The sequence below is a fragment of the Streptomyces sp. NPDC006207 genome (genome assembly GCF_040613835.1).
Lineage (GTDB): Bacteria > Actinomycetota > Actinomycetes > Streptomycetales > Streptomycetaceae > Actinacidiphila.
The window spans coordinates 1-55,543 of record NZ_JBEXSX010000037.1 but is presented as its reverse complement, the minus strand read 5'-3'; the positions used below and the strand labels follow the sequence as shown (position 1 = coordinate 55,543).

General features: G+C 73.2%; 53 protein-coding genes and 2 pseudogenes (1 of these 55 cut by a window edge). 28 read left to right on the top strand and 27 right to left on the bottom strand.

Translation table 11 applies throughout. The features are described from left to right. A protein-coding gene (locus ABZ312_RS27015; RefSeq protein ID WP_500438940.1) for a hypothetical protein crosses the window boundary here: on the bottom strand, window positions 1-552 show its 5' portion. It extends 363 nt beyond the left edge of the window; the window shows 552 of its 915 coding nt (coding positions 1-552); it begins with the start codon at window positions 550-552; the stop codon falls past the left edge of the window. Between the two features lie 160 nt (window positions 553-712). Between ABZ312_RS27015 and ABZ312_RS27010 the strand changes: the two genes are divergently transcribed. Further along, window positions 713-1,084 (top strand): hypothetical protein, encoded by a 372-nt coding sequence (locus ABZ312_RS27010; protein WP_500323237.1) that lies wholly within the window; start codon window positions 713-715, stop codon window positions 1,082-1,084. Window positions 1,085-1,098: 14 nt separating this feature from the next. After that, a complete protein-coding gene (locus tag ABZ312_RS27005) occupies window positions 1,099-1,416 on the top strand; it encodes a hypothetical protein (protein WP_500323239.1) in 318 nt (105 codons plus the stop codon). Window positions 1,417-1,446: 30 nt separating this feature from the next. Here the strand turns inward: ABZ312_RS27005 and ABZ312_RS27000 are convergent, their stop codons facing one another. Further along, the gene (locus ABZ312_RS27000) at window positions 1,447-1,767 is read right to left on the bottom strand and encodes a hypothetical protein (protein ID WP_500323240.1); all 321 of its coding nucleotides are present in this window, start codon (window positions 1,765-1,767) and stop codon (window positions 1,447-1,449) included. 82 nt (window positions 1,768-1,849) lie between these two features. Next, window positions 1,850-2,164 (bottom strand): annotated as a pseudogene (locus ABZ312_RS26995) (PadR family transcriptional regulator); the annotation flags it as partial. A gap of 30 nt (window positions 2,165-2,194) precedes the next feature. Between ABZ312_RS26995 and ABZ312_RS26990 the strand changes: the two are divergent. Continuing rightward, window positions 2,195-2,929, top strand: a pseudogene (locus tag ABZ312_RS26990) (alpha/beta fold hydrolase). On the opposite strand, the gene ABZ312_RS26985 reads toward ABZ312_RS26990, so the two are convergent. Further along, on the bottom strand, window positions 2,878-3,534 hold the full coding sequence (locus ABZ312_RS26985; protein WP_500323242.1) for a class I SAM-dependent methyltransferase: 657 nt from the start codon (window positions 3,532-3,534) through the stop codon (window positions 2,878-2,880). The pseudogene ABZ312_RS26990 and the gene ABZ312_RS26985 overlap by 52 nt on opposite strands. Before the next feature lie 6 nt (window positions 3,535-3,540). On the opposite strand from ABZ312_RS26985, the gene ABZ312_RS26980 reads away from it, so the two are divergent. From ABZ312_RS26980 to ABZ312_RS26950, 7 genes are all read left to right on the top strand, one after another. Further along, window positions 3,541-3,876: a YnfA family protein gene (locus ABZ312_RS26980; RefSeq protein ID WP_500323243.1), complete on the top strand. Its 336-nt coding sequence runs from the start codon at window positions 3,541-3,543 to the stop codon at window positions 3,874-3,876. 134 nt (window positions 3,877-4,010) lie between these two features. Then, a complete protein-coding gene (locus ABZ312_RS26975; protein ID WP_500323244.1) occupies window positions 4,011-4,781 on the top strand; it encodes an MHYT domain-containing protein in 771 nt (256 codons plus the stop codon). Window positions 4,782-4,930: 149 nt separating this feature from the next. Further along, the gene (locus ABZ312_RS26970; RefSeq protein ID WP_500438947.1) at window positions 4,931-7,423 is read left to right on the top strand and encodes a sensor histidine kinase; all 2,493 of its coding nucleotides are present in this window, start codon (window positions 4,931-4,933) and stop codon (window positions 7,421-7,423) included. Next, window positions 7,420-7,842, top strand: coding sequence for a roadblock/LC7 domain-containing protein (locus tag ABZ312_RS26965; protein ID WP_499515451.1), 423 nt, complete (start codon window positions 7,420-7,422; stop codon window positions 7,840-7,842). Before ABZ312_RS26970 ends, ABZ312_RS26965 begins: the two co-directional genes overlap by 4 nt. A gap of 14 nt (window positions 7,843-7,856) precedes the next feature. Next, entirely contained in the window at window positions 7,857-8,252 is a 396-nt protein-coding gene (locus tag ABZ312_RS26960; RefSeq protein WP_499515452.1) for a DUF742 domain-containing protein, read from the top strand. Continuing rightward, window positions 8,233-8,823, top strand: coding sequence for a GTP-binding protein (locus ABZ312_RS26955; protein WP_500323245.1), 591 nt, complete (start codon window positions 8,233-8,235; stop codon window positions 8,821-8,823). The genes ABZ312_RS26960 and ABZ312_RS26955 overlap by 20 nt, the downstream gene beginning before the upstream one ends. A gap of 147 nt (window positions 8,824-8,970) precedes the next feature. Beyond that, the gene (locus ABZ312_RS26950; RefSeq protein WP_499515454.1) at window positions 8,971-9,642 is read left to right on the top strand and encodes a hypothetical protein; all 672 of its coding nucleotides are present in this window, start codon (window positions 8,971-8,973) and stop codon (window positions 9,640-9,642) included. Between the two features lie 27 nt (window positions 9,643-9,669). Here ABZ312_RS26950 and ABZ312_RS26945 read toward each other — a convergent pair whose 3' ends face one another. Both ABZ312_RS26945 and ABZ312_RS26940 read right to left on the bottom strand, forming a co-directional pair. Next, window positions 9,670-10,098 carry a PPOX class F420-dependent oxidoreductase gene (locus ABZ312_RS26945; protein WP_500323247.1) on the bottom strand — a complete coding sequence of 143 codons (429 nt, stop codon included), beginning with the start codon at window positions 10,096-10,098 and terminating at the stop codon, window positions 9,670-9,672. 34 nt (window positions 10,099-10,132) lie between these two features. Next, window positions 10,133-11,152, bottom strand: coding sequence for an alpha/beta fold hydrolase (locus ABZ312_RS26940; RefSeq protein WP_500438939.1), 1,020 nt, complete (start codon window positions 11,150-11,152; stop codon window positions 10,133-10,135). Window positions 11,153-11,391: 239 nt separating this feature from the next. Between ABZ312_RS26940 and ABZ312_RS26935 the strand changes: the two genes are divergently transcribed. The 7 genes from ABZ312_RS26935 to ABZ312_RS26905 all read left to right on the top strand — a co-directional run bounded on the left by ABZ312_RS26935 (window position 11,392) and on the right by ABZ312_RS26905 (window position 19,081). Continuing rightward, complete coding sequence (locus ABZ312_RS26935) at window positions 11,392-13,662, top strand: sensor histidine kinase (RefSeq protein WP_500323249.1); 2,271 nt, start codon at window positions 11,392-11,394, stop codon at window positions 13,660-13,662. Beyond that, window positions 13,659-14,069, top strand: coding sequence for a roadblock/LC7 domain-containing protein (locus tag ABZ312_RS26930; RefSeq protein ID WP_018562311.1), 411 nt, complete (start codon window positions 13,659-13,661; stop codon window positions 14,067-14,069). Before ABZ312_RS26935 ends, ABZ312_RS26930 begins: the two co-directional genes overlap by 4 nt. Before the next feature lie 6 nt (window positions 14,070-14,075). Continuing rightward, a complete protein-coding gene (locus ABZ312_RS26925; RefSeq protein ID WP_500323250.1) occupies window positions 14,076-14,468 on the top strand; it encodes a DUF742 domain-containing protein in 393 nt (130 codons plus the stop codon). 55 nt (window positions 14,469-14,523) lie between these two features. Then, the gene (locus tag ABZ312_RS26920) at window positions 14,524-15,003 is read left to right on the top strand and encodes a macro domain-containing protein (protein ID WP_500323251.1); all 480 of its coding nucleotides are present in this window, start codon (window positions 14,524-14,526) and stop codon (window positions 15,001-15,003) included. A 96-nt stretch (window positions 15,004-15,099) separates the two neighbouring features. Continuing rightward, window positions 15,100-15,984: a DUF6397 family protein gene (locus tag ABZ312_RS26915; protein WP_500438938.1), complete on the top strand. Its 885-nt coding sequence runs from the start codon at window positions 15,100-15,102 to the stop codon at window positions 15,982-15,984. A gap of 206 nt (window positions 15,985-16,190) precedes the next feature. Next, window positions 16,191-17,252 carry an ATP-binding protein gene (locus tag ABZ312_RS26910; protein ID WP_499515461.1) on the top strand — a complete coding sequence of 354 codons (1,062 nt, stop codon included), beginning with the start codon at window positions 16,191-16,193 and terminating at the stop codon, window positions 17,250-17,252. Then, a complete protein-coding gene (locus tag ABZ312_RS26905; protein ID WP_500360278.1) occupies window positions 17,249-19,081 on the top strand; it encodes a vWA domain-containing protein in 1,833 nt (610 codons plus the stop codon). The genes ABZ312_RS26910 and ABZ312_RS26905 overlap by 4 nt, the downstream gene beginning before the upstream one ends. A 75-nt stretch (window positions 19,082-19,156) precedes the next feature. On the opposite strand, the gene ABZ312_RS26900 is transcribed toward ABZ312_RS26905, so the two are convergent. Together ABZ312_RS26900 and ABZ312_RS26895 are read right to left on the bottom strand one after the other, a co-directional pair. After that, complete coding sequence (locus ABZ312_RS26900; protein WP_500360279.1) at window positions 19,157-20,023, bottom strand: acyl-CoA thioesterase; 867 nt, start codon at window positions 20,021-20,023, stop codon at window positions 19,157-19,159. Window positions 20,024-20,060: 37 nt separating this feature from the next. Beyond that, window positions 20,061-22,574: a DEAD/DEAH box helicase gene (locus ABZ312_RS26895; RefSeq protein WP_500323257.1), complete on the bottom strand. Its 2,514-nt coding sequence runs from the start codon at window positions 22,572-22,574 to the stop codon at window positions 20,061-20,063. A gap of 132 nt (window positions 22,575-22,706) precedes the next feature. Between ABZ312_RS26895 and ABZ312_RS26890 the strand changes: the two genes are divergently transcribed. Further along, on the top strand, window positions 22,707-23,504 hold the full coding sequence (locus ABZ312_RS26890) for a metal-dependent hydrolase (RefSeq protein ID WP_500323259.1): 798 nt from the start codon (window positions 22,707-22,709) through the stop codon (window positions 23,502-23,504). A gap of 61 nt (window positions 23,505-23,565) precedes the next feature. On the opposite strand, the gene ABZ312_RS26885 is transcribed toward ABZ312_RS26890, so the two are convergent. Beyond that, window positions 23,566-25,368 carry an ABC transporter ATP-binding protein gene (locus ABZ312_RS26885; protein ID WP_500323260.1) on the bottom strand — a complete coding sequence of 601 codons (1,803 nt, stop codon included), beginning with the start codon at window positions 25,366-25,368 and terminating at the stop codon, window positions 23,566-23,568. Next, the gene (locus ABZ312_RS26880; protein ID WP_500323262.1) at window positions 25,365-27,167 is read right to left on the bottom strand and encodes an ABC transporter transmembrane domain-containing protein; all 1,803 of its coding nucleotides are present in this window, start codon (window positions 27,165-27,167) and stop codon (window positions 25,365-25,367) included. Before ABZ312_RS26880 ends, ABZ312_RS26885 begins: the two co-directional genes overlap by 4 nt. A 172-nt stretch (window positions 27,168-27,339) precedes the next feature. Between ABZ312_RS26880 and ABZ312_RS26875 the strand changes: the two genes are divergently transcribed. Further along, complete coding sequence (locus ABZ312_RS26875; RefSeq protein WP_500438937.1) at window positions 27,340-28,059, top strand: L,D-transpeptidase family protein; 720 nt, start codon at window positions 27,340-27,342, stop codon at window positions 28,057-28,059. A gap of 232 nt (window positions 28,060-28,291) precedes the next feature. Continuing rightward, entirely contained in the window at window positions 28,292-29,998 is a 1,707-nt protein-coding gene (locus ABZ312_RS26870) for a carbohydrate-binding module family 20 domain-containing protein (RefSeq protein WP_500438936.1), read from the top strand. Between the two features lie 22 nt (window positions 29,999-30,020). Here the strand turns inward: ABZ312_RS26870 and ABZ312_RS26865 are convergent, their stop codons facing one another. Further along, the gene (locus ABZ312_RS26865) at window positions 30,021-30,488 is read right to left on the bottom strand and encodes a MarR family winged helix-turn-helix transcriptional regulator (RefSeq protein WP_500356899.1); all 468 of its coding nucleotides are present in this window, start codon (window positions 30,486-30,488) and stop codon (window positions 30,021-30,023) included. A gap of 95 nt (window positions 30,489-30,583) precedes the next feature. Here ABZ312_RS26865 and ABZ312_RS26860 point away from each other — a divergent pair, with 95 nt between their 5' ends. The 4 genes from ABZ312_RS26860 to ABZ312_RS26845 all read left to right on the top strand — a co-directional run bounded on the left by ABZ312_RS26860 (window position 30,584) and on the right by ABZ312_RS26845 (window position 35,188). Beyond that, window positions 30,584-32,389, top strand: coding sequence for an ABC transporter ATP-binding protein (locus ABZ312_RS26860; protein ID WP_500356898.1), 1,806 nt, complete (start codon window positions 30,584-30,586; stop codon window positions 32,387-32,389). Window positions 32,390-32,398: 9 nt separating this feature from the next. Beyond that, entirely contained in the window at window positions 32,399-33,010 is a 612-nt protein-coding gene (locus tag ABZ312_RS26855) for a hypothetical protein (RefSeq protein WP_500323266.1), read from the top strand. 103 nt (window positions 33,011-33,113) lie between these two features. Next, the gene (locus ABZ312_RS26850; protein ID WP_500323267.1) at window positions 33,114-33,488 is read left to right on the top strand and encodes a DoxX family protein; all 375 of its coding nucleotides are present in this window, start codon (window positions 33,114-33,116) and stop codon (window positions 33,486-33,488) included. 44 nt (window positions 33,489-33,532) lie between these two features. Further along, entirely contained in the window at window positions 33,533-35,188 is a 1,656-nt protein-coding gene (locus tag ABZ312_RS26845) for a bifunctional 3'-5' exonuclease/DNA polymerase (RefSeq protein ID WP_500438935.1), read from the top strand. Between the two features lie 11 nt (window positions 35,189-35,199). Here ABZ312_RS26845 and ABZ312_RS26840 read toward each other — a convergent pair whose 3' ends face one another. Genes ABZ312_RS26840 through ABZ312_RS26830 form a run of 3 tightly spaced genes read right to left on the bottom strand, consistent with a single transcriptional unit; the run spans window position 35,200 to window position 38,113 of the window. Further along, window positions 35,200-35,847, bottom strand: a complete 648-nt coding sequence (locus ABZ312_RS26840) for a LutC/YkgG family protein (RefSeq protein WP_500323270.1) — start codon at window positions 35,845-35,847, stop codon at window positions 35,200-35,202. Next, window positions 35,844-37,352, bottom strand: coding sequence for a LutB/LldF family L-lactate oxidation iron-sulfur protein (locus ABZ312_RS26835; protein ID WP_500438934.1), 1,509 nt, complete (start codon window positions 37,350-37,352; stop codon window positions 35,844-35,846). The genes ABZ312_RS26840 and ABZ312_RS26835 overlap by 4 nt, the downstream gene beginning before the upstream one ends. Beyond that, entirely contained in the window at window positions 37,349-38,113 is a 765-nt protein-coding gene (locus ABZ312_RS26830; RefSeq protein ID WP_500323273.1) for a (Fe-S)-binding protein, read from the bottom strand. Before ABZ312_RS26830 ends, ABZ312_RS26835 begins: the two co-directional genes overlap by 4 nt. 187 nt (window positions 38,114-38,300) lie before the next feature. On the opposite strand from ABZ312_RS26830, the gene ABZ312_RS26825 reads away from it, so the two are divergent. Together ABZ312_RS26825 and ABZ312_RS26820 are read left to right on the top strand one after the other, a co-directional pair. Next, complete coding sequence (locus ABZ312_RS26825; RefSeq protein WP_500356895.1) at window positions 38,301-38,621, top strand: L-rhamnose mutarotase; 321 nt, start codon at window positions 38,301-38,303, stop codon at window positions 38,619-38,621. Window positions 38,622-38,799: 178 nt separating this feature from the next. Then, window positions 38,800-39,825, top strand: a complete 1,026-nt coding sequence (locus tag ABZ312_RS26820; protein ID WP_500356905.1) for a LacI family DNA-binding transcriptional regulator — start codon at window positions 38,800-38,802, stop codon at window positions 39,823-39,825. A 51-nt stretch (window positions 39,826-39,876) separates the two neighbouring features. Here the strand turns inward: ABZ312_RS26820 and ABZ312_RS26815 are convergent, their stop codons facing one another. The 7 genes from ABZ312_RS26815 to ABZ312_RS26785 all read right to left on the bottom strand — a co-directional run bounded on the left by ABZ312_RS26815 (window position 39,877) and on the right by ABZ312_RS26785 (window position 45,790). After that, complete coding sequence (locus ABZ312_RS26815) at window positions 39,877-40,998, bottom strand: NAD(P)-binding domain-containing protein (RefSeq protein ID WP_500323274.1); 1,122 nt, start codon at window positions 40,996-40,998, stop codon at window positions 39,877-39,879. A gap of 11 nt (window positions 40,999-41,009) precedes the next feature. Continuing rightward, the gene (locus ABZ312_RS26810) at window positions 41,010-41,465 is read right to left on the bottom strand and encodes a hypothetical protein (protein ID WP_499515480.1); all 456 of its coding nucleotides are present in this window, start codon (window positions 41,463-41,465) and stop codon (window positions 41,010-41,012) included. A 127-nt stretch (window positions 41,466-41,592) separates the two neighbouring features. Then, a complete protein-coding gene (locus ABZ312_RS26805) occupies window positions 41,593-42,801 on the bottom strand; it encodes an LLM class flavin-dependent oxidoreductase (RefSeq protein ID WP_500323275.1) in 1,209 nt (402 codons plus the stop codon). An 11-nt stretch (window positions 42,802-42,812) separates the two neighbouring features. Further along, window positions 42,813-43,844, bottom strand: coding sequence for an ABC transporter substrate-binding protein (locus tag ABZ312_RS26800; RefSeq protein ID WP_500438933.1), 1,032 nt, complete (start codon window positions 43,842-43,844; stop codon window positions 42,813-42,815). A gap of 32 nt (window positions 43,845-43,876) precedes the next feature. Continuing rightward, window positions 43,877-44,653 carry an ABC transporter ATP-binding protein gene (locus tag ABZ312_RS26795; protein WP_500356891.1) on the bottom strand — a complete coding sequence of 259 codons (777 nt, stop codon included), beginning with the start codon at window positions 44,651-44,653 and terminating at the stop codon, window positions 43,877-43,879. Further along, the gene (locus tag ABZ312_RS26790) at window positions 44,626-45,522 is read right to left on the bottom strand and encodes an ABC transporter permease (RefSeq protein WP_500323278.1); all 897 of its coding nucleotides are present in this window, start codon (window positions 45,520-45,522) and stop codon (window positions 44,626-44,628) included. Before ABZ312_RS26790 ends, ABZ312_RS26795 begins: the two co-directional genes overlap by 28 nt. 184 nt (window positions 45,523-45,706) lie before the next feature. Next, window positions 45,707-45,790 (bottom strand): putative leader peptide, encoded by an 84-nt coding sequence (locus ABZ312_RS26785; protein WP_354795648.1) that lies wholly within the window; start codon window positions 45,788-45,790, stop codon window positions 45,707-45,709. Window positions 45,791-45,901: 111 nt separating this feature from the next. On the opposite strand from ABZ312_RS26785, the gene ABZ312_RS26780 reads away from it, so the two are divergent. Then, window positions 45,902-46,324, top strand: a complete 423-nt coding sequence (locus ABZ312_RS26780; RefSeq protein ID WP_500323282.1) for a secondary thiamine-phosphate synthase enzyme YjbQ — start codon at window positions 45,902-45,904, stop codon at window positions 46,322-46,324. Between the two features lie 24 nt (window positions 46,325-46,348). Here ABZ312_RS26780 and ABZ312_RS26775 read toward each other — a convergent pair whose 3' ends face one another. From ABZ312_RS26775 to ABZ312_RS26750, 6 genes are all read right to left on the bottom strand, one after another. Further along, entirely contained in the window at window positions 46,349-48,142 is a 1,794-nt protein-coding gene (locus tag ABZ312_RS26775) for an NACHT domain-containing protein (protein WP_500323283.1), read from the bottom strand. A 571-nt stretch (window positions 48,143-48,713) separates the two neighbouring features. Then, a complete protein-coding gene (locus ABZ312_RS26770) occupies window positions 48,714-49,385 on the bottom strand; it encodes an HAD family hydrolase (protein WP_500323284.1) in 672 nt (223 codons plus the stop codon). Between the two features lie 25 nt (window positions 49,386-49,410). Then, window positions 49,411-49,899, bottom strand: a complete 489-nt coding sequence (locus ABZ312_RS26765; protein WP_499515487.1) for an Lrp/AsnC family transcriptional regulator — start codon at window positions 49,897-49,899, stop codon at window positions 49,411-49,413. Window positions 49,900-49,919: 20 nt separating this feature from the next. Beyond that, window positions 49,920-52,127 (bottom strand): xanthine dehydrogenase family protein molybdopterin-binding subunit, encoded by a 2,208-nt coding sequence (locus ABZ312_RS26760; protein WP_500323285.1) that lies wholly within the window; start codon window positions 52,125-52,127, stop codon window positions 49,920-49,922. Further along, window positions 52,124-53,113 (bottom strand): FAD binding domain-containing protein, encoded by a 990-nt coding sequence (locus tag ABZ312_RS26755; RefSeq protein ID WP_500323286.1) that lies wholly within the window; start codon window positions 53,111-53,113, stop codon window positions 52,124-52,126. Before ABZ312_RS26755 ends, ABZ312_RS26760 begins: the two co-directional genes overlap by 4 nt. Next, window positions 53,100-53,627 carry a (2Fe-2S)-binding protein gene (locus ABZ312_RS26750; protein ID WP_500323288.1) on the bottom strand — a complete coding sequence of 176 codons (528 nt, stop codon included), beginning with the start codon at window positions 53,625-53,627 and terminating at the stop codon, window positions 53,100-53,102. The genes ABZ312_RS26755 and ABZ312_RS26750 overlap by 14 nt, the downstream gene beginning before the upstream one ends. A 368-nt stretch (window positions 53,628-53,995) precedes the next feature. Between ABZ312_RS26750 and ABZ312_RS26745 the strand changes: the two genes are divergently transcribed. Further along, entirely contained in the window at window positions 53,996-55,513 is a 1,518-nt protein-coding gene (locus ABZ312_RS26745; RefSeq protein WP_500438932.1) for an FUSC family protein, read from the top strand. The last annotated feature ends 30 nt before the right edge of the window (window positions 55,514-55,543 follow it).

The following is a 55,543-nucleotide window of genomic DNA, read 5'->3' as shown; positions in this document are numbered from 1 at the left end:
GTTTGTGACGGTCGCGGCGGATGTGTCCGAGCTGCTGGAGCTGTCGGCGCCGTCCGGGGAGTCGGGCTCGTCCCCGGCGTCGAGCTGTTCCCGCCAGATCCGCCACTGGAGGGCTATCTCGTCGGCCCCCAGGCGTCGCTGCGCCGGCCCCCACGTCCCGGTGTCGGGCGGTGAGAGCGGCGGGCCGTCCTCGGCCTCGGGCGGATCGTGCGGAGCGGGCACGCCGGGCGCGGCCACCGCGACCGGCAGCGGCCATCCGGGCAGCGCGGCGACGACCGAGCGCTCGTCGGGGGAGAGGTCGTACTCCAGCCCGCAGTCCCACGCGGCGAGGGCGCACGCGACCAGCGCGGTGTCGCTGATCGCGACCGTCCACCGGGCGCCCGTCCCGTCCTGGCCGAAGACGAGGCCGTAGCCGTCGTCCGCCGGTTCCAGCCCGAGCTCGGCGCACGCGGCCGGATAGTCGTCGGCCAGGACGCCCGGGAACTGCGCGGGCGTCAGCATCGCCGCGGTGAGCACGAACAGCGCGTCGGCGTCCGTCGCGGACACGGGCATCCCCTCTCCAGTGAGTTCTCAGTGGTGGGCGCACCCTAACCACCCGGTAACACCCGCGTCGAGACCGGGGCGTGCCCTGTGGAAAACCGTTCGGTGGCCGGATCGCCGGCCCCTACGCTGACGCCATGGCCAACTCCCTTGCCCACCAGGGCGGCCGCCCGTGAGGAAACGGCGCCGACGCCTCCGCTTCGACGGGCGCGAGTTCCTCTGGACCGCGCGCATCGGGCACGCCGATCAGCCCGACGGCACCTGCCGCCGCGTCGTCTCCGTCCGCGTCACGGACGGGGCGGCTCCCGGCGGCCGTGCCCTCGCCGCCGATCTGGTGTCGGCCTCGGAGCCCGGTCCGTGGGGATACTGCGTCACCGACACCGCCCACCCGACTCCTCGCGACGTCCGCCTGCTCGTCGAGCACGCGCTGGCCGTCGGCTGGGAGCCCGGCGCGCACGGCCCCCCTCTCGTTCTCACCGCGGAGAGCGGCGACCCGGGCCTTCCGGGGTTCCGGCTGCCCGCGGGCGGGAACGCCCCTGGGTGAGAGGGGTGATGCGGATGGCCACCTGGCTCCGGAGGTTCACCGCGGCGCGGACGCCGGGGAGGCCCGCGAAGCCCCCGCCGACGCCCGGGGCGGAGCCCTCACGCCGGGCATCACGCGAGCGCAACCTCTTCGAGGCGGCCGCCGCCCATGTCGCGGCCTCCGTCGAGGGGGACGAGGAGGCGCTCGAGGCCGCTGCGGCGCGCGTCGCGCCGGAGGCGCTGATGTTCGGGATCGGTGAACTCGCACGGCGTGCCGTCGCGGTGCTCGCCCAGGAGCGTGGCGTACCGCCGCGGGCGGTCGCCCGGTCGCTGCTCGGCCTCCCCGAAGCGTGAGGCGTCCGCCGCCCTACCGGGCCCGGGCCGTCACAAGCGGCCTTCCACGGCCGGGGTGACCGCGGTCTCCCGCGGACCGTACCCGGGGAGGAAGAGCCGCATGGAGCAGGGGTCCTCGGCCGCCACGCCGACCTCGACGCCCCAGTAGGCGCTCAGCCGGCCGGCGACGTCGACCAGCCGCCGCCGTTCCTCGGGCGAGTAGGCGGGGAAGCGCACCCAGCCGCGGTCGGAGACGGCGCGGCCGAGGTCGTTGAAGAGCGTGGTCCGCGCGCGCTGTTCCTCCTCGTCCGTCAGTGGGGTCGGGTCCCCCTCGCGGGGTACCAGCCGGACGTTGTACAGCTCTCGGGTCACGCGCGGCCTCGCAGTTCTCCTCGGTCGGACGTGCCGCAGGCTACCGTCCCCGCCGCGCCGGCCGGACCCGCCGGGGCCGCACTCAGGACCCCAGGGCGTCCAGGGTGCTGCGCAGCCGGCCGAGCTCCGCCCGCGTGGTGACCGGTGCGATCGTCAGGAAGCCCCGCCGGAACGGGTCGTCGAGCTCCTCCGCCCGCAGCGGGCGGTCGCCGTCGTGGAAGAAGCTCGTGGGTTCCTCCAGGACGGCGAGCCGGCGACGCAGCACCGCGCTGTGCAGGGAGGGGTCGTCGAGATGGCGCAGGAGGGCGAGGAACGTGAACCAGCGGTTCTCGTCGGGGATGTCGGCGGCGTCCGGCTCCGCGAGCCGCCGGCGCAGCTCGGCGCAGCCCTCGGTGGTAGCGGCGATGCCCTTGCGCAGCTCATAGCCATCCGCTGGACCGGGACACCCGGGACCGGCCCCGCGCTCGTCTATGTGCACGGGCTGGGCGCGGCCTCTCCGTCTACTTCGCCCACATAGCGGCGGATCCGGCCCTCACCGGGCGGCGTTCCCTCCTCGCCGACCTGCCGGGCCACGGCATCAGCGACCGGCCCGCCGCCTTCGGCTACACGCTGGAGGAGCACGCGGACGCGCTCGCCGCGGCACTCGACGCCGTCGCGACGGGCCGGCCGGGGTGGTCGGCCACAGCATGGGAGGCACCGTGGCGATCGTCCTCGCCGCGCGCCGGCCCGATCTGGTGGCGCGCCTGGTGCTGGCGGAGGCGAACCTCGACGCGCGTCCGCGCGCGACGGCGGGCAGCAGCGGCATCGCGGCCTTCACCGAGGAGGAGCTCGTCCATGGCGGAGGCTTCGCCCGCGTCCTATGGCGGGTCGGCCCGCACTGGGTCGCCGCGATGCGCCTGGCCGACCGCGTCGCCCTGCACCGCACCGCCTCGCCACTGCTGCGGGGAGCGATCCGGTCATGCGTGAACTGCTGTTCTCGTCGCCCGTTCCGCGCACCTTCCTGCAGGGTGAGCCGAGCGGTGACCTGAGCGGCCGGGCGGGGCTGGAGGCCGCCGGGGTGTCCGTCGTGATGGTCCCCGGCGCCGGTCACACCATCATGTTCGACAACGCCTACGCCTTCGTCGAGGCCATCGCGAGGAACCGCTCGTCGGTGTCGGTGTAGGAGGTCAGGGTCCACCCCGAGGACTCCAGCAACGGCCTTAGGGTGGGCTCGGCGCGCAGGTCGTCCGGGGTCAGCTCGCGGCCCTGCCGGGCGGCCAGCGCCGCCCGTCCGATCGGGTGGAAGAGCGCCAGCCGGCCGCCGGGCCGGGTGACCCGGGCCAGCTCCCGCAGACAGGCCCGGGGGTCCGGCAGGTGCCCGATCAGCCCCGCGGCGAAGACGGCGTCCAGTGTGGCGTCGCGCAGCGGCAGCTGGGCGCAGTCGGCCAGCAGCAGGGCGCCGTGCTCCCGGCGCCCGGCCCGTACCGCCGCGGCCAGCATCTCGGGCGTCAGATCGGCGCCCAGGACCGTCCCGGACGCCCCCACGGCCGCGCGCAGGAAGGGCATCGCCCGGGCCGTGCCGCACCCCGCGTCGAGGACCGTCTGGCCCTCCCGCAGGCCCAGTTCGGCGACACCGGAACGGTAGACGGGGGCGTCGTCGGGGTAGCGGGTCTCCCAGTCGGCGGCGCGGGCGGCGAAGAACGCGCGGATCTGCGCGGGGTCGGTGTGCACGACGGTCCACCTCCGGTTCGGGGCGCGCGCCGGGGCGCACGGGACGCGGGGCATCATGGTCGCATGATCCCGTTCCGTTCCGTCGCCCTCTTCGTGCTGGCCGCGCTGCTGGAGATCGGCGGCGCCTGGCTGGTCTGGCAGGGGCTGCGCGAGCACCGCGGATGGGCGTGGATCGGGGCCGGGGTCATCGCCCTGGGCCTGTACGGGTGCGTCGCCACCCTCCAGCCGGACGCCGAGTTCGGCCGCATCCTCGCCGCCTACGGCGGGGTGTTCATCGCGGGCTCGCTCGCCTGGGGGATGGTGGCGGACGGCTACCGGCCCGACCGCTACGACGTGGTGGGCGCGCTGGTCTGCCTGGCGGGCGTGGGGATCATCATGTACGGGCCACGCAGCGGCTGAAACACGCTTCCCGCGTACAGGTTCGTGCCGCACGCGATCGCCGGGGGCCGCATCCGGAAAGCACGCGGTCAAATAAGGCAGGGTTCCGTCATGGCCCGAGCGTGCGACCACCCCCGCACTAGCGTCCCGGGGCCATGGGACACATCGACCACGCCGCCTTCGGCTGGCTGACCCCGCTGCTCTCGTACGCCATGGCGTGCGTCGGCGCGGCGCTCGGACTGCGCTGCACCGTACGGGCCCTGGCCGCGACCGGCCGCTCCCGGCGCAACTGGCTGATCACCGCCGCGAGCGCCCTCGGCACCGGGATCTGGACGATGCACTTCGTCGCCATGCTCGGCTTCCGCGTCACCGGCACCGAGATCCGCTACAACGTCCCCCTGACCGTCCTCAGCCTCGCCGTCGCCATGGTCGTCGTCGGCCTCGGCGTCTTCGCCGTCGGGTACGGCCACGGCCGCTTCCGGGCCCTCGCGATCGGCGGCCTCACCACGGGTGTCGGTGTGGCCAGCATGCACTACCTGGGCATGGCCGCCGTACGCCTTCATGGCGCGGTGTCCTACGAACCGTGGCTCGTGGCGCTGTCGGTCGCCATCGCCTGGGCCGCCGCGACCGCCGCGCTGTGGGCCGCGCTCACCATCCACCGGCCCGTGGTCGTCGCCGGCGCCTCCCTGGTGATGGGCGCGGCGGTCAGCAGCATGCACTACACCGGGATGCTCGCCGTGCACGTCCGGGTCCGGCCCTCGGCGGAGGTGCTGACCGGCTCCGGCGCGACAGCGTTCCTGTTCCCCCTCATCGTCGGCCTCGGCTCCTACCTCTTCCTCACCTCCGCCTTCGTCGCGCTCTCCCCGACGGCGAGGGAACACATCGCCTCCGCGACCGCCCAGCGCATCGGCGAGGGTGCCCTGTGACGCCGCCACGGGGCCGCAGAGCGCACGCGGGACTCCCCGCGGACGAGGAACCGTCCTCCCGCGCCACCGACGGCGGACGGAGCGGCGGGGCGGCGGACCGGCTGAGCCTGCGCCCGAGGACCGTGCGCGCGAAGATCGTGTCGCTCCTCATGGTGCCCGTCGTGTCCCTTATGGCGCTGTGGGCCTTCGCCGCTGTCACCACGGCCCAGGACGTCTCCGGTCGGCTGCGTGCCCAGCGCATTGCAGAAACGATCCGTGAGCCGGTCGCCGACACCGTGACCACCCTGCAGGCCGAACGCCGTGCCGCCGCCCGCTACCTGGCCCGGCCCACCACCGAGGCCGCCGCCGAACTGAGCAGACGCGCCACGGCCACCGACCGTGCCGCCGCCCTGCTCCAGCTGGGCGGCGGCCACACGGTCGCCGACGGCACCGGCCTGCCGGGCACCGCCGCGGTGCGCGTCCGGACCTTCGTCGGCGACCTGGAGCGCCTGCGCAGGCAGCGCCCGGGCATCACCCAGGGAGCAGCGGACTGGCGGCAGACGTACCGCGCCTACACCGACGCCGTGACCGACGGATTCGCGATCGGCGGCGCCCTTTCCGCGGGACGCGGCGAGCGTGCCGCCCTGGAGATCGGCCGTGCCGCGGAACAACTGTCCCGCGAGGACGCGCTGCTCGCCGCGGCCGCGCTCACCCGCGGCCTGCCCACGGACCGTTACCGCGACCTGAGCGGTGCCGTCACCGCCCGCCGCGCCCTGCTCGCGGGTGCCACGGCCGACCTCGGCGGTGCCGGCCGCAGCGCCTGGGTGCGGCTGGCCCGCTCCACCGCGTACACGGACCTCGAGGCCATGGAGGACGCCGTCCTCGACGCCGGACCGGGCAAGGCCGCCGTGGACGGCGCGAGCCTCGCCACATGGGACCGGGCCACCGGACAGGTGCTGTCCGGGCTGGAGAAGTCCGCCAAGGCCGCAGCACCCGCCGACCGACCCCTCGCGCACGGCCTGTTGAGCACCTCGGGCATCGCCGTCCTGCTCGGCCTCCTCGGCGTCGTCGCCTCCCTCTTCATCTCCGTACGGATCGGCCGCGGTCTCGTCGTCGAACTCGTCGGCCTGCGCAACACCGCGCTCGAACTCGCCCGCCGCAAACTGCCGCGCGCCATGCGGCGGCTCCGCGCCGGCGAGGAGATCGACCTCGGCAAGGAGGCGCCCCTCGGCAGGCACGGCGCCGATGAGATCGGCCAGGTCGCCGAAGCCCTGGCCACCGTGCAGCGCGCCGCGCTGCGCGCCGCCGCGGAACGCGCCGAACTGGTCAACGGGGTCTCCGGCGTCTTCGTCAACCTCGCCCGCCGCAGCCAGGTCCTGGTGCACCGTCAGCTGGCGCTGCTCGACAGCATGGAACGGCGCACCGAGGATCCGGGCGAGCTGGAGGACCTGTTCAAGCTCGACCACCTCACCACCCGTATGCGGCGGCACGCCGAGGGCCTGATCATCCTCTCCGGCTCCGCTCCCGGCCGTGCCTGGAGCAAGCCCGTACCCCTCACCAACGTGGTGCGCGCCGCGGTCGCGGAGGTCGAGGACTACGCCCGCGTCGAGGTCCGCAGGCTCCCCCTCGCGGCGGTCGTCGGCTCCGCGGTCGCCGACCTCACCCACCTGATCGCCGAACTCGTCGAGAACGCGACCCAGTTCTCCCCGCCCCACACCAAGGTGCGCGTCTACGGCGAGCAGGTCGGCAACGGCTACGCCCTGGAGATCGAGGACCGTGGGCTCGGCATGGGCAAGGAGGCCATGGCCGAGGCCAACCGGCGCATCGCCCAGACCCAGGCGCTCGACCTGTTCGACAGCGACCGGCTCGGCCTGTTCGTCGTCAGCAGGCTCGCCCGGCGGCACGACGTCAGGGTCTCCCTGCGCTCCTCCCCGTACGGCGGCACCACCGCCGTCGTCCTGCTGCCCACCGCCCTGCTCGACATGAGGGCGCCCGAAGCCCGCGCCCCACGGGGCGCCGGGACGGGGGGCGCGGCGTCCGGCCCGCACGGACCCCGCCAGGGGTCCGCGGAGGTCCCGCCCCTGGTGGCGGCCTCCCCGCGCGGCGACGGCGACGGGCCGCCGCGTCCATCCGCGCCCCGTTCCGTTCGTCCGCCGGAGCACGGGGCGTTGCCCGCGCCCGCGCCCGTATCCGTGCCGGCGCCCGTATCCGTGCCCGCACCGGCCCGCGGCGCGGCGCCCGCTCCCGCGCCGGTGGGCGCCCCTGCGGGCACGCCTCCCGCCGAGGGCGGACTCCCGCGCCGCGTACGCCGTGCGAGCCTCGCCCCGCAGCTGCTGGAGCCCCGAGCACCCGAACGCGGCCCCGGGCCGCAGGACACGGGGCAGGACGTCCCGGAGCGGACCGCCGAGCAGGCGCGCTCGACGATGGCCGCGTTCCGCCGCGGCTGGATCCGCGGCGGCGGCGCCGGAGCCCGTGACACCGCCGACGGGGAACCCGGACCCGCCGGCCCGCGCCCCCTGCGGCCCGCCCCGCAGCCCGGCGGCACCTGGCCCGGCCCGGGAGGGCCGGGTCACCACGACGGTCCGGACACGACGCCCGGGGACGGCGAGCAGGACCACGCCCGCACCTCGGCCAGGGCACCCCGCGAAGGAGAGCACGGATGATCGACGCATCGAACCGGTCCGGTGAACTGGACTGGCTGCTGGACGACCTCACCGACCGGGTGGACAACGTCCGCCACGCCGTGGTGCTGTCGGGCGACGGCTTGGCCGTGGGCTCCTCCCGCGGGCTGACCCGGGAGGACGCCGAGCACCTGGCGGCCGTCGCCTCGGGCTTCCACAGCCTCGCCAAGGGCGCCGGACGCCACTTCGCGGCCGGCCAGGTCCGGCAGACCATGGTCGAACTCGACCACGGCTTCCTCTTCGTGGCGGCCGCCGGCGAGGGCTCCTGCCTCGCGGTGTTCACCGGCGCGGGCGCCGACGTCGGCCTGATCGCCTACGAGATGGCGCGCCTGGTCAAGCGCGTGGGCGAGCACCTGCACACCCCGCCGCGCCTCGGCGCCGCCGGCCCGGCCGCCGGCTGACCGGCGCACAGGTGATGAACGGCGCGCACCCGCGGAGCCCGGACGGCCACTGGTACGACGACGCGGCAGGGCCCCTGGTGCGCCCGTACGCCATGACCGGCGGCCGCACCCGGCCCGGTACGGCCGTCGCCGCCCTGGACCTCATCGCCCTGGTGCTCGCCGAACCCGGTGCCGCCGACGACCCCACGCTGGAGCCCGAGCACACCGCGCTGCTCGTGCTGTGCCGGGAAGAGCCCCTGTCGGTCGCGGAGCTGGCGGCCGACGCCGACCTGCCGGTGGGCGTCGTACGCGTCCTCCTCGGCGACCTCCTGACGCTCGGCAGCGTACGGGTGAGCAATCCCGTACCGCCGGCGCACCTACCCGACGAGCGCATCCTGCGAGAGGTGATCAATGGACTCCGGGCACTCTGAGACGCCGGTCATGGCCCTGAAGATCCTCATCGCGGGGGGCTTCGGGGTCGGCAAGACCACCATGGTGGGCGCGGTGAGCGAGATCCGGCCGCTGCGCACCGAGGAGCAACTGACCGAGGCCGGGCGTCACGTGGACGACACCGGGGGAGTGGAGCGGAAGTCCACCACCACCGTGGCGATGGACTTCGGCAGGATCACCATCAGGGCGGGTCTGTCCCTGTACCTCTTCGGCACCCCCGGCCAGGACCGCTTCTGGTTCCTGTGGGACGAGCTGTCGCAAGGTGCGCTCGGCGCTGTCGTGCTCGCCGACACCCGTCGCCTGGAGGACTGCTTCCCCGCCGTGGACTTCTTCGAGCACCGGAAGATCCCGTTCGCGGTCGCCGTCAATCGTTTCCCCGGCGCGCTGGAGCACCGCCCGGAGGACATCTCGCGCGCCCTCGACCTGCAGGACGGCACCCCCGTCGTCCTCTGTGACGCACGGGACCGCGCATCGGGCAAGGAGGTGCTGATCGCCCTCGTCGAGCACGCCGGGCGGATGCACGCGGCACGTCTGCTGGAGTCGGTGCGCTGACGCTCCGTGGAGCGGCGGGGCACCTTAGCAGAACGGCGCCGCCGAAAAAGGAATTCACAGTGCATTGAGAGGCAGCCGAACCGCGTGCGTACAGGTGGCCAGACGGGGCGCACGGGCCCCGACGCCCCTACCGCGCAAGGAGTCCAGATGCACAAGCGGATCGGTGCCGCAGTCGCCGGAACGGCCGCTGCCCTCCTCCTCGTCACCGCCTGCGGCGGGTCGAACGGCTACGACCAGGCGAGCAGCGTGGCGCCGGCGGCCCAGCAACAGGACGCGGCCCAGTCGGCCACCTCGCAGCCCGGCTCCGGGACCACCTCCGGCGACTACGGGTACGACAGCGAGACCTCGGCCGACCCCTCCTCGGGCACCGACGACGGATACGCCGGCGGTACGGACGACAGCTCCGACAGCGGCAGCGCGGACGCCGCCTCCGACAAGAAGTGGCCCATCCTCTCCGTCGTCAACGACGCCAACCTGGGTGACATCCTCGTCGACTCCAAGGGCCGCACCCTGTACCGCTTCGACAAGGACACCGACTGGCCGATGGTGTCCAACTGCACCGGCGAGTGCCTCAAGAAGTGGCCGGCGGCCAAGCCCGTCACCAAGGCGCAGGCCGAGGCCGCCGGTCTCAACCCCAAGCTCGTCAGCACCTACACCCGTCCGGACGGCACCAAGCAGCTGTCGTACAACTGCTGGCCCGTCTACTGGTACACCGGTGACACCAAGCCCGGCGACACCAACGGCCACGGCGTGGGCGGCACCTGGTGGGCGATGGGCGCCAACGGCAAGAAGGCCAACGGCGGCAAGCCGATCCGCTGACCCGGGCGGGCGGCGGGCGCCCGACGCTCAGTCCGCCACACCGGACTCGGCGAGCACCTTGTCGATCCGCACCCGCACCAGGAGTTCACCGGGCACCCCATTGCGCGCCCCGAACTCCTCGGCGACGTCCTCGCCCATGTAGCGGGCGGCGAGCCGGGTGGCCCACTCCCGCAGGGGACCGGGCTCCTCGCTCACCTCAGCCCGTCCCCGCAGGACCACGTACGCGAACGGCGGCCGGTCATCGTCCACGCACAGGGCGACCCGGCCGTCGCGCGTGATGTTGCGGCCCTTGACCGTGTCCTTGCCCGTGTTGAACACGACGTCGTCGCCGTCCAGCAGGAACCAGACGGGCGCCACATGGGGCGTGCCGTCCGCCCGCGTCGTCGCCAGCTTCCCCGTACGTGTCCCGGCGGAGACGAAGGCCCGCCACTCTTCCTCGGTCATCCTGTGTCCCATGCCCCCATCCTGCCCCGGACGGCGGCGGACGGCCTCAGGACCCGCTGGAGGGGTGCGGCGGCTCGACCTCCTGGTAGAGCGGCACGTCCACCCGACCGCGTCGCAGCAGCCGGCGCCAGAGCACCGGGTCGTACTCCTGCGGCGTGGTGGTGGCGAGGAAGTCCTCCAGTACGTCGACGAAACGCCCGGGCGCGTCATGGTGCGGGAAATGCCCGGCGCCCTCGAACAGCTCCAGCCGGCTGCCCGGCATCGCGGTGTGCGCCCTCAGCGCATGACGCACCGGGATCACCGCGTCGTGCTCGCCCCACATGATGAGGGTCGGCAGGCCCGCCGTCAGATAGCTGCGGTCCATCATCGTGATGACCTGCCCCCGCAGGTCCACGCCGGCGCGCAGGGTGCGCAGGAAGGCCTGACGCGCCTTGGAGCTGTCCAGCATGAGGTAGCGCTCCAGGACGTAGTCGAAGTCGTGGCGGCCCAGCCCGAGCCCGCCGGTGGTGCGCAGCAGCGGCGCGAGCAGCCGCAGCGCCCCGCGCACGGGCGGCGAAGTCGCCAGCGGCAGCGTCACTTCGGAACCCGGCCCCGCGGCGAGCCGCAGCAGCGGGTGCACCTCCGGCCCCAGACCGCCGCCGCCCACGATCACCAGGCGTTCGCACCGCTCCGGGAACTGGTAGGCGAACTGCATCGCCACGCCCGCCCCGAGCGAGTGGCCCACGACCGACACCCGGTCGACGTCCAGCACGCCCAGCAGGTCGCGCATGCCGCACGCGTAGGCCGCCACCGCGTAGTCGGCGCGGGGCTGCTCGCTGTCACCGTGGCCCAGCAGGTCCGGGGCGATGACCGTGTGCCGCCGCCCCAGCCGGGGCAGGATGTGCGCCCACGTCGCCGACGAGTCGCCGAGGCCGTGGATCAGCAGCAGCGGCGGCCCGCTGCCGCCCAGCCGGAACGCGCGCCGGTAGCCGTGGATGTCGCGATGGACCAGAGGAACGCCCTGAGAACCGTCCTCCGTGTCCGGGGCGGGACCGTAGACCCGGCGTACGACCTGTCCCCGTTCCATGCGTCCAGCGTGCGACAGCGGGGTTTCGCCCGCAATGCCGCGCCGTTAGCGCGGCGTGAACGCGCTTGCGGTGGGAGGGGTGGGGCCGGGCAGGGTACGTCGCTCCGTCGCGTCCCGCACCTGAGGGCGTCCGGTGGGAAGGGATTGTGAGATGTCACAGTCGGCGCCACGAAGGGGGCGTTCGTGGGTCAGACTGTGCCCCTCCCCATCGAACCCATGGTCGACCGAGGACCTCACGCATGCGCCTGCGCCCCCGCACCATCCGCACGCAACTCGTGGTACTTCTCCTGGTGCCGCTGCTCTCGCTGGCGGGTCTGTGGACATACAGCACCTTCACCTCGGTGCGCGGGGCCTTCGCCCTCATGGGGATCGCCGACACCTACCGCTACTACGGGACACCCGCGGACGACCTGGGGCGCGCCCTGCAGGTCGAGCGGCGCGTCGCCGTCGCCTATGTGGCGTCCGACGGCGCGAGCGGCGGGCCCGAGTTGGAGAGCGCCGAGCGCACCACCGACAGGCTGCTCGCGGTCGTCCGCGACCACGCGCGCGAGCAGGCGCAGGGAACCGAGCTCGACCTCGCCCAGCGGCAGCGGATCACCGAACTGATCACCGCCGCGAAGGACCTGGCGCCGCTGCGCGAGGACGTCCGGCAGCGCGACGTCGGCTGGTCGATGACGCTCCACCGCTACTCGGCTGTGATCGACCCCATCTTCCGGCTGCGCGGATCGCTCGCCGCGCTCCAGAGCGGCGAGGTCGCCCGGCAGGGCGGCTTCGTCATCGACCTGGTACGGGCCAGGGAACTGCTGTCCCGCGAGGACGCCATGCTCACCGCCGCGCAGCTCGGTCCCGCCATGACCGGCAGCCAGTACCGCGAGTTCATCGGCACCATCGACGGGCGCAAGCTGCTGCACTCCATCGTCGACCCGGAGTTGACCAAGGCCGCCAAGGAGCGGCTCGACGAGTTCGAGGGCGGCAGCGTCGCCTGGACATTGGACTCCATGGAGGCCGCGGCGCGCGGGGCGGGCGCCAAGGACGTCGGCCTGGTCGTCTCCCAGGACCGCTGGCGCCAGAACGCGGACCGGGCCCTGGCCGAACTCAGCGACATCAACGTCGACGCCGCCCGCGAGGTCGGCGAGCGGGCCCGCGATGACGGCATGGACGTGCTCGTGCGGACCGGCGCGGTCAGCCTCGCCGGACTGTTCCTCGTCGTGCTGTCGGTCGTCATCTCCCTGCTCATCGGGCGCGGCATCGCCCGCCGCCTCACGCTGCTGCGCAACCAGGCCCTGGAGCTGTCCGGGAGGCGCCTGCCGGAGGTGCTCCGCAGGCTCCGCGCCGGCGAGGAACTCGACGACGCCGCGGTCGCGCGGGCCGCACCCGACCTGCGCTTCGGCGCCGACGAGATCGGACAGGTCGGCCGGGCCTTCAACAACGCCCAGCGCGCCGCCGTCCAGGCGGCCGTCGACCAGGAGAAGCTGCGCCGCGGGGTCTCCGCCGTCTTCACCAACCTGGCCCGCCGAAGCCAGGTGCTGCTGCACCGTCAGCTGACGCTGCTCGACGCCATGGAACGCCGCTCCGGAGACCCGGCGGACCTGGACGACCTGTTCCGTGTCGACCACATCGCCGTCCGCATGCGCCGGCACGCCGAGGGCCTGCTGATCCTCTCCGGCAACGCACCCGGCCGGGCCTGGCGCCGCCCGGTCCGGCTCGCGGAGGTGGCGCGTGCCGCGGTCGGCGAGGTCGAGCACTACCAGCGGGTCGTCGTCCGGCGCATGCCCCGGGTGGCGCTGACCGGCCCCGCGATCGCCGACGTGCTGCACCTGCTGGCGGAACTCATCGACAACGCCACCGCCTTCTCGCCGCCCGACACCAAGGTCGAGGTGCGCGGCGAGGTCGTCGCGGGTGGCTACGTCCTGGAGGTCGAGGACCGCGGCCTGGGCATGAGCGCCGAGCGGCTCGCCCAGGCCAACAACGAACTCGGCGAGGCCGGCGCGGGAACGGAGCTCCCGGAGACGGACCGGCTGGGCCTGTTCACCGTCGGGCGGCTCGCCGCGCGGCAGGGGGTGCGCGTCACCCTGCGCCGCGGGCGGTTCGACGGCACGGTCGCGGTGGTGTTCGTCCCGCAGTCGGTGCTCGTGGACGCCTCGGGCGACGACCTGGAGACCGGCGAGCAGGTGCTCCGCCCGCGGGCCGTGCCCGAGCCGCCGGGGACGGACCGGGCCGACACGGCGCCGCGCACACCACGGCCGCGGCGGGGACCGACCAGGCCGCGCGAGGAGGGGCGCACCGGGACGGGGTTGCCGAAGCGGCAGCGGCAGGCCAGTCTCGTAGCGCAACTGAGGGACGACGGGGCGCACCAGAGCCCGGCGGAGTCGCTTGGCGGGGGAGACGAAAGGGAACGATCTCCGGAAGAGGCTCGTTCCACCATCACGGCGTTCGCCCGCGGCCTGGCCCGCGGCAGGGACGCCGCAGCACCGCAAGGGACAGCGGAGACCGGGGAGAACGGGGGATGACGGTGAGCAGTGGACTCACATGGCTGATGGACGATCTGACAGAGCGGGTGCCGCACGTCAGGCACGCGCTGGTGCTCTCCGGCGACGGTCTGGTGACCGGGGCGAGCACCAGTCTGGACCGTGCCACGGCCGAGCACCTGGCCGCCGTCTCGTCCGGGTTCCACAGTCTCGCCAAGGGCGCGGGCCGGCACTTCGACGCGGGCGGCGTGCGGCAGACGATGGTCGAGTTCGACGACGGCTTCCTGTTCGTCACGGCCGCGGGCGAGGGCAGTTGCCTGTCGGTGCTCAGCGGTGTGCAGGCCGACGTCGGGCAGATCGCCTACGAGATGACCCTCATGGTCCACCGGGTCGGTGAACACCTCGGTGTCACGCCGCGCCGGCACGACGCGGCGGCACCGGGGGAGTGATGAAGCATGAACCCGAGCCCGCCGGGAGACGAGGGCGCGCTCTGGTATGACGACGAGGCCGGTCCGATGGTGCGCGCCTACACCATCACCGGCGGCCGCACCCGGCCGGACTCCGACGGTGACGTCGACCTGATCGCCGTCATGGTCCCGGCCGTCGGTAAGGCCCCGGACGACCACCTCGACGAGGAGCACCTGGCCCTCCTGGACCTGTGCCGGGACAGCCCGCTCACCGTGGCCGAACTGGCCGCGGACGCCGACCTCGCGCTCGGCGTCGTCCGCGTGCTGCTCGGCGACCTCCTCCGGGACGGCCACCTGCGGGCCATCCGGCCCGTGCCGCCGGCCGAACTGCCCGACGTGGGGCTGCTCAAGGACGTCATCGACGGCCTGCGCGCCCTGTGAGCCGGGCCGCCGCTGCGGCGGCGGCGTTGTCGGACCCCGGGCGTACGGTGACCGCATGGAGGGGATCACGTACGTCCGGGGGGACGCCACCGCGCCGCAGGGCAAGGGCGTCAAGCTGATCGTCCACGTCTGCAACGACCTGGGCGGCTGGGGCAAGGGATTCGTGGTCGCGCTCTCCCGCCGCTGGCCGGAACCCGAGGCCGCGTACCGGCGGTGGCACCGCGAGCGCGCCGGCAACGACTTCGCCCTGGGTGCCGTCCAGTTCGTCCGTGTCAGCGAGTCGGTCTGGGTGGCAAATCTCGTCGGGCAGCGCGGCATCCGCAGGGGCAGCCAAGGCGTGCCCGTGCGGTACGAGGCGATCGACGCGGGGCTGGCCCTGGTGGCGGAGAAGGCGGCGGAGCTGGGCGCGTCCGTGCACATGCCGCGCATCGGGTGCGGGCTCGCGGGCGGCCGGTGGGAGCGGGTTGCGCCCTCGGTCGAGGGGCGGCTCGTGCGCCGTGGGATCTCCGTGACCGTGTACGACCACGGGGCGTGACGCGGAGTTATCCACAGGCCCGGGCGGATGTCGCCGGGAGGACCTATCGTCGTGACTGTCAGTGATGGGTCGCTATGGAAGGTCAGGGGGAGTGGCATGGCTGTCAAGGAGACCGTCGTCCGGGAGGCGCTCGGCATGCAGCGCGCCCGGGAGGAACTGTGCCTGGAAGCCGAGGAGTTCGAGGTCGCGCTGCAGACCGGCGAGGTACGTACGGCGCCGGCCGTCGGCGGGCGCCGACGTGTCGTACGGGAGGACGTGGACCGGCTGCGCGCGGAGGAGGGCTTTCCCGACCGGCTGCGCGCGCGGCTGGAGTTGGTGGGCAGCATCGAGGGCGCGGCGCTGATCGGGATCAGCCGGGAGCGCTTCACCCGGCTCGCCAAGGGAGGCTTCCTCCGCCCCGTCCGCTGGTACGTCAACCGCTACCGCGCCGTGGTGTGGCTCTACCTCGCCGAGGACGTACGGCGGTTCGCCCGGGCCCATCCCGCCCTGCTGGAGGGCAGGCTGCCCGCCGAGCTGCGCGACGCCCTCGACGAGGGCGAGGACCACCGCGCCCGCGGCTGGCGGGCCCGCCGTGTCGAGGAACTCGTGCGCGACGCGGAGGGCGCCTGGGGCGAGGCGGCCGCCTGGTCCGCCCTGCTCGGCCCGGAACTGGCCGCCGACGCGGTGCCGGACACCCGAGAGCGGGCCTACCTGCGCCGGCTCTGCCCGGCGCTCCCATCGGGGAGTACGGGCTCCTACGCCACCCGTGAGGTCATCGAGGCCCAGACCGTCGCCGGCCACCCCGACGAGATCACCTTCGCCCAGGTCTCGCTCGCCGACGCGCTCCTCAGAGCCCGTGCCTCCCGCCCCGCCCCGCGTCCCGAGCGTGCCGCCCCAGCCGTCACCCCAGGCCCGCCGATCGCCCCGCCGCCCCCTGCCCCGCCTCCCCCTCCGCCCACGGCGCCGCGCAGCCGCTGGCGACGCCTCCTCGGACTGGGGTGACGGGACAAGCCCCTCACACCGCGTGCCACCAGGCGGTGATGACGACGTCGTGACCGATCGACTCGTCGAGGGCGGGCGCGGTGGAGTGCGAGGCCGACGATGCACCGAAAAGCAGGTGCGACGGGGCGGCGACAGGGGTGAGACTGCTCGGGCCGGCCGGCGCCGTCGTGTGCCCGCCATCCCCTTCATCTCCGAGGAGCCCGCGCTTGCAGGGTGTTGTCACCGTCTCGCCTTCCCAGGTGCCCGAGCTGCTGCTCAACCTGGCCACCGTCCGCCCGGTCTTCCTGTGGGGCGCCCCGGGCATCGGGAAGTCCTCCCTGGTCAGGGAGTTCGCTGACTCTCTGGGACTGGATTGCGTGAGTCTCATCGGGACGCAGCTGGCTCCGGAGGACCTCATCGGCGTACCGCAGATCGTCGACGGCCGCTCACGTTTCTGCCCCCCGGAGACGATCGCCCGCGACGAGCCGTACTGCCTCTTCCTCGACGAGCTGAACGCGGCCACCCCCGATGTCCAGAAGGCCTTCTACTCGCTGATCCTCGACCGCCGCATCGGCTCGTACGAGCTGCCGCCCGGCAGCATCGTGATTGGTGCGGGCAACCGTGCCACCGACAACGCGCTGGCACGGCCGATGGCATCCGCCCTGGTCAACCGGCTTGCGCACGTCCATCTGCGGGCCTCCGCGGCGGACTGGCTGGTCTGGGCGGCGGGCGCGGGTATCCATCCGTGGATCACCGACCACCTCACCGACCGGCCGGACCACCTGTGGTCCGCGCCGCCCAAGACCGAGGAGCCGTTCTCCACCCCGCGCGCCTGGCACATGCTCTCCGACGCGCTGCACTCCTTCGGACCAGCCCTGGACGAGGAGACGTTGAAGGTGCTGGCCTACGGGACGCTCACCCCGGCGCACGCCACGGCCTTCTGCGGTTACGTCAAGATCGTGCGGCACTCGTACGGGCTGGACGCCATCCTCAAGGGGGACGCTTCCTGGCCGCGCCGCATCGAGGACCGCGACCTGCTCTACTACCTCGCCGACTCCTTCCGTGGGCGTCTGATCAAGGAGTTGCCGGCGCAGCGGGAGCACGCTTCCCCGGCCGTGCGGCAGATGGCCTACCGGGCCAAGTCGCTGCTGGTGCAGTTGGCGGAGATCTCGGTCGAGGTCGCCCAGACCGTGATCGCCGACGGTGACGACGACAACCCGGTGCTGCCCTCCTGGTTCCTGCTGGAGGCCGCCCGCGACATGCCGCGCCTGGTCGAGGCGCGCCGGTGAGCGGCGCGCGCGGCGACAGGTCCCGGGCGCGGTCGGCACCCCGCAAGGACCCCGCGGCCGAGGCGTTCGCCGCCGGCGTCGACCTGCTGCGCCGCAACACCGCCCTCGCCGCGCTCTCCGCCGTCAACGGCCGTCTGTGCCGCAGCGAGGAGTGCGAGGAGCACCCTCGCGACGGCTGGGCCTCCGTCACCTCCAACGGCATCGTGCACGCCGACCCCCTGCGCCGCGCGGACCCGCAGGAGTGGGCATGGGTGCTGGCGCACTGCCTCCTGCACCTGGGCTTCGGGCACGTACCGGCCGCCAGGGGCCCGCGAGAGCAGCCCGACCGGTTCGACGTCGCCGCCCGCTGCGCGGTGGTCAACCGCTTCCTGGACACCTTCCCCGTGGGCCGGGCGCCCGTCGCGCTGCCCCCGGTGTTCCCGGACGGCGACGAGGAACAACTGGCCGCACGCTGGCGCCGCGACGGCATCCCCGCCGGGTTCGCGGCGTGCGGCACCGCAGGCCCGCAGCCGGACCAGGTGCTCCACCCCTGGCAACCGTCCTGGAGCGCGCCGGAGGACTGGACCGTCGCCTTCGCGAGCGCCCTGACCCGGACGATGTCGGCGGCCATGGACGTCGCCGGAGGCCGCCGCGAGGAGCTCACCGGTGCGCGGCGCCCGCTGCGTCCCTGGGAGCGCGCCCTGAGCTGGTTCGTCTCCTCCTACCCGCTGCTCGGCGGCATCGCCGCCGGGATGACTCTGGTCGCCGACGCCGAACTCGCCCGCGCCCAGCGGATCTCGGTGGCGGCGGTCAACGCAGAGGCGGGGGAGATCTACCTCAACCCTCTGTGCCGGTTCACCGACGAGGAATGGCGGTTCATCCTTGCCCACGAGATGCTGCACGCCGCGCTGCGCCACGGCGACCGCCGGGGCGGCCGGGACCCGTACCTGTTCAACGTCGCCGCCGACTATGTGATCAACGGCTGGCTGCTGGAGATGGGCGTCGGGCAGATGCCCGAGGGGCTGTTGCACGACCCCGCCCTGGCCGGACTGTCCAGCGAAGAGGTCTACGACCGCATCGCGCGGGACGAGCGGCGGTTGCGCCGTCTCGCCACGCTGCGCGGCAAGGGCCTCGGGGACGTGCTCGGGGAGCCGCTGCCGCGCCCCGGGGAGACCGCCCCCACGTGGGTCGACCTGGACGAGTTCTACCGGCGCGGGCTGCTCCAGGGTTTCGAACTGCACCACCGCGAGCGCGGACTCCTGCCCGCCGGACTCGTCGAGGAGATCCGCGCGCTGTCCCACCCACCGCTGCCGTGGGACGCCAGGCTCGCCCGCTGGTTCGACGAGTACGTGCCCCGTCCCGAGGCGGTGCGCAGTTTCGCCCGTCCGGCCCGCCGGCAGGCGTCCACACCGGACATCCCCCGGGCCGGCCGCAGCCACCCGCCGCAGGAAGTGGCCCGCTGCACCTTCGGCGTGGTGCTGGACACGTCCGGGTCCATGAGCCGGGCGCTGCTCGGCAAGGCGCTCGGCGCCATCGCGTCCTACGCCACCGCCCGTGACGTGACCGCCGCCCGCGTGGTGTTCTGCGACGCCGCCCCCTTCGACGCGGGCTACCTGGCGGTGACCGAGATCGCCCACCGGGTACGCGTCAGGGGCCGTGGCGGAACCGTGCTGCAGCCCGGTGTCGACCTCCTCCAGCGCGCCCCGGACTTTCCGCCGGCGGCCCCGGTCCTGCTGATCACGGACGGCGATTGCGACGTCCTGCGGATACGCCGCGAACACGCCTTCCTGATCCCCCGGGACGCCCGCCTTCCGTTCACGCCCAAGGGACCGGTCTTCCGCATGCGCTGAGGCCCGGTCGGCGCAAGGAGGCCCCAGGCGCCGGAGCCGGAACCGGTACCCGACGGGCACCGGCTCCCGGGACCCTCAGCCGCCGTGCTTCCGGAACAGCCCCTCCTGGACCACGGAGACCAGAAGGCGGCCCTCGCGGTCGTAGATGCGGCCGCGGGCCAGGCCGCGCGCGCCGGTCGCGACGGGGGACTCCTGGTCGTACAGGAACCACTCGTCGGCACGGAACGGCCGGTGGAACCACATCGCGTGGTCCAAGGAGGCCATGTCGAAGCCGCGCGGCCCCCACAGCGGCTCGACCGGTACGCGCACGGCGTCCAGCAGCATCATGTCGCTGGCGTAGGTGAGGGCGCAGGTGTGCACCAGCGGGTCGTCGCCGAGCGGGCCCACCGCGCGCATCCAGACCGCGCTGCGCGGCTCGGCGCCCTCGATCTCCTCGGCGGTCCAGCGCAGGCGGTCCACGTAGCGGATGTCGAACGGCTGCCGTCGCGCCATCCGCTCCAACTGCTCGGGCAGTTCGCCGAGGTGTTCGCGCAGTTCGTCGCTCAGCTTCGGCAGGCTCTCCGGGTCCGGGACCTCGCGCATCGGCAGCTGGTGCTCGAACCCGGGCTCCGGCACGTGGAAGGAGGCGGTCAGGTTGAAGATCGTCCGGCCCTGCTGCACCGCGACCACGCGCCGCGTCGTGAAGGAGCGGCCGTCGCGGATCCGCTCCACCTGGTACACGATCGGCATCCCGGGGCGCCCCGGGCGCAGGAAGTACGCGTGCAGGGAGTGCACCGGACGGCTGCCGTCCGTGGTGCGCCCGGCCGCGACCAGCGCCTGGCCCGCCACCTGTCCGCCGAACACCCGCTGGAGGCGTTCCTGGGGGCTCTGCCCGCGGAAGATGTCCTCCTCGATCCTCTCCAGGTCGAGGAGGTCCACCAGCCGCTCGGCGGGGTTGGTCATCGGGCGTGCTCCTTCGTGCGGGTGCTCGTCCTCGCGGTCACAGCGCGCCCACGGCCGTCACCTTGACCACCGCGCGGCCCTCCTCGTCGGAGGCGGTGAGGTCGATCTCGGCGGAGATGCCCCAGTCGTGGTCGCCGTCGGGGTCCGCGAAGGTCTGGCGGACCTTCCACAGCCCCTCGTCGGGACGCTCCTCGATCTGCAGCAGCTTCGGGCCGCGCGCGTCGGGCCCGGTGCCCAGGTCCTCGTACTCGTCCCAGTAGGCGTCCATGGCCTCGGCCCAGGCGTCGGCGTCCCAGCCGGACCCGGCGTCCATCTCGCCGAGTTCGCCGAACCGCTCCAGCGCGGCCAGCTCCACCCGGCGGAACAGGGCGTTGCGCACCAGGACCCGGAAGGCCCGGGCGTTGGCCGTGACGGGCTTGACCTGGTCGGCCCGCTCCTGGGCCTCCTCGGCCGTCATCTCCCCGGGGTTGGCGAGCTGCTCCCACTCGTCCAGCAGGCTGGAGTCGACCTGACGGACCAGCTCGCCGAGCCAGGCGATCAGGTCCTGCAGGTCCTCGGACTTCAGGTCGTCCGGGACGGTGTGCTCCAGCGCCTTGTACGCGCTGGCCAGGTAGCGCAGCACGATGCCCTCGGTCCGGGCGAGCTCGTAGTGGGAGACGAACTCGGTGAAGGTCATCGCCCGTTCGTACATGTCGCGTACGACCGACTTGGGCGACAGCGGGTGGTCGCCGACCCACGGGTGGCTCTTGCGGTAGACGCCGTAGGCGTGCGACAGCACCTCCTCCAGCGGCTTGGGGTAGGAGATGTCCTGGAGCCGCTCCATCCGCTCCTCGTACTCCACCCCGTCGGCCTTCATGGCGGCGACGGCCTCGCCGCGCGCCTTGTTCTCCTGGGCGGCGAGGATCTGCCGTGGGTCGTCGAGGGTCGACTCGATCACCGACAGCATGTCCAGCGCGTAGGAGGGCGAGTCCGGGTCCAGCAGCTCGAACGCGGCCAGCGCGAAGGTGGACAGCGGCTGGTTGAGCGCGAAGTCCTGCTGCAGGTCCACCGTCAGCCGGACGATGCGCCCCTCCTCGTCGGGCTCGTCCAGCCGCTCCACGACCCCGCCGGCCAGCAGTGAGCGGTAGATCGCGATGGCCCGCCGGATGTGCCGCAGCTGGGACCTGCGGTCCTCGTGGTTGTCCTCCAGCAGCCGCCGCATCGCGTCGAAGGCGTTGCCGGGGCGGGCGATGACCGACAGCAGCATAGCGTGGGTGACCCGGAACCGGGAGGTCAGCGGCTCGGGATCGGAGGCGATGAGCTTCTCGAAGGTGCTCTCCGTCCACCCGACGAAGCCCTCGGGCGCCTTCTTGCGCACCACCTTGCGGCGCTTCTTGGGGTCCTCGCCGGCCTTCGCGAGGGCCTTCTCGTTCTCGATCACGTGCTCCGGCGCCTGGGCGACCACGAAGCCCGACGTGTCGAAGCCGGCCCGCCCGGCGCGGCCCGCGATCTGGTGGAACTCACGGGAGCGCAGCACACGGACGCGGCTGCCGTCGTACTTGGTGAGGGCGGTGAAGAGCACCGTGCGGATGGGCACGTTGACGCCGACACCGAGGGTGTCCGTGCCGCAGATGACCTTCAACAGGCCCGCCTGCGCCAGCTTCTCCACCAGGCGCCGGTACTTGGGCAGCATGCCGGCGTGGTGCACCCCGATGCCGTGCCGGACGTAACGCGACAGGTTGCGGCCGAACTTCGTGGTGAAGCGGAAGTTCCCGATGAGTTCCGCGATGGCGTCCTTCTCGGCGCGCGTGCACATGTTGATGCTCATCAGCGCCTGCGCCCGCTCCACGGCCGCCGCCTGCGTGAAGTGCACGATGTAGACCGGGGCCTGGCGGGTCTCCAGCAGCTCGGTCAGCGTCTCGGTGAGCGGGGTCAGCCGGTACTCGTACGACAGCGGGACCGGCCGCGTCGACGAGCGCACGACGGACGTGGGCCGGCCGGTACGGCGGGTGAGGTCCTTCTCGAAGCGCGTGACGTCGCCGAGCGTCGCCGACATCAGCAGGAACTGCGCCTGCGGCAGCTCCAGCAGGGGGATCTGCCACGCCCAGCCCCGGTCCGGCTCGGCGTAGAAGTGGAACTCGTCCATGACGACCTGGCCGATGTCCGCGTCCTTGCCGTCCCGGAGCGCTATCGACGCCAGCACCTCCGCCGTGCAGCAGATGACGGGCGCGTCCGGGTTGACGGAGGCGTCGCCGGTCAGCATGCCGACGTTCTCGGTGCCGAAGAGCTTGCACAGGTCGAAGAACTTCTCCGACACCAGCGCCTTGATCGGGGCGGTGTAGAAGGTGACCTCGTCCCGGGCGAGCGCGGCGAAGTGCGCACCGGCCGCGACCAGGCTCTTCCCCGAGCCGGTGGGGGTGGACAGGATGACGTTCGCCCCTGAGACCACCTCGATCAGCGCTTCCTCCTGAGCGGGGTAGAGGGAGATGCCCCGGCCCTCCGCCCAGGACGAGAAGGCCTCGAAGAGGGCGTCGGGATCGGGCTCTGCAGGCAGCTGATCGATGAGGGTCACACCCCCATCTTGCCTGTCCCCGGGACCAGGGGAGGAACCGGCGGTACGGAGGAAGATCGACCGGCGGTATGGTGTGCCGTCGATTACGCGTCAACTCCGCCTGCAGGCGGGTCGAAAGGGGCGGGGCACACCATGATGGGACCGGCGCACTCTATCTCCGGAGCGGCGGCATGGCTGGGGGTGGGAGCACTCGCCGCCGCGCTCGACCACCCGATGCCCTGGCCGACGCTCGTGGTCGGCGCACTGATCTGTGCCGGCGCCGCCCTCGCCCCCGACCTCGACCACAAGGCGGCCACGATATCGCGTGCCTTCGGGCCGGTCTCCCGGTGGTTCTGCGAGATCATCGACAAGCTCTCGTACGCGACCTACAAGGCCACGCGCAAGGCCGGTGACCCGCGCCGTTCCGGTGGTCACCGCACACTGACCCATACCTGGGTGTGGGCCGTCGCGATCGGCGGGGGCGCCTCGCTGATCGCCGTGTACGGCGGGCGCTGGGGGGTCCTGGCGATCCTGTTCGTGCACGCCGTGCTCGCCGTCGAGGGACTGCTGTGGCGGCAGGCCCGGGTCTCCAGCGACATCCTGGTGTGGCTGCTCGGCGCCACCAGCGCCTGGGTGCTGGCCGACGTGCTGGACGGCACCGAGAACGGCAAGGGCTGGCTGTTCACCGAGCCCGGGCAGCAGTACCTGTGGATCGGCATCCCCATCGTGCTCGGCGCCCTCGTGCACTGCATCGGCGACGCCCTGACCGTCTCGGGCTGCCCGATCCTGTGGCCCATCCCGATCGGCCGCAAGCGCTGGTTCCCGCTGGGCCCGCCGAAGGCCATGCGGTTCCGCGCGGGCAGCTGGGTCGAGATCAAGGTGCTCACGCCGATCTTCTTCGCCGCCGGCGGACTGGGCGCGCTGGGGGCACTCGGCATCTTCGGCGGCTGAGCCCGCCGCCCCCGCCACCCCCGTGGCCCCGGCCGTCGCAGGACGGCCGGGGCCACGCGCATCACCACGGACGGGTTCCGGCCTCACCGTGCCAGGACCGCCACAGGGCGGCGTAGGCGCCGTCGGCCTCCACCAGCTGGTGGTGGCTGCCCAGCTCGCTGATCCGGCCGTCCTCGACCACCGCGATCAGGTCCGCGTCGTGCGCGGTGTGCAGCCGGTGCGCGATGGCCACCACGGTCCTGCCGTCCAGCACACGGGCCAGCGACCGTTCCAGATGGCGGGCCGCGCGCGGGTCCAGCAGCGAGGTGGCCTCGTCCAGCACCAGGGTGTGCGGGTCGGCGAGGACCAGTCGCGCCAGCGCCACCTGCTGCGCCTGGGCCGGGGTCAGCGCGGCGCCGCCCGAGCCGACCTCGGTGTCCAGGCCGTCGTCGAGCGCCCGTGCCCAGCCCTCGGCGTCGACCGCGGTGAGCGCCGCCCACAGCTCGTCGTCACCCGCTCCCGCGCGGGCCAGCAGCAGGTTGTCGCGGAGCGTGCCGACGAAGACGTGGTGCTCCTGGTTGACCAGGGCCACGTGCTCGCGGACCCGTTCCGCGGGCATCCGGGCCAGCTGGGCGCCGCCCAGGGTGATCTCGCCGGCCCGCGGGCTGTAGATCCCGGCCAGCAGCCGCCCCAGCGTCGACTTGCCCGCCCCCGACGGGCCGACCAGGGCCAGCCGGGTGCCGGGGCGGACCCGCAGGCTCACCCCGTGCAGCACGTCGCTGCCGGCGCGGTAGCCGAAGCGCACCTCGTCGGCGTGGACGTCGCGGCCGTCCGGCGCCACCCGCTCGTCCCCGGCGCCCTGCTCGACCTCCCGGACGCCGACCAGCCGGGCCAGCGACACCTGGGCCACCTGCAGCTCGTCGTACCAGCGCAGGATGAGGTTGATCGGGTCGACCAGCATCTGCGCGTACAGCGCGCCCGTCGTCAGCTCGCCCACCGTCACGCGGCCGTGCAGGACCAGCGTCCCGCCGATCAGCAGCACCGCCGCGAGGATCAGCATGTACGTCACGTTGATCACCGGGAAGAGCACGCTGCGCAGCCACATCGTGTAGCGCTCCCACGCCACCCACTGGCGGATGCGGATGCGCGACAGCTCCTCGCGGCGGTCGCCGAGCCGGTGCGCCTCGATGGTGCGCCCGGCGTCCACCGACTCCGCCAGGACCGCCGAGACGGCCGCGTAGCCGGCGGCCTCCGATCGGTACGCCCGCGGTGCGCGCCGGAAGTACCAGCGGCAGCCGGCGAGCAGCACCGGTACGGCCACCAGCACCGCCAGTGCCAGCGGCGGCGAGGTGACCGTCAGCGCGCCGAGCAGCAGGCCGCTCCACACCACGGCGATCGCCAGCTGCGGTACGGCCTCCCGCATCGCGTTGGACAGCCGGTCGATGTCGGTGGTGATGCGGGACAGCAGGTCGCCCGTGCCCGCCCGCTCCAGGACGCCGGGGGGCAGCCCCACGGACCGTACGAGGAAGTCCTCGCGCAGGTCCGCCAGCATCCGCTCGCCCAGGATCGCGCCGCGCAGCCGCACCTCACGGACGAACACCGTCTGCACGGCGAGCGCGACGGCGAACAGTGCCATGGTGCGTCCGATGTGCAGGTCGCGGCGGCCCGCCGCCAGGTCCTCGACGAGGCCGCCCAGCAGGTAGGGGCCGACCATCGAGGCGACGACGGCGACGGTGTTCACCGAGACGAGCACGGCGAACGCACCCCGGTGCCGCCGGGCCAGCTCGCCGACGTAACCGCGCACCGTGGCGGGCGAGCCCACCGGCAGGGTCGTCACGTGCCGTGGCGCGGCCGGGTCGTATTCCGGCGGTTTCACGCCGATCATGCGGTTTCCTCGGCTTTCTCGAGACGTGCGGATTCCTCGGGGGCCTGCTCGGTCTCGCGGGTGACCACCGCGCGGTAGCCGAGGTCGGACCGGAGCAGTTCGCGGTGCGTGCCGGACGCGCGCACCGTGCCGTCCTCGACGAACACCACCCGGTCGGCGCGGTCCAGCAGCAGCGGACTGGAGGTGAGGACCACCGTCGTCCGGTCGGCGCGCAGCAGCCTGATGCCCTGGGCGATCCGGGCCTCGGTGTGCGTGTCGACGGCGCTGGTCGGCTCGTCCAGCACCAGGACCTCCGGATCGGCGACGAGCGACCGGGCCAGCGCCAGCCGCTGCCGCTGGCCGCCGGACAGGGACCGTCCGCGCTCGGTGATGCGGGAGCGCATCGGGTCCCCCGAGTCGTCCACCGAGGCCTGGGCCAGTGCGTCGAGCACGTCGCCGCACTGCGCCGCCGCGAGGGCCTCGGCCGCGGTGACCTGGCCGGAGGCGGGCACGTCCAGCAGTTGGGTCAGTGTTCCCGACAGCAGCACCGGGTCCTTGTCCTGGACCAGCACGGCCGCGCGGGCCGCCGCGAGCGGCAGGTCGTCCAGCGCCGTTCCGCCGAGCAGCACCGAGGGGACGTCCCCGGTCCCGGCCGGGCTGTGCCCGCCCAGCCGGTCGGCGAGGGCACCGGCCGCGTCCGGGTCCCCGCACACCACGGCGGTCAGTTCCCCGGCCGGGGCGAGCAGCCCCGTCAGCGGGTCGTGGAGGTCGCCCGCCGGCAGCGGTCCCGTGCCCGCCGTGACTCCGCCGTCGTCGCCCGCGGTGTCCCGCCGCAGTGTCAGCACGGCGGCGGCGCGCTTGGCGGACGGCCGGGAGAAGGAGTACGCCATCGCGATCTCCTCGAAGCCCCGCAGCGGGAACAGCAGGAAGACCACCGTCCCGTAGACGGTGACCAGTTCGCCCACCGTGATCCGTCCGTCCAGCGCCAGCCGCGCGCCGTACCAGGTCACCGCAAGCAGCAGCAGGCCGGGCAGGGCCACTTGCACGGCGCTGATCAGCGCCCACATCCGGGCGTTGCGGACGGCGGCGCTGCGGACCTCCTGCGAGGCCCGCCGGTAGCGGGACAGGAACAGCTCCTCGCCGCCGATGCCGCGCAGCACCCGTAGTCCGGCCACGGTGTCGGAGGCGAGTTCCGTGGCCTTGCCCGCCTTGGCCCGCTGCTCGTCGGCGCGCCGCGTCGCGTGCGGCAGCAACGGCAGCACGGCCAGGGCCAGTACGGGGACACCCGCGGCCACGATCAGCCCCAGCTCGGGCCGGTACACCAGCAGGGCGACGGTGACGCCGACGGTCGCCAGCAGGGAGCAGGCGAAGCGGGCCAGCGCCTCGACGAACCAGCCGATCTTCTCGACGTCGCCGGTGCTCACCGCGACGACCTCGCCCGCCGCGACCCGCCGGGTGAGCAGAGAGCCCAGTTCGAGGGTCTTGCGCGACAGCAGGAGCTGCACCCGGGCGGCCGCGGAGATCCAGTTGGTGACGGCGGTGCGGTGCAGCATGGTGTCGCCGACGGCGGTCACCGCGCCCAGGGCGAGGATCAGGCCGCCCGCGAGCGCGAGCCGTCCGCCGGAGCCGTCGACGACGGCCTGCACGGCGATGCCGACGGCGGCCGGGAAGCAGGCCACGGCCGCCATGTGGAGGGTGCCCCACAGCGTGGCCTTGATCTGGCCACCGATCTGGCGCCGTTCAAGCCAGAGCAGGAAACGGAAGCCGGAGCGGGTGTCGGGGACACCCGGGTCGGCATGGGGGAGAGCGCGTAGCGACATGACGTCCCGACATCGATGCTGGGGTGGGAGGAGACGTGCCAGCGTCGCGTCACCGAGGTGACGAATTCAACCCGTTTTCTCCGGGGCGGGGCGGAACGGGACACGGTCCGCATCCGTCCTCACCGAAGGGTGCGAAGATGGGACGCGACTTCAGGGAAGAGGGGCGGTTCGAGTGAGGCGTGGGGCGGGGACGGTGGCCGTCGCGGCGGCGCTTGTGCTGCTCGTCGGCTGTGCCGGTGGCGCGGAGGAGCATCGGGACACGTCGGGGCACGCCGTGAAGCAGCCGCCGCGCGCCACCCAGGCTGCCGCCACGCGTGGGATACCGGGCGTCGGCCCCGCGCTGCGCTCCCGCGTCCCCGCCGACTCCCGCCAGGTCGTCGCGGTGTACGGGGAGGCCGCGGGATCCGCCGACTCGACCATCGTGCTGTACACCCGGCAGGGCGACCTGTGGAAGCGCGAGCGCTCGTGGTCCGGGCACAACGGCAAGGGCGGCTGGACGACCGACCACCACGAGGGGGACAAGAAGAGCCCCGTGGGTGTCTTCACGCTCTCGGACGCGGGCGGTGTCCTGCCCGAGCCGCAGGCCAGGCTCCCGTACCACCACTCGTCCGCCTTCGCCGCGCCGCGGTCGTGGTCCCGGTCGCACTGGCACGACTTCGACCTCGTCATCGCCATCGACTACAACCGGGTCAAGGGCACCTCCCCGCTGGATCCCACCCGCCCCCAGGGCCAGTCCAAGGGCGGCAGTATCTGGCTGCACATGGACCACGGCAGCGGCACGTCGGCGTGCGTCAGCCAGTCCAAGGCCGACATGGAGTACCTGCTGCGCACGCTGGATCCGGCGCTGCACCCGGTCGTGGTGATGGGGGACCGGGAGCACCTGGCGGCCTGACGGCAGTTCAGGACAGTCTTCCGCAGGGACGGTAGGCCCTCTGCAAGAGCGAAGCAGACTGTTTCCGCAAGAAGTTGAAAGTTTTTCCACGCGACATATTGACGCTACCCGTCCGCGGGGCCAGTCTCCTACCCGGAGTTCCCACGGGCGGGAGCTCCGCCCCCACACTCGATGGCCCGGCGCGTGGCTGTCTTCGGGGCACCTTTGTGCCCGAACACGAAGGAGCCGCACCATGAGATCGCGTTTTCTGCGCGCGGGTCTGGCCGCCCTGCTCAGCACGGCCGGGCTCGTCGGCGTCTCGCAGCAGCCGGCCCAGGCAGCACCGCCCGGAAGCAAGGACGTCACCGCCACCCTCTTCGAGTGGAAGTTCGCCTCGGTCGCCAAGGAGTGCACCAACACCCTCGGCCCGGCCGGGTACGGCTACGTCGAGGTGTCGCCGCCCCAGGAGCACGTCCAGGGCGCGCAGTGGTGGACCTCCTACCAGCCCGTCAGCTACCGCATAGCGGGCCGGCTGGGTGACGGGACGGCCTTCAAGAACATGGTCGACACCTGTCACGCGGCCGGGGTCAAGGTCATCGCCGACGCCGTCGTCAACCACATGAGCGCCGGCTCGGGCACCGGCACCGGAGGCACGTCGTACGGCAAGTACACCTACCCGGGGTACTACCAGGACCAGGACTTCCACTCCTGCCGGACGAACATCTCCGACTACACCAACCGCGACAACGTCCAGAACTGCGAACTCGTCGGGCTCTCGGACCTGAACACCGGCAGCGACTACGTGCGCTCGACCATCGCCGCGTACCTGAACGGCCTCATCGCGCTGGGCGTCGACGGATTCCGCATCGACGCGGCCAAGCACATCGCGGCGGCCGATCTCTCCGCGATCAAGGCCAAGCTCAGCAACCCCTCCGTCTTCTGGGCACAGGAGGTCATCTACGGTTCCGGGGAGGCCGTGCAGCCCGGCGAGTACACCGGCACCGGTGACGTCGACGCCTTCCAGGGCGCCTACGACCTCAAGCGGATCTTCACCGGCGAGAAGCTCGCCTACCTCAGCAACTGGGGCGCGTCATGGGGTGCGGGCTACCTCGCGAGCGGCAGTTCGCGCACCTTCGTCGACAACTGGGACACCGAGCGCAACGGTTCGACCCTCACCTACAAGGCGGGCGCGACCTACACCCTGGCCAACGTCTACATGCTGGCCTGGCCCTACGGCTCGCCCAACGTGTACTCCGGCTACGAGTTCTCCGACAACGACGCGGGCCCGCCCAACGGCGGCACCGTCAACGCCTGCTACAGCGACGGCTGGAAGTGCCAGCACGCCTGGCCGCAGATCGCGGGCATGGTCGGCTTCCGCAACGCGGTCGCCGGCACCGCGGTGACCAACTGGTGGTCCAACGGCAACAACGCCATCGCCTTCGGGCGCGGCAGCAAGGGCTACGTCGCGATCAACCACGAGAGCGGTTCCCTCACGCAGACCTTCACCACCTCGCTGCCCGCCGGCACCTATTGCGACGTGCAGCACAGCGGCGCCACCTACACCGTCGGCTCGGACGGCAGGTTCACCGCCACCATCGGCGCCAACGACGCGGTGGCGCTCTACACCGGCGCCCCCTGCGGCAGCGGAGGCGGCGGCACGACGCCCGCGAGCGGTGCGTCCTTCTCGGTCAACGCCACCACGGTGTGGGGCCAGAACGTCTACGTCGTCGGCAACAACGCCGCCCTCGGCAACTGGAACACCGGCAACGCCCTGCCGCTGTCCTCGGCGGCCTACCCGGTGTGGAAGCTCGACGTCTCCATGGGCGCGGGCACGTCCTTCGAGTACAAGTACATCAAGAAGGACGGCAGCGGGAACGTCACCTGGGAGTCCGGCGGCAACCGTACGGCGACCGTCCCCCCGAGCGGCAAGGTGACGCTGGGCGACACCTGGCGGACCTGACCCCTCCCTGCGCTCCAGCGCCTCAGCAACGACCCGGCGCGGTGTCCAAGACGGCGAGCAACGCCGTCAGGGCATCGCGCTGGTCCGTGTCCAGGGGGGAGAGCAGCTCCTCGGCCGCCGCCCGGCGGGCGCGGCGCAGCCGCCGCACGGCGTCGTCGCCCTCCTCGGTGAGCTCGATGCGAACCACCCTGCGGTTGACCGGGTCGGGCGCCCTGCGGACCAGCCCCCGCTCCTCCAGGGCGTCGGTCAGGCTCGTCACCGCGCGCGGCACGACGTCCAGCCGCTCGGCCAGGTCGGCCATCCGGGGCGCGGTCCCGCTCTTGAGGCTGTGGGCGACCGTGCGCAGCATGCGTGCCTGGGCCGGGGTGATGCCCACCGGCTCCAGGTGCCGCCGCTGTGCGCGGTGCAGCCGGCGGGTCAGCCACAGCAGCTGGTCGGCGAGGCGCCCGGTGCTCTCGTCGGTGTCCGCGGTGGACGTGCGGGATTCCATGGTCAGAGGGTATCAGGATGCGGTTCATTGTGAGCATAGGTAACAATGAACTACACTCTCATCGCCTTGACATGCCCGGACCTTTCGGAGGCCCTTTGCACCCCGATCAATCCCCGCGGTGGACCCCGCCGCCCAAGGACCCCGCCCGACCGACCGACGTGCGCCGCGTCCTGCGGCTCTTCCGTCCCTACCGTGCCCGCCTGACCGTCGTCGGGCTCCTCGTCGGTGCCGCCTCACTCGTCTCGGTCGCCTCGCCCTTCATGCTGCGCGAGATCCTCGACACCGCGATCCCGCAGGGCCGCACCGGGTTGCTGAGCCTGCTCGCCCTCGGCATGATCGCCACCGCCGTCCTCAACAGCGTCTTCGGCGTCCTGCAGACCCTGATCTCCACCACGGTCGGCCAGCGCGTCATGCACGACCTGCGCACCGCCGTCTACGAGCAACTGCAGCGCATGTCGCTCGCCTTCTTCACCCGGACCCGCACCGGAGAGGTGCAGTCCCGCATCGCCAACGACATCGGCGGCATGCAGGCCACCGTCACCTCCACCGCGACCTCGCTCGTGTCCAACCTCACCAGTGTCGTGGCCACCGTCGTCGCGATGATCGCCCTGGACTGGCGCCTGACCATCGCCTCCCTGCTGCTGCTCCCGGTCTTCGTGTGGATCAGCCGCCGGGTCGGCACCGAGCGCAAGAAGATCACCACCCAGCGCCAGAAGCAGATGGCCGCGATGTCCGCCATCGTCACCGAGTCGCTGTCCGTCAGCGGCATCCTCCTCGGCCGCACCATGGGACGCGCCGACTCCCTGACCCGCTCCTTCGCCGAGGAGTCGGACCGGCTGGTCGACCTCGAGGTGCGCTCCAACATGGCCGGCCGCTGGCGGATGTCCACCATCGGCGTCGTCATGGCCGCCATGCCCGCGCTCATCTACTGGATCGCCGGCATCGCCGTCAACGGAGCGGGCGGGGCGGTGTCGATCGGCACGCTCGTCGCCTTCGTCTCGCTCCAGCAGGGCCTGTTCCGGCCCACCGTCAGCCTGCTGTCGACCGGTGTCCAGGTGCAGACCTCGCTCGCGCTCTTCCAGCGCATCTTCGAGTACCTCGACCTGCCCGTCGACATCACCGAGAAGGACGACCCCGTACGCCTCCCGCGGGTCCGCGGCGACATCCGCTTCGAGGGCGTCGGCTTCTCCTACGACCCGGCCACGCCCGGGCGCACCCTCGACGGCATCGACCTGACGGTCCCGGCCGGCGGCAGCCTCGCCGTCGTCGGCGCCACCGGCTCCGGCAAGAGCACCCTCAGCTACCTCGTGCCCCGGCTGTACGACGTCACCGAGGGCCGCGTCACGCTCGACGGCGTCGACGTCCGCGACCTCGCCTTCGACACGCTCGCCGCATCGGTCGGCGTCGTGTCGCAGGAGACGTACCTCTTCCACGCCTCGGTCGCCGAGAACCTGCGCTTCGCCAAGCCCGACGCCACCGACGAGGAGATCGTCGCCGCCGCCCGCGCCGCGCAGATCCACGACCACATCGCGGGGCTGCCCGACGGCTACGACACCGTCGTCGGCGAACGCGGCTACCGCTTCTCCGGCGGCGAGAAGCAGCGCCTGGCCATCGCGCGGACGATCCTGCGCGACCCGCCGGTCCTCATCCTCGACGAGGCCACCAGCGCGCTGGACACCCGTACCGAGCACGCCGTCCAGGACGCCATCGACGCCCTCTCGGCGGGCCGTACGACCCTCACCATCGCCCACCGGCTGTCCACCGTCCGCGACGCCGACCAGATCGTCGTCCTCGACCACGGCCGGATCGTGGAACGCGGCAGCCACGACGAACTGCTCGCCCTGGACGGCCGCTACGCCGCCCTGGTCCGCCGTGACGCCCAACTCGTCCATACGGCATGATCCTCGGCCATGGAACCCATCGCGGGGGCGGAACTCCCCGGCTACCGGCAGATCGAGGCGGACGCCTGGACCAATGACCACGGCGACCTCGTCAGCCTGCACTGGTTCGACGTGCCGCCCGACATCCCCGCGCCCCTGGAGGACCTGCCGCGCCTGCGCCACGCCCTGGCCCACTACACGGCCGGGGCGGGCGGCGGCCTCATCGAGGCCGACGTCCTGCACCTGGGAACGGTCCCCACGTTGCGCCAGGTCATCAAGGTCCCCCTGCCGGACCGCCCCACCGGCCAGGCGTTCCTCGGCAGCTACACCTTGCCCCGGGCCTCCTGCAGCGCCGTCGTGAAGGTCCAGGCCCTGGAGCAGGGCACCACCGGCGTCCGGGAGGCGCAGGTGCTCATCGAACTCGGCCCCGAGCGCTACTTCATGCCGCACCCGTACGCCTCCGACCTGCGGCAGGGCCTGCCCTTCCACTGGGGCGACGCCCCCCACTACGACGCGCACTTCCCCGACCACCCGCTCACCCGGGTCCGGGACGCACTGGCCCAGCTCGCCGTCTCGCTCCAGGTGGCCCCGGAGTACGCGGCCCTGCCTCCCTTCGCGGGACCGGCCGCCACCACGCCGTAGACCCGGGTGAGCAAGCGCACATCCCGCCCGCGGCGATCGTCCGCCCGGTGCCCGGCACCGGCGCTAGGGTGAGCGGCGCCGCGCAGACCGCAGGAGGTAACCGATGGCCGCGTCCGACCGTTCCGCCGTGCTGCTGGCCAGGTTGCTCGCCACCACGGGCACCGCCCACTTCGTGGCGCCCCGGCCCTTCGACGCGGTCGTCCCGCGCGTCCTGCCCGGCGAGCCCCGCACCTGGACCTACGTCAGCGGCGCGGTGGAACTGGCGCTCGCCGCGGGCATCGCACTGCCCCGTACCCGCCGGGCGAGCGCCTTGCTGGCGGCGGGCTTCTTCACCGCCGTGCTGCCGGCCAACGTGAAGATGGCCCGGGACTGGCGCGACCGGCCCGCGCCCCTGCGGAACGCCGCCTACGCCCGGCTGCCGCTCCAGGCACCGCTGGTGCTGTGGGCCCTGAAGGTGAGCCGCGACAGCCGCCCCTGACCGGTCCACGGGGCGTTGTCGGTGCTCCGTTCTACCCTCGGACGGTGACCTCGCACAGGAGCCCGTCCGTCGCCGTCGTCGCCGACCCCCTGGGGACCGGCGGGCGGCTGCAGGCGCTGCGCGAGGACGGCACCGCGGACGGTCCCCCGCAGACCGTCGGCGACCTCGTGGCGGCCATCGCCGAGCGCGAGGCCCGGCAGGCGCCGCGCTGGGTGTGGGCCGCCACCGACGAGATCTACCCGCCGCTGCTGGAGCGGCTCCCGGCCCGTCCGGCCCGGTGCCACGACCTCAAGCTCGTCGAGGCCCTGCTGCTCGGTGCCGAGGAGCGCTGGGGCCTGCCCCGTTCGCTGGGCGCCGGCTGGGCCCGGCTGCACGGACTCCCCGTGCCGGACGACGCGCGCGAAGGCGGCTCCGACGACCAGCCGGTGCTCTTCGCCGCCGACCGCCATCATCTGCCGCCGGGCACCGACCCGCTGGAGGCGGTGGTCGCCGTGCACGCCGACCAGCAGCGCCGGATCGCCCTGTCCGAGCACCCCGACCGGCTGCGCCTGCTGGCCGCCGCCGAGTCCGCCGGCGCCCTGGCCGCCGCCGAGATGGCCCGGGACGGCCTGCCCTGGAGCGCCGCTGCCCACGACGCGGTGCTCACCGGGCTGCTCGGCCCCCGCCCGGCGGGCGGTGTCCGCCCCAAGGTGCTGTCCGAGCTCGCCGCCGGCATCCATGAGGCCCTGGGCCGCCCGGTGAACCCCGACTCGCCCGCCCAACTGCTGCCCGCCTTCGAGCGCGTGGGCGTGCGGATCACCTCGACCCGCTCGCATGTGCTGCGGGAGGTCGGGCATCCGGCCGCCGCGTTGCTGCTGCGCTACAAGGAGCTCTCCCGCATCCACAGCGCCCACGGCTGGGCCTGGCGAGAACAGTGGGCGCCCGCCGGGCGGTTCCACCCCGAGTACGTCGTCGGCGGTGTCGTCTCCGGCCGCTGGGCCACCCGCGGTGGCGGAGCGCTGCAGATCCCCCGGCAGATCCGCGCCGCCGTGGTCGCCGACCCCGGGCACCGGCTGGTCGTCGCCGACGCGGGCCAGCTGGAACCCCGCGTCCTGGCCGCCCTCTCCGGCGATCCCGGGCTGGCGGCGGCCGCCGCCGAGGGCGACCTGTACGCGGCCCTGGCGCGCACCGCGTTCGGGGGCGACCGCGCACGGGCCAAACTGGGCCTGCTGGGCGCGATGTACGGCCAGACCAGCGGCGAGGTGGGGCCGCTGCTCGAGGTCCTGCGCCGCCGCTTCCCGGACGGCATGCGCCTGGTGGAGTCCGCCGCCCGCACCGGCGAGGGCGGCGGTGTCGTCCGGTCCCACCTCGGGCGTACGTCACCGGCGCCGTCCGCCGACCGCCAGGAGCTCACCGACGCCCAGGCCCGCGCCTGGGGCCGCTTCACCCGCAACTTCGTCATCCAGGCCACGGCCGCCGAATGGGCGCTGGCCGTGCTGGCCTCCCTGCGCCGCCGCCTGGCCGCGCTCGACGGACGGCCGCACCTGGTGTTCTTCCTGCACGACGAGGTCATCGTGCACACCCCCCAGGAGCTGGCCCCCGCCGTGGAGGATGCCGTCGCGGAGTCCGCGGAGGAGGCCCGGCTCCTGCTCTTCGGCCCGACGCCGGTGCCCTTCCCGCTGCACACCCATGTCGTCGAGTGCTACGCGGACGCCAAATGAGCGGCGCGCGGTCAGTCCGTCACGAGCAGGACCTCCAGGGTGCGCGGCCCGTGCACGCCCTCCACCCGGTCCAGTTCGATGTCGCTGGTGGCAGAGGGTCCGGAGATCCACGTCAACGGCCGGACGGGATCCAGCCGTTCCAGCGCCTGCGGCACCGAGTCCACGACCTGCTCCGGGACGCGCACGACGACGACGTGGTGGTCCGGGACGAGCGTGATCCTGCGCCGCCCCTGGTCGGGCCCGGCGTCCAGCACGATGGTGCCGGTCTCCGCGATCGCCACCGCGCAACCGGTGACGACGCTGTCGACAGCGTCCAGTTCGCGCGCTGTCAGCGCCGCGGAATCGGCCACCCGTTCCACGTCCTGCACCGCCGAGAGCCACTGCTCCGGAAGGCCGGGCGGGACGACGACCCGGCGGGCGCCGTGCGCGGCCAGCAGGCCGGCGAGGCGGCCGGGCAGCTCCTCGGCGGTGGCGCGGTGGACGATGGCACGGTAGTCGGCGAGGTTCTCGGCCAGCAGATCGGCGGTCTGCGCGGCGTCCCGCCGTCCGTGGACGCGCAGATAGTCACGGTCCACCGCGCCGCGCGCCGGTGCCGTCCCGTGGGGCGCGTCGGCGAGGGCGCGGCGGATCCGCCCCAGGACCTGGTCACGGGTGCTCACTTGGTGCCCTCCCTGCTCTCGGTGCTGCCGCTGCCGGCGGCGCCCGGCCCCCGGGTGCGCCGCCACCAGTCGCGGAAGGACTCCGCCGGCACCGACGGGACGTCCCGGGTGTCGGTCCACGCCTTCCCGGGCCCCGGCAGCCGGCTCGGGTGGAACCTGCGGGTCCGCGACGCCAGCCGCTGACCGGCGCGCAGCGCGGCCGGGTGGTCCAGCGTCCAGCGCGCCGCGCGCATGGCCGCCCGCTCGGCCGCGTGGCCCTTGGCGGGCCTGAGCGTCACCTTGTTGCCCGCCCGGGTCACCTCGCCACCCTGCACGACGCGTTCCCGCAGGTGGACCAGGACCTCCGGGATGTCGATGGCGACCGGGCACACCTCGTAGCAGGCGCCGCAGAGGGACGAGGCGTACGGGAGCGAGGCGTCGATCGCGGTGTCCATGCCGCGGAGCTGCGGGGTGAGGATGGCGCCGATCGGCCCGGGGTAGGCGGACCCGTACGCATGCCCGCCGGCCCGCTCGTACACGGGGCAGACGTTGAGGCAGGCCGAGCAGCGGATGCAGCGCAGCGCCTGCCGGCCCACCTCGTCGGCGAGGGTGTCGGTGCGGCCGTTGTCGACCAGGACGAGGTGGAAGGTGCGCGGTCCGTCCTCGTCGGTGGTCCCGGTCCAGGTGCTCGTGTACGGGTTCATCCGCTCGGCCGTGGAGGAGCGGGGCAGGAGCTGCAGGAAGACCTCGAGGTCCCGCCAGCTCGGCAGCACCTTCTCGATGCCGACCACCGAGATCAGGGTCTCGGGGAGCGTCAGGCACATGCGGCCGTTGCCCTCGGACTCCACCACGACCAGGGTGCCGGTCTCGGCGATCATGAAGTTGGCGCCCGAGATGCCGACCTTGGCGCGCAGGAACTTCTCCCGCAGGTGGAGCCGTGCGGCCTCGGCCAGTTCGGCGGGGGAGTCGGAGAGCCCCTCGGGCGCCGGACGGCCCCAGCGGCCCATGGCCTCGTTGAAGATGTCCCGGATCTCGGAGCGGTTGCGGTGGATCGCGGGCACCAGGATGTGGCTCGGCCGGTCGTCGCCGAGCTGCACGATCAGCTCGGCCAGGTCCGTCTCGTAGGCGGAGATCCCGGCCTCGGCGAGCGCCTCGTTGAGACCGATCTCCTGGGTCGCCATGGACTTGACCTTGACGACCTCGGTCTCACCGGTGGCTCGTACCAGGTCCGTCACGATGCGGTTGGCCTCGTCCGCGTCGACGGCCCAGTGGACGGTGCCCCCCGCGGCGGTGACCGCCTCCTCCAACCGCACCAGGTAGTGGTCGAGATGGCGCAGCACGTCGTCCTTGATCTGCTTGCCCGCCGCCCGCAGTTGCTGCCAGTCGTCGAGTTCGGCGACGGCGCGGGCCCGCTTGTCCCGGATGGTGTGGGTGGCGTGCCGCAGGTTGCCGCGCAGGGTCGTATTGCGCACGGCCTCGCCGGCGGCGACGGGGAAGGCGGGCATGCCCAGGTAGGTGCCGCTCATCGGATGCCTCCGTAGGGCTGCTCCTCGGTCGACGCGAGGATCTCGGCGAGGTGGACCGGCCGGACCTCGGAGCCGAGCCGGGCGAGGGTACCGCCGATGTGCATCAGGCAGGAGTTGTCCACCGTGCACACGGCGCGCGCGCCGGTGGAGGTGATGTTGCGGGCCTTGTCCGCGCCCATCGCCGCGGAGACGGCCGCGTTCTTGACGGCGAAGGTGCCGCCGAATCCGCAGCATTCCTCGGCGCCCGGCAGCTCGACCAGCTCCAGCCCCTTCACATGGCTGAGCAGCTCCACCGGGCGGCGGCCCAGCCCCAGCATCCTCAGGCCATGACAGGTCGGATGATAGGTGACGGGATAGGGGAAGTAGGCTCCGACGTCCGTCACCTTGAGCACGTCGGTGAGGAACTCGGTCAGTTCGTAGGTGCGGGGCACGACGGACGCGGCGACGGCGGCGAGACCCTCCCCGCGCCCCTCCGCGCGGGCCCGGTCGCCGATGCGGGGGTAGTTGTCCCGCACCATCGCGGCGCAGGAACCGGACGGGGTGACGATGTAGTCGTACCCCTCGAAAGCCTTGGCGTACCGCGTGACCAGGGGCTCCGTCTCGTGCCGGTAGCCGGTGTTGAACTGCGGCTGGCCGCAGCAGGTCTGCGCGGCGGGGAAGTCCACGGTCACCCCCAGCCGCTCCAGCAGGGTCACGACGGCCTTCCCCGTCTCGGGGTACAGCGTGTCGTTCACGCAAGTGACGAACAGTGCTACGCGCATGCGGCCTCCTCACGGTCGGCACGGCCACCCGTGGGCTCATACTGCCGTATACGCCCCACACTATGGGGCAGAGATCGGATGTCTGCGCGCCGCAGAAGGTGCCATTGACGAGCCATGTCGGGGTGTCCTAACGTCCCTGCCATCGATTGAAACCTTTCATATCAGACCCGAGAGGCCAGGGCCGACCGTGCAGCGCGTCTGTTTCCTGTTGAAGGTCCGCAAGGACCGTCTCGCCGAGTACCGCGAGCGTCACGCCGCCGTCTGGCCCCAGATGCTGGACGCCCTCTCCGCCACCGGCTGGCACAACTACTCGCTCTTCCTGCGTGAGGACGGCCTGCTCGTCGGCTACCTCGAGACCGAGGACTTCGCCGCCGCACAGGAGGCGATGGCGGCGACCGACGTCAACGCCCGCTGGCAGGCGGAGATGGCGGACTTCTTCGAGGCGCTGGACGGGGCCCGGCCCGACGAGGCCATGCGGCCGCTCACGGAGGTCTTCCACCTGGCATGACGCCGCAGCAGTAGCCCGCGCGACGATCCGCCCCGCCCCGGAGGCCACCACTGCCGTTCCGCCGCTGCCGTTCGGTCGGCCGGACAGAGTGGGCGCCGACGCCGTCACGAATGCGTAGCATGAACCCGCGGCCTGCGGCGGGCCGGCGGCAGGAGGTAGGGCGGAGCTCGTGACACGCATGGTGGGGATCAAGGACGTCGCCCGGCAGGCGGGCGTTTCGGTCGGCACGGTGTCGAACGTGATCAACCGGCCCGACATGGTCTCCGAGGACACGCGTGCCCGCGTGCTGTCGGTCATCGAGCAACTGGGCTACGTGCGCAGTGAGTCCGCCCGGCAGCTGAGGGCGGGCCGCAGCAGGATCATCGCGCTGCTCGTGCTCGACATGGCCAACCCCTTCTTCGTGGACGTCGCCTCCGGCGCCGAGCGGGCCGCCCGTGAGACCGGGCTCGGAGTGATGCTCTGCAACAGCGGCGAGAGCCCTTCGGAGGAGGCCGACTACCTCGGGCTCTTCGCCGAGCAGCGGGTGCGCGGTGTCCTGGTGACGCCCGCGGACACCAGCGGCCGGAACATCGCCTCCTTCCGGCGCCACGGCATCCCCTTCGTCTTCGTGGACCGCGTCGTGCCGAGCGCCGAGGCCTGCTCGGTGTCCGTGGACGACATCGAGGGCGGCCGCCTCGCGGTCGACCACCTCATCGAACGCGGCCACGAACGCATCGTGTACGTCAGCGGTCCGATGCACCTCGCCCAGTGCCAGGACCGGCGCACCGGCGCCCTGGACGCGCTCGCCGCCGCCGGGCTCCCCGCCGGGTCCCTGGCGCACATCGAGGCGGAGCGTCTGGACGTCCCCTCCGGACGCGACGCCGGCGCCCGGCTCCTGGGGATGGCCAACCGCCCGACCGCCGTCTTCTGTGCCAACGACCTGCTCGCGCTGGGCGTGCTGCAGGCGCTGTACGCGGCGGGCATCGCGGTGCCCGAGGAGATCGCGCTGGTCGGTTACGACGACATCGAGTTCGCGGCGGCGGCCGCGGTGCCGCTGACGTCCGTGCGGCAGCCCGCCTACCGGATGGGCCGCGCGGCCGCCGATCTGCTCATCGAGGAGACCGGGGACGCGGCCGAGGAGCACGAGCACCGGCGCATCGTCTTCCAGCCCGAACTCGTCGTCCGGGGCTCCACCCTCGGCAAGAGCGGCCGCGCCGCCCGCTGAGCCCTCCGGGGGTGCCGGGCCCCGACGGCTTCGGTGGTCTTCGGCCGGCCGTCAGCCGGCCGCGGCCACCGGTTCCGGCGTCCGGGCCGCGTCCGGGGCGCGGTCCCGTCCCCGCAGGTAGGCGCGGATCTCGCGGGCCGCGCTGCGGCCGGCCCGGTTGGCGCCGATCGTGCTCGCGGAGGGGCCGTAGCCGATGAGGTGGACGCGTGGGTCGGCCGCGACCTGGGTGAGCCCCTCCAGGCGGATGCCGCCGCCGGGCTCGCGCAGGCGCAGCGGGGCCAGGTGGTCGAGGGCGGCACGGAAGCCGGTGGCCCACAGGATGACGTCGGCGGTGACGTGGCGGCCGTCCGCCCAGGTCACGCCGTCCGGGGTGATCCGCTCGAACATGGGGAGGCGTTCGAGGATGCCGCGCTCGCGGGCGCGCTCCATCGCCTCGGTCATGGGCAGCCCCGTCACGCTGACGACGCTCTGGGGCGGAAGGCCGTGCTTGACGCGTTCCTCGACCAGCGCGACCGCGGCCCGCCCCTGATCCTCCCCGAAGGGGCCGGTGCGGTAGGCGGGCGGCCGCCGGGTCACCCAGGTCGTCGCGGCCGCGCCACCCGGCTCGTGGAGCTCCATGAGCAGCTGTACGGCCGAGGTGCCGCCGCCGACCACGATCACGTGCTTCCCGGCGAACTCCTCGCGCCCGCGGTACCCCGCCGTGTGCAGCTGGCGGCCGCGGAAGGCCTCCTGGCCCGGGTAGCGGGGGACGAAGGGCCGGTCCCAGGTCCCGGTGGCGTTGACCAGCGCGCGGGCAGCCCACGTGCCGGCGTCGGACTCGACCAGCAGGCGCCCGTCCGGGCCCTCGCGGACCGTGGAGACGTCGACCGGGCGGTGCACCCGCAGGTCGAAGGTGCGCTCGTAGCGGTCGAAGTACTCGGCGACGACCTCGGCGGACGGCCGGTCGGGGTCGGCGCCCTCCAGCTCCATGCCGGGCAGCGAGTGCACCCCGTGCGCCCTGCCGTACGTCAGCGTCGGCCAGCGGAACTGCCAGGCGCCGCCGGGGCCGGGGGAGTGGTCGAGGACGACGAAGTCCTCGTTCGGCCGCATCCCGTTCCGTCGCAGGAAGTACGCGCCCGAGAGCCCGGCCTGCCCGGCCCCGATGACGGCGACGTCCACATCCACATGGTTCACGTTTCCACCAACTACGGGCGTTCGTGGAAGCTTCCCGCGGACACCTCGCGCCGCAGCCGGGCCACCCGCGCGGCGGCCTCCTCCAGGCGGGACAGCGGCAGGTCGCCGTCGGCGACCGCGCGGGTGGCCGCGGTCCGGATGGCCTCCAGGACGCCCGCCCCGCAACGGGGCCCGAGCTGCAGCAGGTCCACGCCCGAGAGCCAGGCCAGGACGGCCGCGCCCGGTACGCCCCAGCCCTCCACGACCTCGTCGGTGTCCAGCGGTTCGCTGATCACGACCGCGCCGTCGCCGAACTCGTCCCGCAGCAGTTCGGTGACCGCGGGCCCGCTGAGCGCGGCCGGGACGTCGACGGTGACCGCCCCGGCCCGCTCCAGGCCGCGCCGGAGCCATTCCGGCGGTCTGCGGGTCCGGCCGACGGGCAGCAGGCAGACGTCGACCAGCGCGGCGACGCGGTGCGGTGCGTACACGTGGGGGTCCCCCTCTGGCGCTCGGGCGGGCGCTGCCGACCCTATCCCGAGGGACGGCAAGTGGTCCAGACCAATCGGAGGGCGGCCGCCCGGATCAGGACAGCCGCCCCCCGTCGCACGGGGACCGTCAGCGCCCTCCGGAGAGCAGCAGCGGCGCCCCACCCGGCGCGGACGCGGGCCGGCCGTTCGCCGCCCGCACTCCCGGGAGGGGTGCGGTGGGTGCCCTCTCGAGCAGCCCCCGTGCGGCCAGTTCGGGCATGACGCCCTCGCCGAACCAGTACGCCTCCTCCAGGTGCGGGTAGCCCGACAGCACGAAGTGGTCGATCCCCAGGGCGTGGTACTCCTCGATCCGGTCGGCGACCTCCGCGTGGCTGCCGACCAGCGCCGTCCCGGCCCCGCCGCGCACCAGGCCCACCCCGGCCCACAGGTTCGGCGAGATCTCGAGCCCGTCGCGCGAGCCGCCGTGCAGCGCCAGCATCCGCTGCTGGCCCACCGACTCGCTGCGCCCCAGCGCCTCCTGCGCGGCGGCGACCGTGTCCTCGTCGAGGTCGTCCAGCAGCCGCTCCGCCGTGGCCCACGCCTCCCTGGCTGAGTCGCGGGAGATTACGTGCAGGCGGATGCCGAAGCGCACCGTGCGCCCCTCCGCCTCGGCCAGAGCGCGGATCCAGTCGGTCTTCGCCTTCACCTGCTCCGGCGGCTCGCCCCAGGTCAGGTAGACGTCCGCGTGCCGGGCGGCGACGGGCCCGGCCGCCGGTGAGGAGCCGCCGAAGAAGACCTGCGGCACCGGGTCCGGCGGCAGCGCGGTCAGTCCGCCCTCCACCCGGTAGTGCTCTCCGTCGAAGTCGAAGGGCCGGCCGCCCCACACCCCGCGCACCACCGACAGGAACTCGTCGGTGCGCGCGTAGCGGGCGTCGTGGTCCAGGTGGTCGCCGAAGCGCCGCTGTTCGGTGGAGTCCCCGCCGGTGACGACGTTGAGCAGCAGCCGGCCCCGGGTGATCCGCTGGTAGGTCGCCGCCATCTGCGCCGCCAGAACCGGTGAGACGACCCCCGGCCGGAAGGCGACCAGGAACTTCAGCCGTTCGGTGTGCTGCGACAGCGCGACGGTGGTCAGCCAGGCGTCCTCGCACCAGGTGCCGGTGGGCGTCAGCACGGCCTCGAAGCCGAGCTGGTCGGCCGCCCGCGCGATCTGCGCCAGGTAGTCGATGTCGGGCGCCCGCACCCCGGAGACCGGGGTGACGCGGGAGCGCTTGACGCCGCCGTCGGTGTAGGCGTGCCGGTCCACCAGGGTGCGGCCGTCGCCTCCGGTGGGCAGGAACCAGTGCAGGTGCACGGACATGTGCGGCCCTCTCAGTAGGTGCGTGCGGCGGTGGTCGAGGCGGGCAGGTCGCCGTTGAAGCGGCGGTCGACGAAGTCGGAGAAGTCGACGTGCCGCGGGATGAGCCCGAGCTTCGCGAAGGTGTCGGCGATCTCCTGCTCTGAGGCGACGGCCGCGTCGTCGACCGCCACCGAGACCCGGGTGCCGTTGCTGCGCTTCACCGAGTCCAGGGCCACCTCGTACGGCAGCCCGGTCTCCTTGGCCCACACCTTGGCCCACTCCTCGGGGTGCTCGTAGACCCAGTCCTGGGCGCGCCGCAGACGCTCCAGGTAGTCGCCGATGGCGGCGGACTTCGCCTTGTCCGCGAGCGCGCCGGGTGCGGCGACCTGGAAGGCGAGGCCGTTGACGCGCCCCGTACCGGTGGTCAGCACCCGCGCGCCGTTGGCGCGCAGCACCTGGGAGGTGTACGGGTCCCAGATCGCCCAGGCGTCGACCTTGCCGCCGCTGAAGGCGGCCAGGGCGTCGGCGGGCTGCAGATAGCTGACGTCGACGTCGTCGAGCGCCAGCCCGGCGGCCTGCAGCGAGGCGATCAGCTGGTAGTGCGCGGAACTGCCCTGGGCGACGGCGATGCGCTTGCCCTTGAGGTCGGCGGGCCGCTTCAGCGCCGAGCCCTTCGGGACGACGATGGCCTCGCCCTCGGAGGAGCCGTGCGAGGCCGCCACCACCGTGATCCTCGACCCGGAGCCCGCGGCGAAGACCGGCGGGGTGTTGCCCACCCCGCCGATGTCCACCGCCTTGGCGTTGACGGCCTCCAGCAGTGGTGGCCCGGAGGTGAAGGTCGACCACTTGATGCGGTACGTGAGGTGGTCGAGCTCGCCCGCCGCGCGCAGGACGGCTTCGGAACCGCCCTTCTGGTCGCCGACGTTCAAGGTGACCGAGCCCTTGCCGTCGGTGCCGTCACCGGCGCCGCCCACGGTGCTGTCGGCGGAAGAGACGCCGCAGGCGGAGAGCAGGAGGGTGAGCGGGAGCAGCAGGGCGGGGGCGATGCGCCGGGTTGTCTTCATGGTGGGTCCGTCGTCCTTCTCGTGAGGGTGGGTCAGGCGGCTTCGGCGGCCGTCGGAGCGTCGACGCCGAGTTCGGCCAGCAGAAGGGAGCGCAGGGCGGTGAAACCGGGGTCGCCGACGTCGCGCGGACGGGGCAGCGCGACCGGGGTGTCGTGGGCGATGACCCCGTCCCGCATGACCAGGGCCCGGTCGGCGAGGAGGAGGGCCTCGTCCACGTCGTGCGTGACGAGCAGCACCGCGCAGCCTCGGCGCTGCCACAGTTGGGCGACGAGGCGCTGCGCCTTGATGCGGGTCAGCGCGTCCAGCGCGCCGAACGGCTCGTCGAGCAGCAGCAGATCGGGTTCGCGCACCAGCGCCCGGGCGAGCGAGGCACGCTGGGCCTCACCGCCCGACAGCGTCTTGGGCCAGGCGCCGGACCGCTGCCGCAGCCCGACTTCCTCCAGCGCGGCCTCTGCCAGCGCCCGTTCGGGCCGTCCCGGCAGGCCGAGCAGGACGTTGCGCCACACCCGCTTCCACGGCATCAGGCGCGGCGCCTGGAAGGCGACGGCACGCCTGTCCGGCACCAGCACGGTGCCCTCGATCTCCCGGTCGAGCCCGGCCAGGACGCGCAGCAGTGTGCTCTTGCCGCAGCCGCTGCGGCCGAGCAGGGCGGTGAACTCGCCGGGCCGCAGGGTGAGGTCGAGGCCGTCGATGACGGGCCGGCCGCCGAAGGAGCGGGTCAGCCCCGCCACGCGCACGGCCGCGGCGGCGTCGGCTCCGCCGGCTCCGGCGGCGTCGTTGCTCACTGGCCGGTGAAGGTCGGTCGCCATTGCAGCAGCAGCCTTTCGAGGGAGCGGACGACGATGTCGGCGGTGAGGCCGAGGAAGGCGTAGACGACGAGGCAGACCACGATCACGTCGGTCCGCAGGAAGTCCCGCGCCTGCGTCATCAGGAAACCGATGCCGTCGGAGGCGTTGATCTGCTCCCCGAAGACCAGCGCGAGCCACGCGGTCGCGAGCGAGTAGCGCAGCCCCGTCATCGCGCCGGGCAGCGCGCCCGGCAGCACGACGTGCCGGACCAGCCCCCAGCGCGACAGGCCGAGCGAGGTGCCCGCCTCGATCAGTTGCTCGTCGACGCCGCGGATCCCCGCGTAGACGTTGAGGTAGAGGTGAAAGGCGACGCCGAGCGCGATGAGGGTGACCTTCGGTGCCTCGCCGATGCCGAGCCAGATGATGAACAGCGGGATCAGGCCGACGAACGGCACCGCGCGCAGCATCTGCACGCTGGCGTCGACCAGGTCCTCGCCCAAGCGGGACAGCCCTGACAGCAGGGCCAGGGCGATGCCGGCCGCACCGCCGAGGAGCAGCCCGATCACCACGCGCTGCAGCGACACCGCCATGGCGGAGGTCAGCTGACCGTTCGTCACGAGGTCGGCCGCCGTGCCGGCGATGGTGCCCGGCGAGGCCAGGACGTCCGGCCGCAGCACACCGGTCGTGCTGAGCGACTGCCACACCGCGAGCAGGAGCAGCGGCCCCGTGGTCCGCCGCAGCCAGCGGGGCAGTGAGCGGCGGCGGGCGGAGACGGGTACCACGGGGCGCAGTTCGGGAACGGTCGTGGAAGGGACGACGGAAGGGGCGGCGTCAGGTGGGACGTCGGCTGACATGGCGGAAATGTCCGGTGGCGCTTTGCTGATGCTCATGGGAAGGCTCCACGTCGGGGAGGCGGTGAGCGGGCGCGCACGCCCCCGCGTCCGCGAAACCGGTCAGGCGCAGGCGCTGGCGCTACGACTCGTCACGGGAACGCGGACGGGGCGGTGCGGGGAGGGCCCGAAAAGGCGCACGGAAACGGCGTGCGGGAAAGGCACACCAAGAGGTGGGGAAGCGTCAGCAGCCGCGGCGACAGGCGGCGGAGGCCACCCGCAACAGGTCGATGTGACCGCGCGTGGTGAGCAGAACGGGACGCGACATGTCTACGACCGTAGCCATGCCGTCCACATGGCGTCAACGGCGTCTCGACCCTCGGAACGCCCGCGCCACCCCCGCCACGCGGCGGGCTCCCGGGTGGGCCACCATGGTCACATGGCCGACGCTTTCTCCACCCGCACCCTCGACGTCACCACCGGCAGCCGGGAGACGGTCCACGACCTGACCGGCGCCTGCGCCGACTTCCTCGACGACGTCGCCCACGGACGCGACGGGCTGCTCAACGTGTTCGTCCCGCACGCCACCGCCGGGATCGCCGTCATCGAGACCGGCGCGGGCAGCGACGACGACCTGCTGGCCGCGCTCCACGACCTGCTCCCCGCCGACGACCGCTGGCGCCACCGCCACGGCAGCCCCGGCCACGGCCGCGACCACGTGCTGCCCGCCATCGTCCCGCCGCACGCCACGCTCCCGGTGATCGGCGGCCGGCTGGAGCTCGGCACCTGGCAGTCCGTCGTCCTGGTCGACACCAACCGCGACAACCCACGGCGCCAGGTCCGGCTGAGCTTCCTGGCGTGAGCCGCTCCAGCGCTCCGCTCCGGGTTACGGGGTGAGTTGTCGCTGCAGCTCCGCATGGCGGAACTCGTAGGCCTGGCCTGACCGGCGGAGTACCCCGTGGTGCATGTGCGCGTCCTTCAGGAACCGCGAAAGCCTCCAGGGAAGGCGCCCCCGTACAGCGAGGCAGGAGCGCACCACCATCGCGGGCGCCCAGATGGTGAACACATAGGCGATGCCTTCACCCGTCCTGCCCAGGACCGTCAGGCGCGCTCCGAGCTCCACTGCGTCCTCGGAGCCGGAGACCGTACCGGCTGCCACGCCTGACATGATGCCGACACCCGCCGCGGTCCAGAGCCAGGCGGTGCGGTCGCTTCCGGGGGCGGTGACGGCGGCGGCCGCGAGCGCGGCCATGGTCCCGGTGAACAGCGCCGTCGTACTGCCGATGACGGCGCCTACGAGCCGCGTCGACACGGCGTCCTCCAGGTACCACCAGGCCCGGTCTGGTGCGTGGCCCCCGTGCGGGGTGAGCCGCTGGGCGAGAAAGGCGAGCCACTTTCTGACCTTCGTCAGTTGTCTTGGGTGGCGCGTCCACAGGCAGCGTTGCGAACGGTCGCGGTGCGGGCGGTACAACGTGGGGATCAGCTCGGCCAGCAGGTGCCGTTCGACCTGCTGACGGGACCGGCGGCACAGTTCGTCAGGACCTCGACCGGCGCCGTCGAGGTCGTCGTGCTCCAGCCGGTATACGGCGACGGCGAGGCTCACCATGAGCGGGGACCTGAACGCCCCGTTCACGCCGGAACCGTCGTGGTCCATCTCCACCAGCACGCTGCGCCAGCGGTCCTCTGCGGCAGCTTCCCCGCCCGCTGCGTCGGTCAGGTACTTCTTCACGTCACCCAAGGCCACAGGGCCCAGCTCGATGCCCGCTGCCCCCCTGAGCCGCACCGGGTTGCGGGTCGTGGGCCCGACGGTCTCCCGGTACTCCGTGGTACGGCTGGTCAGTACGACACCGGCGAAGAAGTCCAGGTCGTCGTTGATCCGCGTGATCGCCGTGCGTCGCCGGGACTCCGGGATCTCGTCGAGGCCGTCGAGCAGGAGCATGACCCTGCGTTCGTCGACCAGTTGCCGTGCGCAGCTCTGTGAGCCCGCCGCTCCGCCGTACGGGCGCTTGAGATCGGAGAACTGCTCGCCGATCTGGTCGACCACCCAGTCCAGGAATCGCCCGTCCCTGCCGGACCAGTCGGCAAGCGGCAGCAGCACGGGCACTTGCTCCCCGGATCCGCCCCGATCTGCTGTCAGCCGCAGTGCCAACCTGATGAGCAGCGTGGTCTTGCCCGCTCCCTTGTCGCCCAGGACGACCAGACGCCTCGTCGGAATCCCGGCGAGGATGTCGGCGACCTGGTTGCCGGTGCCGCACAGCCTGGTCGCGTGGGGACTCTCCGAACTCGCCGGCCGGCGCCATTCCGCGGCCTCCCGCGCGATCCGGTCCCAGTCCGTCACCAAGTGCTCGTCAGCGGCATCCCATGGCACCGGTAGCGGAACGGGGTCGATGAGGCCCCGCCGGTGGGCCTCATCGGACCAGAATCTCCGTGTGTCTTGCGCGAGGCGTTCCGTGACCTCGTCGATCGACAGCGTGAACGCGGTGTCGGAACGGTCCCCCTGCATCGCCTTGCCCGCCATGTACAGCGCTGGGACGCCGACGATGACGGGGACTCCCACTGCTCCCACGACGGCGCTCTGGCCGGCTGCCACGTAGAGGGCCCATGCCGCCGCGATGGAGCCCAGGAACACCGCGCCGCACACAAGTCCCGTTCTGCGGTCCGGACGTCCGTATCTCCCCACGCCACCATCTTCCCCACTGGCGGCGCCCACCACCCAGGGAACCGGTCAGACGGGCCGCCCCCCGTCGCAGGCGACACGCAGATGGTGCGGTCCCAGAAGGAGACGTCCACCATCAGGATCGCCTGAACGAGGTACGAAGCGGCGGCGCACGCCGCCCGGTCGCGCTGCTCCTCGGGGGGCCCGGTGTCGTAGAAGAGCGTCTCCTCGCGATGGAGTTCGAACATGTCGGGGTGAGGAACGCGCACTGCGCGTATCCCTGGCACCGGTTGAGGTCGACGACCCGGTGGCCGGCAGGTACGCCCAGGCGACAGCGGGCCGAGACATCGTGCCGGGCGGGCAGAGCGACGTGCTCCGGGGACATGCCGTCGAGCAGCACGGCTTTCGACACGGGCGGCCGGTCGTGGGGGGCGTTCCGACTCCTCGCCGATGATCGTCAGGGGCCGCTTCACGGGGTCCGCCGCCTCCTGCTGCCGCCACGGCGGTCGGGGCGCCGGGCGAAGCCGTGCACGACCATTAACCGCAGGGTTGCCGGCGCACCATGCGGGTGCCGGGCGTCACCCGGGGAGCGCGGTCAGCCCGTCAGCCAGTCCATGACCGCCCGGGCGTCGAAGGCGTCCTGCCCTCCGCGCACCAGCAGGCCGGCGGTCGCGAAGGCGGGATCGTCGGCCTGCGCGGCCAGGTAGGGGACGGCGACGCAGCGCATGCCCGCCCGGTGCGCCGCCTCCGCGCCGGGTGGCGCGTCCTCGACGACCACGCAGTCCGCCGGGTCCACGTCGAGCCGGGCCGCCGCCTCCAGGAACACGTCCGGGGCGGGCTTGCCGCGGCCGACCTCCTCCGCCGAGACCACGGTCGTCAGGCTGGCGTCCAGCCCGGTGCCCGCCAGCACCGCCTGGATCGCCTCGCGCGACGAGCCCGAGGCCACCGCCATGGGATGCCCGGCCTTCGCCAGCAGTTCGACGAACGCGCGCATCCGCGGGAACACGTCCGTGGCCCCGCGGGCCAGCTCCAGGTAGAGCCGGTTCTTGCCGTCCAGCAGCTCCTGGACGGAGGCCGACAGGCCGTACTCCTCGCGGAGGGTCTCCAGCGTCTCCTTGGTGCCGATGCCGATGAAACGCCGGTGCTGCTCCCAGGTGAAGTCGTCCACGCCGTGCGCGGCCAGCAGCCGGCGGCCCGCCTCGAAGTAGTTGGGCTCGCTGTCCACGAGGGTGCCGTCGAGGTCGAATATCACCGCGGGGAGCGTCATGGCTCCCAGCATGCCAAGCCGGCGATCACGGCGTGCGCCCGGCCGCGGCGTCCCGGCCGACCTCCCGTACCAGCGGCAGCATCCGCTGCGGCACCCGCTCGCGCAGCGCGACCTCCGTGCGGGTGCGCACCACACCCGGCACCTGGACCAGACGCTGGATCACGTCCTCCAGGTGCGCGGCGTCCCGGGCGACCACCCGGGTGAGCAGGTCGCCGCCGCCGGTGATCGAGAACGCCTCGATGATCTCGGGTACGGCGGCCAGGGCCGCGCCCGTGGCGTCCAGATGGCCCTGGGTCACCTCCAGGTGGACGAAGGCCAGCACCCGGTACCCCAGGGCCTCGGGCGACAGCCGCGGGCCGTACCCGGTGATCACCCCGTCCCGTTCCAGCCGGTCGAGCCGCGCCTGCAGGGTCCCGCGCGCCACACCCAGGATGCGGGCGTACTCGCGGACGCTGGTGCGCGGCTGTTCCAGCAGCAGCGCCAGGATACGGGCGTCCAGCTCGTCGGCGGGCACGGGACGCTGCCTCGCACCGCTCAGAGGAGGGCGTCGATGGTGATCGGCAGTTCGCGGATGCGCTTTCCGGTGGCGTGGTACACGGCGTTGGCGATGGCGGGTGCGATGCCGACCAGGCCGACCTCGCCGACGCCCTTGGTGCCGGTCGGTGTGCCGCGGTCGGGCTCGCCGACGAAGAGCACGTCCAGCTCGGGGATGTCGGCGTTCACGGCGACGAGGTAGTCGGCGAAGGTCCCGTTGGCGATGCGGCCGGTGCGCGGGTCGGTGACCGTGTCCTCGAACAGGGCCATGCCGATCCCGCCGACCGTCCCGCCGATGATCTGGCTCCTGGCGGTCTTCTCGTTGAGGATGCGGCCGCCGTCGATCGCGGACACCACCCGGGCGACCCGGACGAGGCCGAGGTCGGCGTCGACGCGTACCTCGACGAACTTCGCGCCGTATGCCCCGGCCGGGGACATGCCGATGGCGGCCGGGTCCGGGGGCGTGCTGCTCCCGGTCGCCGTCAGCTGGGGCAGCTCGTGCCGGGAGAGGATGTCCGCGTACGACTCCCCGCGGTCCGGGCGGCCCACCAGGTGCACCCTGCCGCCGGAAGCCTCGACGTCCTCGGGGGAGGCGCCCAGCAGTGGGGAGTCGGCGTCCCCGCGCGCGAGGTCCGCGAACAGGCCCACGAGTTTGCGGCAGGCGTCGTGAACGGCGTTGCCGAGCGCGCCGGTCAGGCCGGAGCCACCCGCCATCATCGAGTCGGGCATGTCGGAGTCGCCGAGGTCGAAGCGGACCCTGTCCAGGGGCAGGCCCAGTTCCTCGGCGGACAGCTGGGCCATCACGGTGTACGTGCCGGTGCCGATGTCGGTCGCCGCGCTGCGCACGAACGCGCTGCCGTCGCGGTTGACGGTCGCCTCGGCCATGCACGGCGTCGCGAAGTACGGGAACATCGCGCTCGCCATTCCGTAGCCGACGAGCCAGTTGCCGTCGCGCATGGACCGCGGCTCCGGGTTCCGGTCGGCCCAGCCGAAGCGCCGCGCGCCGGCCTCGTAGCACTCCAGGATCGCCTTCCCGGACCAGGGAAGCCCGTTGCGCGGGTCGACCTCGGTGTGGTTGCGGATCCGCAGCTCCAGCGGGTCCATGCGCAGGGTGTACGCCAATTCGTCGAGGGCCGATTCCAGCGCGAAGCTGCCCTGCGCCTCGGCCGGGGCGCGCATCGACGTCGGTACGGCGATGTTGAGCTTGGCCTGCTGGTCCCGGGTGATCACGTTCGGGCACCGGTAGGCGAACGAGGTCCCGTGGGAGAACGGCTCGAAGTCGTTGTCCTCCATGCTCAGCGAGCTGAGGCTGCGGTGGTCGAGGGCGACCAGGTCGCCGTCGCGCGTGGCGCCCATGCTGAGCCACTGCACACCGCTGGGACGGTGCCCCACGGAGGTGAACATCTGCGGCCGGGTCAGCACGAGCTTGACCGGGCGCTTGGTCGACCGGGCGGCCATGGCGGTGAGGATCACGTGCGGCCACGCCCGCAGCCCGGCGCCGAAGCCGCCGCCGACGTAGGGCACCAGCACCCGAACCGAACTCTCGGGGATGCCGAAGACCATGGACAAGGTGGTGCGCACCATCGACGGCCACTGGCTGGTGTCGTGGACGGTGAGGGTGTCCTCCTCCCACACGGCCAGCGTGGCGAACAGCCCGAGCGGGTTGTTGGTGTTGTCCGCCGTGAGGTAGGTGCCGCGCACGATGACGTCGGCGGCCTCCAGGGCGGCGGCCACGTCGCCGCGCGAGTGGTCCATCTTCCACGGGTCGACCACATGCTGCGCCCTCGGGTCCTGCAGGTCCAGCAGCGGCTCACCGGCCTCGTACTCGGCGTGCACCAGCCGCGCCGCGGCGGCGGCCTGCTCCGGCGTCTCGGCCACGACGAAGGCGATGTGCTGCCCGTGGTGCATGATCCGGTCGTTGCGCAGGGGGGCGGGCGGCGACTGACCGAGCACCGTCGTGGGGCCGGTGCCGACCTGCGGGGCGTTCTCGTGGGTGAGCACCGCGATCACGCCGGGCGAGCGTTCGGCCTCCTCGGTGTCCATGCGGACGATCCGGCCCGCGGCGATGGTGCTCTGCACCAGGGCGCCGTAGGCCTGGCCGTGGACGTTGAAGTCCATCGGGTAGGGGGCGGCGCCGGTGACCTTGCGCGGTCCGTCGACCCGGTTGACGCCCGCACCGACCAACGGCCTGCTCTCGACCGTGCTCATGCCGTCACTCCTGACACTGTCTGCAGCTCGCGGACGAGGGTCCGGCGGGCCAACGGCACCTTGAACGCCGTGCCGGGCACGGTCCAGGCGTCGCGCATCGTCGCCTCGGACGCGTCCAGGAAGGTCGCCGACGTGGCCGGAGCGCCCGTCAGCACGTGCTCGGCCTCGTAGGCCCGCCAGGGTTTCGAGCCCACCCCGCCCAGCCCGACCCGGGCCTGACGGATCGTGCCGTCCTCCACGACGAGCACCACCGCGGCCGAGGTCAGGGCGAACTCGTACGACATCCGGTCGCGGACCTTGAGGTAACCCGAGCGGGCGGACGGCGGCGGGAGCGGGATCTCGACCTCGGTGATCAGCTCGGCGTGCTCCAGGACGTTCTCCCGTTCCGGACCCTCGTCGGCCGTGACGTAGAACTCCGTGAGGGGGACGCTGCGCCGGCCCGACAGCCCCTGGACGTGCACGACCGCGTCGAGCGCCACCAGGGCGACGGCGAGGTCGGAGGCGTGCAGCGCGATGCAGTTCTCGTTCACGCCGAGCACCGCGTGCATCCTGGCCGCGCCCTGCACGGCCGCGCAGCCCGTGCCCGGTGCGCGCTTGTTGCACTCGAGCACCATGGGGTCGCGGAAGTAGCGGCAGCGGGTGCGCTGCAGCAGGTTGCCGCCGATGGTGGCCATGTTCCGCAGCTGCACCGAGGCGCCCATCAGGAGGGCTTCGCGCACCACGGGCAGCCGCTCGGCGACCGTGGCGTCGGCGGCCAGTTCCTCCATCGTGGCCAGCGCCCCGACGTGGAGCGACTCGCCGCGCCGCTCGATGCCGTGCAGCGGGAGCCGGGTGATGTCGATCAGCGTCGGCGGCTCCAGGACCCCGTCCTTCATCAGGTCCAGCTGGGTCGTGCCGCCCGCGAGGCAGGAGGCCGCCGGGTCCTCCGCCAGCAGCCGTACGACCTCCTGGGCGTCGGTCGCCCGCACGTACTCAAAGGTGCGCATCGTAACCTCCCCCGGACGCCGCTTCGCGGATCGCGGCCACGATGTTGGGATAGGCACCGCAGCGGCACAGGTTGCCGCTCATGAACTCCCGGATCTCCTCGTCGGAGCCGGTCCTGCCCTCGGCCATCAGCGCCACCGCGGACATGATCTGGCCGGGGGTGCAGAAGCCGCACTGGAAGCCGTCGTGGTCCATGAAGGCCCGCTGTACCGGGTGCGGTCCGTCCGCGCCGCCGACGCCCTCGATGGTGGTGATCGCCCGGCCCTCGGCCTGGGCGGCCAGTGTCAGGCAGGACAGCACTCTCCTGCCGTCGAGATGGACCGTGCACGCGCCGCAGGCTCCCTGGTCACAGCCCTTCTTCGTGCCCGTCAGGCCCAGCCGGTCGCGCAGCGCGTCCAGCAGTGTGACCCGGGTGTCCAGGCGAAGGGTGTACGACCGGCCGTTGACGTCGAGTGTCACGACCCGCTCGATGGTTCCGGGACGGTCCACGTCCCGCTCGCTCGCCACGTCCCTCATCGCGTCCTCCTCCGGACGGGTCGGGTACGACTCGAGCCCCTCCTGGGGCGGATCCGGTGAGTTGGTTCGTCAGGCGCCGTTAAAAGGCGGGATCGACTTTTCGCGTCAATACGTCCGCCTTTCACATCAATATACGCCGAATGGGCGTTTCGGCATGAGCCAGTGGTCCGGCCCCGCCCTGGCCGCGCGATCGACGGCCGGGCCAATGGCCCAGTGGAACGGGGCTCGCTTGAGCCAAGGGCCCTGAGGATGTTTTCCTGGAGGCGACGCTGGCGTTGCGGGAGGTACGAGGCCCCGCAGCGCCTTTTCCATGCGCGGACACGCACCGCGGCACGAACGAGGGGCAGGGCGGGCACGTGGTGGGGCACATGTTCATCGCACCGGACCCGGGACGCGCACGGCTGCGCAGCGCCTCGCGCGCGGTCCTGGGCATCGCGGGGGCGGTCGCCGCCGTGGCGGCGGCCGGGCTGCCGCTGCCCGCCGCCGTGGTCGGCGGTCTGGCCGCGCTGCTGGCGCTGTTCGTCGTCACCGACCCCGGGCCGGCCCGGCAGGCCGCGACGACCGCGCTGATGCCCGCGGTGGGCTTCCCCGTCCTCGCGCTGGCCGCCTGGCTGCATCCGTACCCGGGCGCACGGGACGCGGCCTTCCTCGCGGTGGTCTTCGCCGGGGTCTACGCCCGGCGCTGGGGGGCGCGCGGGCACGCCCTGGGCGTCTTCGCGTTCATGATGTTCTTCATCGCCCAGTTCCTGCGGGCCGGTCCTGGACTGCTGCCGGAGCTGTACGGGGCCGTGGGCCTCGGGCTGGGCTGCGCGGCCCTCGTCCGCTTCGGCCTGTGGTGCTACGAGCGGGGGGCCGTCCCGGCGCCCGCCGTCGTCCTGCCCCAGTCCCGGGGATTGCGCCGTCCGACGACCCGGCAGGCGTTCCAGGCGGTGCTCGCGGGCGGGATCGCGGTGGCGGTGGGCCAGGCGCTGTCCGAGGACCGCTGGTACTGGGCGGTCGGCACCGCCTGGTGGATCTTCGTGAACACCGCCTCGCGGGGCGAGACCCTCGTGCGGGGCTTCCGCCGCGTCCTGGGCACCGTCACCGGCATCGTCGCCGGGCTCGCGGTGGCGCTCCCGCTGCACGGGGCGCCCGCGCCGACCGCCGCACTGGTCGCCGTCTGCGTCTTCGGGATCTTCTACACCGCCCCGGTCTCGTACAGCTGGATGATGTTCTTCGTGACGGTGATGGCGGGGCTGCTCTACGGCCTGCTCGGCATCCTCCACCCCGGGCTGCTGGCGCTGCGGCTGGGGGAGACCGCCGTCGGCGCCCTGGGCGCGGCCGTCGCGGTCCTGGTGGTGCTGCCGGTGACCACGCACGCGGCGACCGACGCCTGGATCCGCCGCGCGCTGCACGCGGTCCACGACTTCACCGGCGAGGCCGCCCGTCACCTCGCCGGCGGCCCGGGCGACGACCTGGCCCGCCACGTGGCGGACCTCGACGTCCTCCTGGAACGGGTGCGGGCCGCCGTCGCCCCGCTGGTGCACCCGCTCAGCCCGATGCGGCACCGCAAGGCCCGGGCCCGTACCGTCCTCGCCCTGCTCGACGAGTGCGCCCGTCAGGTCCGCGGCCTCGCGGAGGTCGTGGCCGACCCGTCGGCCTGCCATGACGAGCGCCTCACTGCGGCCTGCCACCGGGTCGAGATCGCCGTCCGGCGCCTGGTGCCCCCGGGTACGGCCGGGAGCGGTGCTCCGGCGCCCGGAACGGCCACCGGGGACGCCGCGGGACCGCACCCGCACGCCGATCGGGCCCTGGAGCACCTGCGCAGCCTCGAGACGGCCCTCAGCGGGCTGGCCGCCCCCCTCGGCGCCCCCGCGCGTCCCGCGCGGACCGGGGAGCCCGACTGACGCGCGCGGCAGGGGCGCGCCCCGGCCCCG

Coding starts and splice junctions, on each gene's coding strand:
- ABZ312_RS26755 (WP_500323286.1), bottom strand. CDS start 53,113: ATGCGCACCTTTGAGTACGTGCGGGCGACCGACGCCCAGGAGGTCGTA.
- ABZ312_RS26870 (WP_500438936.1), top strand. CDS start 28,292: ATGAGATCGCGTTTTCTGCGCGCGGGTCTGGCCGCCCTGCTCAGCACG.
- ABZ312_RS26835 (WP_500438934.1), bottom strand. CDS start 37,352: ATGAGCGGCACCTACCTGGGCATGCCCGCCTTCCCCGTCGCCGCCGGC.
- ABZ312_RS26985 (WP_500323242.1), bottom strand. CDS start 3,534: ATGATGCCCCGCGTCCCGTGCGCCCCGGCGCGCGCCCCGAACCGGAGG.
- ABZ312_RS26965 (WP_499515451.1), top strand. CDS start 7,420: ATGATCGACGCATCGAACCGGTCCGGTGAACTGGACTGGCTGCTGGAC.
- ABZ312_RS26785 (WP_354795648.1), bottom strand. CDS start 45,790: ATGTCGCGTCCCGTTCTGCTCACCACGCGCGGTCACATCGACCTGTTG.
- ABZ312_RS26900 (WP_500360279.1), bottom strand. CDS start 20,023: ATGACCAACCCCGCCGAGCGGCTGGTGGACCTCCTCGACCTGGAGAGG.
- ABZ312_RS26920 (WP_500323251.1), top strand. CDS start 14,524: ATGGAGGGGATCACGTACGTCCGGGGGGACGCCACCGCGCCGCAGGGC.
- ABZ312_RS26970 (WP_500438947.1), top strand. CDS start 4,931: ATGGTGCCCGTCGTGTCCCTTATGGCGCTGTGGGCCTTCGCCGCTGTC.
- ABZ312_RS26770 (WP_500323284.1), bottom strand. CDS start 49,385: ATGACGCTCCCCGCGGTGATATTCGACCTCGACGGCACCCTCGTGGAC.
- ABZ312_RS26790 (WP_500323278.1), bottom strand. CDS start 45,522: ATGAGCATCAGCAAAGCGCCACCGGACATTTCCGCCATGTCAGCCGAC.
- ABZ312_RS26935 (WP_500323249.1), top strand. CDS start 11,392: ATGCGCCTGCGCCCCCGCACCATCCGCACGCAACTCGTGGTACTTCTC.
- ABZ312_RS26975 (WP_500323244.1), top strand. CDS start 4,011: ATGGGACACATCGACCACGCCGCCTTCGGCTGGCTGACCCCGCTGCTC.
- ABZ312_RS26780 (WP_500323282.1), top strand. CDS start 45,902: ATGGCCGACGCTTTCTCCACCCGCACCCTCGACGTCACCACCGGCAGC.
- ABZ312_RS26885 (WP_500323260.1), bottom strand. CDS start 25,368: ATGATCGGCGTGAAACCGCCGGAATACGACCCGGCCGCGCCACGGCAC.
- ABZ312_RS26805 (WP_500323275.1), bottom strand. CDS start 42,801: ATGTCCGTGCACCTGCACTGGTTCCTGCCCACCGGAGGCGACGGCCGC.
- ABZ312_RS26960 (WP_499515452.1), top strand. CDS start 7,857: ATGAACGGCGCGCACCCGCGGAGCCCGGACGGCCACTGGTACGACGAC.
- ABZ312_RS26930 (WP_018562311.1), top strand. CDS start 13,659: ATGACGGTGAGCAGTGGACTCACATGGCTGATGGACGATCTGACAGAG.
- ABZ312_RS26925 (WP_500323250.1), top strand. CDS start 14,076: ATGAACCCGAGCCCGCCGGGAGACGAGGGCGCGCTCTGGTATGACGAC.
- ABZ312_RS26950 (WP_499515454.1), top strand. CDS start 8,971: ATGCACAAGCGGATCGGTGCCGCAGTCGCCGGAACGGCCGCTGCCCTC.
- ABZ312_RS26745 (WP_500438932.1), top strand. CDS start 53,996: ATGTTCATCGCACCGGACCCGGGACGCGCACGGCTGCGCAGCGCCTCG.
- ABZ312_RS26855 (WP_500323266.1), top strand. CDS start 32,399: ATGGAACCCATCGCGGGGGCGGAACTCCCCGGCTACCGGCAGATCGAG.
- ABZ312_RS26915 (WP_500438938.1), top strand. CDS start 15,100: ATGGCTGTCAAGGAGACCGTCGTCCGGGAGGCGCTCGGCATGCAGCGC.
- ABZ312_RS26940 (WP_500438939.1), bottom strand. CDS start 11,152: ATGGAACGGGGACAGGTCGTACGCCGGGTCTACGGTCCCGCCCCGGAC.
- ABZ312_RS26830 (WP_500323273.1), bottom strand. CDS start 38,113: ATGCGCGTAGCACTGTTCGTCACTTGCGTGAACGACACGCTGTACCCC.
- ABZ312_RS26945 (WP_500323247.1), bottom strand. CDS start 10,098: ATGGGACACAGGATGACCGAGGAAGAGTGGCGGGCCTTCGTCTCCGCC.
- ABZ312_RS26980 (WP_500323243.1), top strand. CDS start 3,541: ATGATCCCGTTCCGTTCCGTCGCCCTCTTCGTGCTGGCCGCGCTGCTG.
- ABZ312_RS26890 (WP_500323259.1), top strand. CDS start 22,707: ATGATGGGACCGGCGCACTCTATCTCCGGAGCGGCGGCATGGCTGGGG.
- ABZ312_RS26820 (WP_500356905.1), top strand. CDS start 38,800: ATGGTGGGGATCAAGGACGTCGCCCGGCAGGCGGGCGTTTCGGTCGGC.
- ABZ312_RS27005 (WP_500323239.1), top strand. CDS start 1,099: ATGGCCACCTGGCTCCGGAGGTTCACCGCGGCGCGGACGCCGGGGAGG.
- ABZ312_RS26865 (WP_500356899.1), bottom strand. CDS start 30,488: ATGGAATCCCGCACGTCCACCGCGGACACCGACGAGAGCACCGGGCGC.
- ABZ312_RS26760 (WP_500323285.1), bottom strand. CDS start 52,127: ATGAGCACGGTCGAGAGCAGGCCGTTGGTCGGTGCGGGCGTCAACCGG.
- ABZ312_RS26880 (WP_500323262.1), bottom strand. CDS start 27,167: ATGTCGCTACGCGCTCTCCCCCATGCCGACCCGGGTGTCCCCGACACC.
- ABZ312_RS26800 (WP_500438933.1), bottom strand. CDS start 43,844: ATGAAGACAACCCGGCGCATCGCCCCCGCCCTGCTGCTCCCGCTCACC.
- ABZ312_RS26795 (WP_500356891.1), bottom strand. CDS start 44,653: ATGGCGACCGACCTTCACCGGCCAGTGAGCAACGACGCCGCCGGAGCC.
- ABZ312_RS26750 (WP_500323288.1), bottom strand. CDS start 53,627: ATGAGGGACGTGGCGAGCGAGCGGGACGTGGACCGTCCCGGAACCATC.
- ABZ312_RS26955 (WP_500323245.1), top strand. CDS start 8,233: ATGGACTCCGGGCACTCTGAGACGCCGGTCATGGCCCTGAAGATCCTC.
- ABZ312_RS26850 (WP_500323267.1), top strand. CDS start 33,114: ATGGCCGCGTCCGACCGTTCCGCCGTGCTGCTGGCCAGGTTGCTCGCC.